This window comes from Exiguobacterium sp. UBA5002, assembly GCF_002396765.1.
Lineage (GTDB): Bacteria > Bacillota > Bacilli > Exiguobacteriales > Exiguobacteriaceae > Exiguobacterium_A.
The window spans coordinates 240,461-287,825 of the sequence record NZ_DGYQ01000026.1 but is presented as its reverse complement, the minus strand read 5'-3'; the positions used below and the strand labels follow the sequence as shown (position 1 = coordinate 287,825).

Genomic DNA, 47,365 nt, shown 5'->3' with positions numbered 1-47,365 from the left:
ATTCGTACTGTTTCATCTGAAGAAAACTTAGATTTAGTCATACAAAAAGCTCCCTTCAAAAAGTAGACAGTTTTTGTTATTTCAACTATCTACTTTTTGGGGAGCATATCAGTTTCGTTTCGCAGCTAGTTGTTGTGCCTTTTTCGTATTCGCAAAATGGTCTTTCGTCCAGTCACGCAGTTTGTCAGCTCCATAACGTAAAATCAGTGAGGCGGCGACTTGATCGACCTTGGCACCAGCACCTTTCGGAATGACGACACCTGTTGTTTCACTCAACTTGTCCATCTCCTTCAAAAAGATGGCGCGAGCAATGATCGAGGAGGCAGCGACAGCGACATGGAGTTGTTCCGCCTTGGTCGAGAAGTAGACATTTTCTCGAACGGGATTGACGACACCAGCTAGGTGTTTATAATAGACACTTTTTTCGGCGAACTGATCAATCAAGATCGCTTCTGGTTTCGTCTCCAGTTGGTCAAGAAGCCGCTCGATTACATCATTATGCATCAGGGCAGTCATCTTTCCTTGAGTCATCGACCGTTGCATCTGATTGTATTCTGGATTGTGTAGGATACGATATGTGTACGGAATGACAGCATGGAGATCGCGAGCAATTCGACGAATCTCGATATCGTTCAAATGTTTGGAGTCTCGGACACCGAGTTCGTGAAGAAGTGCGATCTGCTTTCGATCAACAAAGGAAGCGGCGACGACGAGTGGACCGAAGAAATCGCCTTTCCCGACTTCGTCACTACCAACGACGGACCATTCCGAAAAACCATTCGGTAACGTTGAAACAAGTGGTTCTTTCGACTTAGTCGGCGAAGCCGTACCGAAACGTGTAGCGATAGCTTCGGCTTGCGGTCCTTGAAACATCACTTTTCCAGAATTATAAATCGTGATGACACAACCAGGAATCTTGGCAGCAAAACGGGCATACGGAGGAGACTTCGTCTCGTTCTGTTTGAAGTTCTGTATGACTAAGTCCTGTTTTTCTTTAGATAAGCGTAAAACGGTCGTTCCCATAGGATAACCTCCCTTTCCGGGATTAAGCATACCATCCTTAAGACCGATGGGGGACTTCTTTTCCTAAAACGAAAATGATGGTACTATATGAAAGAAGCAAAGTATGAGGAGGACAGAAAAATGGCTGATTCAGAAGGGTTGAACCGGACGACGATTCATATCGCAGGCAATGATTATACGATTGTCGGAACGGAGTCGCCAGAACACGTACGCGAAGTGGGTCTCCTCGTGGATACGAAAATTCGAGAAATCCGAGAACAAGCACCACAACTCGACGTTCGTCAAATCGCCGTCCTAGCGGCGCTTAATATTGGTAGTGATTACGTAAAAATAAAAAAGAATTTGGGTGAACTATAAACTATGATTTCTTTCGTTATCTTATTACTTCTCGCCTTAGGCGTCATGACGGGTGTCCGACGGGGAGTCGTATTGCAGGCCGGGCATTTGCTCAGCCTGATCATTTCCTTCATCGTCGCCTTGTCGTTTTATGAAGAATTGGCGACGAAATTCCGATTGTGGGTACCATATCCGTCGACACTGGATGATGCGGGAATCGATTTGACGATGTTCGCGATTCCAAGTTCAGCACGACTCGATGAGGTGTTCTACAAAGCCTTTTGGTTCGTCGTCCTGTTCTTCGGTACAAAAATCATCTTATCGATCTTATTGTCGATGTTTGATTCGTTGACGAATGTCCCGATTCTAAAACAAGTCAAAGGGTTGTTAGGTGGTGTCTTTGGTTTCATCGAGATGTACATCTTCATCTTCCTGCTCTTGTTCTTAGCGGCATTCGTTCCAATCCAATCGATACAGGATGCGATCGCGGACTCGAGTTTAGCAAGCTTCATTATCCAACATACACCGCTTCTTGCGAACTGGCTGATGGATAAAGTTGGATTGATAAAATAAACAGGCTCCCACGATTGGGAGCTTTTTTTGAGGGGAGAACTGCACATGCGTACGATTCAAGATGCGATGCGTCATTTGGAACGGATATCGGTCTACCTAGAGGTCAAAGGGGAAAATCCATTTAAGATTAATGCTTTTCGGAAAGCAGCAAGTATCCTCGAAGCATCCGATGCTGACTTCACGGCGATCGAGGATTTCACGGCGATGAAGGGGATCGGGAAAGGAACGGCTGCTGTTCTAGAGGAATACCGGGAAACGGGAACGAGCACGGCACTGACAGAACTCGAACAAGAAGTGCCAGAAGGATTGATCGCCTTATTGAAGATTCCGGGTCTTGGTGGGAAAAAGCTCGCTAAACTGCATGAAGTCGGCGTCATTGATGCAGATTCCTTTGCAGAGAAATTAGCAGATGGTACAGTCGAAGCGATGCCTGGATTCGGCAAGAAGACGGTCGAGAAGTACGTTAAAGCACTGGAAACGTTTGAAACACGACCGGAGCGATTACCATATGGTGTCATGCGAAAGATCGTCGCTGAATTGAATCAGACACTTGCATCGTTTGATGCAATCATTCGCTTTGAAGTTGGGGGAAGTTTCCGTCGAGCAGAAGAGACGTGTAAGGATCTTGATTTCATTCTATCAACGAACGAACCGGAACGAATCAAGGAGCAGCTCCTAGAACTGTCGCACATCGATGAAGTCATCGCAGCTGGTAGCACGAAAGTATCGCTCATCTTAAAACGAGACGTTCATTATATCGCGGTTGATTTCCGAATCGTGGATGATGCGGCGTATGCATCCACATTACATCACTTTACGGGTTCGAAGGATCACAACGTCCGGATGCGCCAACTCGCAAAAGAGCGAGGGGAGAGTATTTCTGAATATGGTGTCGAGACCGAGCAAGGATTAGTGCAACCGAAGACAGAAGAAGAATTGTTTGCGCGGTACGATTTACCGTTCATCGCGCCTGAATTACGAGCGGGACGTCATGAATTCGAGCAAGATTTATCACGTCTCTTGACGGAACAAGATATTCAAGCCGATGTGCATATGCATACGACATGGTCAGATGGTACGTTGTCTGTTGAAGAACTAGTCGATGCCTGTGCTGCACGCGGATATACATGGATGGCGATCACGGATCATAGTAAATATATGAAATTCGTCAATGGATTAACGGAAGAACGTCTGCGTGCACAACGTATTGAAATCGAAGCGGCACGCGAGAAACATCCCGATATGACAATTTTATGTGGTGTCGAGATGGATATCTTGCCCGATGGATCACTTGATTATGAAGATGAGTTCTTAAAAGAAATGGACTATGTCATCGCCTCGATCCACTCGAAGTTCGATCAGACGGAAGAAGAGATCATGCAGCGGCTCGAGAATGCTTGTCGTAATCCTTATGTTTCCTTGATTGCTCATCCGACGGGACGAATCATTGGAAGACGAGAAGGATACGCCGTCAATGTCGATCGATTGATCGAACTAGCAGCGGAGACAGGAACAGCGCTTGAGATGAACGCGAATCCAGCACGTTTTGATTTAACGGCAAGTTCGCTTGCGAAAGCGAAGGCTGCCGGCGTGAAGATTTTAATTAATACGGATACACACCGACCAGAAATGTTAGAAGATATGAAACTTGGAGTTCTCCATGCTCGTAAAGCTTATTTGGAGGCGTCTGATGTCATCAATACGTGGTCTGCTGAAGAAGCACTCGAATTCTTCGGTCGAAAACGTTTAGGAGTGGATTAAATGAATGCTAACGCATTACGCGTTTTAGAATATGAGAAGTTAAAAGAAAACATGCTCGCCTTCACAGCTAGTTCACTCGGAGCACAGTTCGTTCGAGCGATGCGTCCAGCGGAAGAGTTCGAGCAGGTCAAGGAATTATTGGCTGTCACGACGGAAGCAACGACGGTTTATCGGTTACGTGACCGTTATCCGTTCGGTGGACTGACAGATGTCCGCAGTGAAGTGAAACGAGCAGAAATTGGTTCGGTCCTCTCGACGAGTGAACTTCTATCCGTCGCAGACGTCGTCTATTCAGGACGTCAAGTAAAGGCGTTCCAGGAACGATTGCATGAGGATCATCCGGATCTACGATTACCACGCCTTGATAGTCGAATTGAGCAAATCACGAAGCTCGTTGAGATCGAACAGGGGATTCGTCATGCCATTGACGATCAGGGAACTGTTCAAGATTCGGCAAGTGATAAATTACGAGCGTTACGCAGTCAGTTGCGTTCGCTTGAAGGACAAGTTCGTTCAAAAATCGATAGTGTCTTACGTAGTAAAGCGAAGATGCTGTCTGACGCCATCGTGACGATGCGAAATGATCGCTACTGTGTCCCGGTCAAACAAGAATATCGTCAAGCGTTCGGTGGGATCGTTCATGATCAGTCGGCGTCCGGTGCGACGTTGTTCATCGAACCACAAGCCGTCGTTTCTGCGAACAACGAGATCCAAGAAGCGCGTTTGAAAGAACGGGCGGAAATCGAACGAATTCTTGCACAACTATCGGCACTTGTCGGTAGCGTTGGTGATTCGCTACGCATCAATCTGGATGTATTAGCAGAACTTGATTTCATCATGGCGAAAGCATTATACGGTCATCAGATTGGAGCGGTCGAGCCACGCTTGAACGAAAACCGCCATATCATTCTGAAGGAAGCACGGCATCCGTTCATCCCGAAAGAGGAAGTCGTACCAATTACCGTATCACTGGGTGGGGATTTTACGTCACTCGTCATCACCGGTCCGAACACCGGCGGTAAAACAGTTACCTTAAAGACGATCGGTCTTTTGCAATTGATGGTGCAATCAGGACTATACGTGCCAGCTGCAGATGAGACGGAACTCAGTGTCTTTGATGCGATTTATGCCGATATCGGGGATGAACAGTCGATTGAACAAAACTTATCGACGTTTAGTTCGCACATGACGAACATCGTCTCGATGATGGAAAAAATCGATTTTATGAGTCTAGTGCTGTTCGATGAGTTAGGTGCGGGAACGGATCCGACAGAAGGGGCTGCCCTTGCAATCGCGATTCTTGATGAAGTGAAGCGACGCGGCGCACGTGTGGCAGCGACGACACACTATTCAGAATTAAAGGCGTACGGCTATAACCGAGAAGGGGTCGTCAATGCGTCGATGGAATTCGATGTCGAATCACTCAGTCCGACCTATCGCTTACTCATCGGTGTACCTGGACGCTCGAATGCGTTCGAGATTTCAAAACGTCTTGGACTCGAAGACCGGATCATCGACGCGGCACGTGGTCAGATCGGTAGCGACGCACAGTCTGTCGAGACGATGATCGAACGATTAGAAGAAGCGAAACAGCGGGCTGAAACGTTAGAGGCACAGTTGTTAGAAGAGAAAAAACGACTTGTCGAAGAGAGAGAGCAGTTCGAGCAAGAACAAGCTGAGATCCAGGAAGAAAAAAACGAAATTCTGGCAAAAGCGGAAGAAAAAGCAGCACGTGCGGTCGAACGCGCTCAAAAAGAAGCAGAAGGCGTCATCAAACGTCTGAAGGAATTACGAGACGCTGGTGCCGTCAAAGAGCATGAACTGATTGAGGCGCGGAAGCGACTCGAAGACGCGAAGCCGAGTCTGCAAGAGAAGCGGATTGCTAAAGTAAAAGCAAAATACGACCAAACCCCGCGATTTGATAAAGGCGAAGAAGTTAAAGTCACGACCTTCAATCAAAAAGGCTACATTATCAACCAACAGGCGAACGGCGAGTATACCGTCCAAGTGGGCATCATGAAGGTGAACGTCAAACCGGAAGATCTCGCGAAGATTGGCAGTACACCAAAACGTCCACAAACGAAAGGGCGCTCTGGTGGAACGAGTGTGACGAAACAATCGGCGCCTTCGGCTGAACTGGATTTACGTGGCGTGCGTGTCGAAGAAGGGTTGTCGAAGCTCGAACGCTTCATGGACCAAGCCTTGTTATCGAATTACGACCACATCCGTGTCATTCATGGCTTGGGTACGGGAGCGATGCGACAAGGTGTTCAAGAATTCTTGAAAGGTCATCGTCACGTCAAAGGTCACCGGTTAGGTGGTCAAGGTGAAGGCGGACACGGTGTGACGATCATCGAACTGAAATGAGGAAAGTAAGATGAACATTTTTGAGAACGTCTATGTCTATACGACAGCGCTCTATTCGGTCGCGGGATTACTGATCATTTTGGGGCTTGCACTTTTTGAGTTGACAACCCGGTATAAAAACTGGGAACATATCAAGAGTGGCAACATCGCCGTTGCGTTAGCAACAGGTGGAAAAATCATAGGACTCGCCAATATCGTTCATTTCGCTGTCCAAGGGGAAGAACGAGTCGGGTCGATATTTCTTGAAAGTGCCTTTGGCTTCTTATTGTTGATATCGACATATTGGATCTTTGAATTCCTGACACCGAATTTGCCGGTAGACCGTGAAATCGAGAATGGCAACATTGCTGTCGGTATCATTTCATGCGCTTTATCGATCGGCATGTCCTACGTCATCGGATCAGCGTTAGTGGGGTGAATCCGTGTTAGAACGTTTAGCGAAAATCATGTTCGGGGTTTCGATCGCCTTTTTGGTTGTCGGTATCCTTTGGATTGTATTTAATTAAAAGAACCGGTCTTACCGTGTGATCATTCCGTACTGACATCGTTTCAGTACGGAATTTTTATTGAGCCACGCCTAATCAAAAAAGGAGGAACGCATATGAACGTACGAAAAACATCAACAACGACAGAAACGAGACGCCGTGCTTTTGAGGCGATGCAATTGATTTCTTGGAAGGACATCTTCTGGGTTATCATCGGGTCGTCGATTCTCGCCTTTGGAATCAACTACTTTACGATTCCAAATGATCTCTCAGAAGGTGGATTGATTGGGATCACGGTCATTTTCTACTATCTTTACGGTTGGGATACGGGACTTGTCTCCTTGCTTGCGAACGCTTTGCTGTTCGTCGTCGGTTATCGATTCCTCAGCCGGAAGACGATGCTTTACTCCGTCATCTCGGTCGCCGTCACATCATTTGTCCTCTCCTCGACTGCTAGTCTAGCGACTTCATCAGATAGCCGTTTAATCGGTACGGTCTATGCGGGAATTCTGATTGGCGTCGGAATCGGACTTGTCATTCGTGCTGGTGGAACGACGGGCGGGGGAGTCATCATCGCTCGACTGATGAATAAGTACTTGAATCTCAGTATCGCGGTCTCGATGTTCATTATCGATGTCGCGGTCGTCGGTGCATCAGGATTTCTGTTCGGAGAAGAGACGATGCTATACACGTTGATTGCAATTATCATCGGCTCGTACTTGATTGATCTCGTCAGCGAAGGATTAAATGTCCGCGAAGCGGTCACGATCATCAGTCATCGCCAAGAGGAGATCGCGACGATCCTGACAGAGACGCTCGGTCGTAGCGCGACGGTCATCCACAGTCACGGTCATTTCACGAAACAAAAGAATGATATGTTGTATATGATCGTCGATAAACGACAACTGGCACCCTTGAAACAGATCGTCGAAGCAGCGGATCCCCGCGCCTTCGTCGTCATTCATAAAGTGCGCGAAGTCATTGGTGAAGGATTTACGTATCCATCCCGGTGATGTCTATTAAAAAGCAGTGCTGCTTCTTTTTCGGAAACGAGAAAGGGTGGTACTGCTTTTTTGTATGATGATTTCTAATTGAACGAATCGAAAAAAACAAGCAGATTTGATTTCTTTTTTTGGATTTTACTGGCATGTCGAATTCGATTCAACGTATAATAAAAATGAATAGTAATTCATTATCAGGGAGGGAAACGTATGGAATCCGTTTGGTTATCTGATTATCCCGAGCAAGTACCCATATCGATTGATTATCGAGAATTACCTCTTTATCAGGCACTCGATGAGGCAGCGACTGATTTTCCAGAACAACGTGCCTTGAGTTTCTTAGGAAAACGTATGACGTTTCGTGAAGTACGTGACGAGGCCCGTGCACTTGGGAGCCTATTACAAGAGCACGAACTAAAAAAAGGGGATCGCGTCGGACTGATGTTACCAAACTGTCCCCAGTATATGATCAGTTATTATGCTGTTCTCTATGCAGGTGGTATCGTCGTCCAAGTGAACCCACTCTATACAGACCGTGAACTTGAACAGATTCTCGTCGATTCAGGAGCACATATGCTCGTGACCCTCGATCTACTCTATCCGAAAGCGTCTCGTGTCAAGGCATCGACGACACTCAAGACGGTCGTGACGACAAGTATCGCGGATTACCTTCCCTTCCCTAAAAATAAACTGTATCCGATTAAAGCACGGAAAGATAACAACATCATCATTGATACGACAGGTTCGATCCCGTTTTTATCGCTGCGGGGGTATGAACCGATTACACCAGTCGCGATTCAACCGAAGGAGGACGTCGCGGTTCTCCAATATACGGGTGGAACGACAGGTGCTCCAAAAGGTGTCATGTTGACACACTTTAACTTGAGTGCAAACGTCGAACAGATCGACAACTGGTTCTATAAATACAATCGAGGAGATGGACGGAGGCTGTTAGCAGTCGTTCCTTATTTCCATGTCTATGGCATGACGTGTAACCTCAATTTCGGCATATTTAATGCTTATGAACAAATCATCGTTCCGAAATTCGATATCGAACAGGTTCTCAAGACGATTCATAAGGAAAAACCGAATCTGTTCCCAGGTGCTCCGACGATGTATGTCGGTCTGTTGAACCATCCGAAGCTGAAGAAATATGATCTGTCTTCAATCGAAGCTTGTATTTCAGGTTCAGCTCCACTGCCGGTCGAAGTCCAGGAAAAATTCGAAGCGCTGACGGGCGGACGGATCGTTGAAGGATATGGTTTGTCTGAGACGAGTCCGGTGACGCATACGAACTGTATCTGGGATCGCCGGATTCCTGGAACGGTTGGTATTCCGGTACCCGATACGCAAGCGAAAATCGTCCAAGCGGATGGAGAGACACCCGCAACTCCTGGTGAGATCGGTGAGATCATCGTCACAGGTCCGCAAGTCATGAAAGGATACTGGAAACGATCAGAAGAGACGCAAGCTGTTCTTCGAAACGGTTGGTTGTACACGGGAGACCTTGGCTATATCGGCGAAGATCATTACTTCCGGATCGTTGATCGGAAAAAGGATTTAATCATTGCTTCCGGATTTAATATTTATCCACGTGAAGTCGAAGAAATCTTGTACGAGCATCCGGCCGTCAATGAAGCCGTCGTCATTGGTGTTCCGGATGCCTATCGGGGAGAGACCGTCAAGGCGTTCATCGTCGTCAAGGATGAGATGACGGTCACAGAAGAAGAGTTTGATCAATTCTGTCGTAAACAGTTAGCATCATTTAAAGTGCCAAAGCAGTACGAATTCCGACAAGAGTTACCGAAGACGTTCGTCGGGAAGATTCTCCGCCGTGTTCTTGTTGAAGAAGAACGTGCCAAACAACTCGAAGAAAGCAGTTGACAGGACAAAATGGCATGATAGAATAAATATGAATGAACCATCATTCATTTTATGCGTTAGGAGATAGTGGAATGAAACGAACAATGTCAAAGAGTGACCGCATCATTGATGCCGCCGTAAAAGTCATCGCTAAAAACGGCTACCATGGAGCGAAGGTGACCGCCATCGCAAAGGAAGCCGGTGTTGCGGATGGAACGATCTATCTGTACTTCAAGAATAAAGAACACCTGCTGATTTCGCTATTCCAAGCGAAAATGGGAAGCTTCATCGAATATTCCGAAGGACAAATCGCGAATCACACGTCAGCGACAGAACAATTGGCAGCATTGATCGAGGCACACCTCGAGCAATTATCCGTCGACTATGATTTAGCGGTCGTCACGCAGATCGAATTGCGTCAATCGAACCAAGACATGCGTCAAAATATCGCTGCCGTCTTGAAACCGTACCTGCATCTGATTGACCGGGTCATCAAGCACGGGATGACGACAGGTGAGTTTTCAAACGAACTCGATTATCGATTAGCACGTCAGATGATCTTCGGAACGATCGATGAGGTCGTGACGAGCTGGATGGCAAGTGGATTCAAATATGAGTTGCTTGAGACACGTGACGGGATTCATCGGATGTTGATCAAAGGGCTGAGTTAAGCCCTTTTCATGACAACAATCATGTAAGCGGATACAAAGAATGATGGTGAATAGACGACAAGGGGGAGCATGAGATGGAAATCTATGTACTGTTGAAACGCACATTCGATACGGAAGAAGCAATCCAACTCGAAAATGGTCAAATCGATGAGGATGGGGCTGAGTTCATCATTAACCCATATGATGAATATGCGGTAGAAGAGGCGATTCGTGTCCGTGATGCACAAGGGGGAACGGTGACGATCGTGACGGTCGGTCCGGAAGACGCGGACAAAGAATTACGAACAGCACTCGCAATGGGAGCGGATCAAGCAGTACGCATCTCGATTGAGGATGACATCGAAGAGGCGGATCATTTCACGATTTCTGAAGTACTTGCTGGTTATTTAAAAGAACAGACAGTCGATCTTATCATCGCTGGAAACGTCGCAGTTGATGGCGGAAGTGGTCAAGTGGCACCACGCGTCGCAGAATTGCTCGATATTCCTTACGTGACGACGATCACGAAACTCGAACTCGACGGCACGAAGGCTGTCGTGACACGTGACGCTGAAGGGGATACAGAAACGATTGAAACAACACTTCCGTTACTCGTGACTGCGCAGCAAGGACTGAATGAGCCACGCTATCCAAGTCTTCCGGGGATCATGAAAGCGAAAAAGAAGCCGCTTGAAGAACTCGAACTCGATGATCTCGAACTCGATGAAGATGAACTCGCACCACGTTTAGAGACGATTGAACGTTTCTTACCACCGAACAAAGCAGCCGGTAAGATTCTCGAAGGTGAACTAAACGAGCAAGTCGCACAGCTTGCATCATTATTACGCAACGAAGCAAAAGTGGTCTAAGGGGGGAGAAACGAATGACAAAAGCATTAGTACTCGCAGAATCACGGGATGGTAGTTTACGGAATGTGTCGTTTGAGGCAATCGCAGCAGCGCGACGTGTCGCAGATGAAGTCATCGCGGTCCTGATTGGACACGATGTCGCAAAGGATGCCGATGCTCTAGCATCACGCGGAGCGGACCAAGTCCTCGTCGTCGAGGATGAGCGTCTTTTACACTACACGCCAGACGGCTATGGACAAGTCTTCCTCGAGTTGATGAATCGAAAGTCACCCGACGTGCTCGTCTTCGGTCATACGTCGCTCGGCAAGGATCTATCACCGAAGATCGCGGCAAAACTACAAGCCGGTTTGATCAGTGATGTGACGGCGATTGAAGGGGAAGGCGCAGATGCGTCATTCATTCGCCCGATTTACTCGGGGAAAGCATTTGAAAAAGTCAAAGTCGCAGAAGGCAAGACACTCTTTACAGTCCGTCCGAACAACATCGATCCGCTCGAAGCAGGTAGTTCACAAGGAACGGTCGAGTCGGTTACGGTTGAACTGAAGGATTTACGGACAATCGTCGCAGACATCGTACGCAAAGCAACAGGCGGCGTTGATTTGTCAGAGGCAAAAGTCATCGTCGCAGGTGGACGAGGCGTCAAGAGTTCGGACGGCTTCGCACCGTTACAAGAACTAGCAGATGTCCTCGGAGGAGCAGTGGGTGCTTCGCGTGGTGCTTGTGATGCAGATTACTGCGACTATGCGCTTCAAATCGGTCAGACGGGGAAAGTCGTTACACCAGACTTGTATATCGCGTGCGGGATCTCGGGTGCGATTCAACACTTAGCAGGGATGTCAAATGCCAAAGTGATCGTTGCGATCAACAAGGACCCGGAAGCGAACATCTTCTCTGTCGCTGACTATGGCATCGTCGGTGATTTGTTCGATGTCGTGCCACTATTGACAGCTGAATTCAAAAAAATGCTCGTTCACGGATGAGTTTGAAGACCGGTGCCATTATCATGGTGCCGGTTGTTTTTGCAGATTTTTCGCGTGAGCAGTTTCGTTTGTTGGAAGAGACTGCTATGATATACTCAAATCAATAAAGAGATCACCCATTTTTTTACCGGGTCGATCTACTCATTAGGAGGTTATGATCAATGGCAATCGTACACGCAACTAGCCAATCATTTAAAGAAGAAACACAAGAAGGACTCGTCCTTGTTGATTTTTGGGCAACATGGTGTGGACCATGTCGTATGCTTGCACCTGTTCTTGAAGAACTCGATGCTGACATGCAAGATGTAAAAATCGTCAAAGTCGACGTAGATGCAAACCCAGAAGTAGCTGGAGCATTCCAAGTTCAAAGTATCCCGACACTCGTTCTCTTCAAAGATGGACAACCTGTCAACAAAACAATGGGCTTCATGCCAAAAGACGCACTTAAAGAATTCGTTGAAACATCTAACTAATTCTTTCCTGCATATCAAAACAGACCGTTCTGCACAGGCAGAACGGTCTGTTTTTTTTAGATTACATTGGCGTACAAAGTTCAATCAGGTGACCATCGGGGTCGAGGACATAGGCGACGACTTGCCCCCATGGTTTTTGTACAGGCGCGAGGACGGTCTCATATCCTGCCTCCACCACCTTCTGAAATAGAGTAGGGACGTCATCCGTGATGAAACCAATCTCTAACGTCTGTTGTGTTTTTCCACTCGGTATCGTGTAATCCGGAATCAACTGTTGCACGTCTTCACGCGTATTGAAGGCGAGTGTCGTCTGACCGGTCTCGAACTCGATGTAGCTGCCGTGCTCCGCCTTGACGGATAGTCCAAGAACGTCTCGATAGAATGTCAGCGTCCGTGCAGTATCTTCAACGTATAAAATCGTATAGCCGTATTGAATCATTAAAAAGCCTCCTGTCAATCCTCGAATAACGAAGCGATGTCTGAAGCAGGTGTCGGGTAAGCGAATCCAGTCTGTTGCATCGAAGTACTTGGAATCCGGTGTTGCATCGCAAACGAGAAATAGTTTGCTAGTTCCGCTGCATTGACACCGATGAAGTGTGCGCCGAGTACTTGATCATCTTCCCCGACGAGCACTTTCGCCCGAGCAAAACTGTCTTTGATCCGTGCGTTCGTTTGCCAGGAGGACGTATCAATCAAGCGACCACGGTAAGGAATACCTGCTTTTTTCAAAGCAGCTTCCGTTTCACCGACGAGGGCGAGGTTCGGCGCAGTGAATACGACGCTAGGTACAGGGAGCAGCTCCAGTTTCCGGTTGTTCCCTTCGAGCATGTTATCGGCAGCGAGTCGTCCTTCGGTTCCAGCAAACGGCGTCAATGCGGGATTCCCGCTGACAGCGACATCTCCTGCGGCATAGATATGTTCGACGGAAGACTGAAGGTACGCATTGACATGGATTCCTTTTTCGTTATGCGCAACGCCGATGGCATCGAGACCAAGCTGGTCGATACTCGCGACACGTCCAGTCGCATTCAAGACGACGTCGGTCTTCAAGACGTCGCCGTTCGATAAATGAAGTGATTTCTCTTCGTAAGCGACGACCTCTGCTTCTTTGATGATCGAGATACCAAGTGCCCGTGTGGCTTCTAATAACACATCGACCAATTCGCTCTCGAATTGTTTTAAGGGGTTAGAACGTAATACGATCGTGACGTCTGCGCCAGCAATACGAGCGAGATGGGCGAACTCGAACGAGATATAACCGCCGCCGATGCAGACGAGTCGTCGTGGAAGTTCTTTCAGTTCAAGAAACTCATTACTTGTTATGAAACGCTCACTACCGGGTACAGATAATTCGCGAGGTCTTAGACCGGTTGCGATTAAAAACTGTTTCCCTTCGATTTCGTCTTCACCAATTCGAAGGCGATGTGAAGACACGAAATGCGGTTCTCCATGGAAATAGTCGATGTCCGTTTCCGCGTACCGCTTTCGTGTTTGCTCCGGGATGGCGCGTGTGTATTCATTCTTTCGCTCCATCAATTGGCGCCAATCAATCGAAATCAGACCCTTTACGCCGTATCCGAGCAATCGCTCGACAGCGTCTTTCGTCTCACTACCCGTCAGTAAGATTTTTTTAGCGTCACATCCACGTTGTGCGCATGTGCCACCTGAAGTGAAGTTCTCCACGATGGCAACACGTAGTCCTTTTTCAGCGAATTTATAAGCCGCTTGATTTCCAGCGGAACCTGTTCCGATCACAATGCAATCATATGTACGCATTTTTCATCCTCCATATGTCATAATCAATGTATGGTATTTACCCGAACGAATAAAACTAAAAACGGTGAAAGGAGACATTTATTTGGGACATCAAGAACATATCAAAGCGAAACTATCCCTTTTGCCTGATGAGCCAGGATGTTATCTGCACAAAAATGAATTCGGCGAAGTCATCTATGTCGGAAAAGCAAAAAATCTCAAGAATCGTGTCCGTTCCTATTTCACGGGAGCACATGATATTAAGACGGAACGTCTCGTCGCGGAAGTCCGTGACTTCGAATACATCATCACAGCTAGTGAACTAGAAGCGTTGTTGCTTGAGATGACGCTTATTAAGAAACATGATCCGAAGTACAATATCATGTTGAAGGATGATAAGTCATATCCGTACTTGAAAATTACGAATGAGACATATCCTCGCCTGATCACGACGCGTAAGTTGAAAAAAGATGGTGGTCATTATTTTGGTCCTTATCCGAATGCGTATGCGGCAAACGAGACGAAACGTCTGCTAGATCGTTTATATCCGCTACGTAAATGCCAGCCGATGCCGAAAAAACTTTGTCTGTATTACCATATCGGTCAGTGTCTTGGTCCATGCGAAATTCCGAATCTCGAGTCGGAACAAAAGGCGCTCGTTTCGGAAATCCGACGTTTCTTATCGGGCGATACGAAGGAGCTTGTCGAAGACTTGAAACAGAAGATGGCGGACGCGGCCGAAACAATGGAATTCGAACGTGCAGGAGAATTGCGCGATCAAGTAAGGGCGATCGAGTCAATCATGAACAAACAAAACATGATCACAGCGGATCTGACGTCACGTGACGTATTCGGGATCCATGTCGATAAAGGCTGGATGTGTGTCCAAGTCTTCTTCCTTCGCGGCGGAAAGATGATCGAACGTGATGTCTCGCTTTTCCCGATCTATGGTACGCCGGCAGAAGAGCTCGAGAGTTTCATCGTCCAGTTCTACGAAAAGAACATCAAACCAAGTGAAGTCTATGTACCGCCACTCGTCAATCAGTTGCTGCTCAAAGAGGCGCTATCGATTAAAATTCACGTTCCGGTCCGAGGATCAAAACGGAAATTACTTGATTTAGCGACGAAGAATGCTGAAAATGCGATCTCGGAACGCTTCGAGTTGTTAGCAAAAGATGAGAAACGGACCGTTCAAGCAGTCGAAGAACTCGCCGATGCGATTGACGTTCATCCACTGTCACGGATCGAAATCATCGATAACGCGAACATTCAAGGTGCGGATGCCGTCTCGGCACTCGTCGTCTTTGAAGACGGTAAACCGCTTAAGAAGGAATACCGGAAGTTCAAGATCCGGACGGTGCAAGGACCCGATGACTATGAATCGATGCGGGAAATCGTGCGCCGTCGGTATCGTCGGTTGTTACTTGAAGGAGCGCGCCTTCCAGATCTCGTCCTGATTGACGGAGGAGTTGGACAGTTGAATGCTGCTTTAGAAGTCATTCAAGATGAACTCGGTTTATCCCTGCCAGTCGGGTCATTAAAAAAGGATGACAAACACCGGACAAGTCAGTTGTTGTTCGGAGAAGGTGCACGGTTAATTGAACTAAGTCCGCGTTCAAGTGCGTTTTATCTACTTCAACGCATGCAAGATGAAGTCCATCGGTTCGCGATCACGTTCCACCGCTCGCTCCGTTCAAAAGGGATGACTCGTTCCTTGCTCGACGAGATTCCAGGAGTCGGACCGAAACGACGCCAACAGTTGATTCGTCATTTCGGATCGATGCGTAGCTTGCGACGCGCAACGATCGAACAGTTGGCGGAAGCAGGATTACCTGTCAAGTTAGCGGAAACCGTCGCTGAATATTTAAGTCAAGCGAATGAAGAATGAAAAAAAGCCGTCCTCTTGAAGAGGGCGGCTTTTTTAGTGATTAGTTGTTGATGTACTTCTCGTAGTATGAACCAAAGTCACGCTGGTTCCACTGATGGTAGTGACCTTGTAGCCACTCGAAGGATTGTTCGGACAACTCCTTGAATGTTTGCGGCACGTTCATGTCACCTTGACGAAGTCCGCCGAGAATCGTGACCGAATGATTCAATGAGCTGTTTGCGAACTCGAGCATCTTTTGTCCTTCATACTGTTTTTCAGCGATGGCAAGAAGTGTTTTATAAAGATCTTTCACATGTTCGAGTTGTTTCTTATCGACGTCGATCGAATAATGTTTACCACCAATCTCGAATTTGATCTCGACATCAAGATCTACTGTTCCCGCCGTTTCGAACATGACGTGGCGAATCGGATAGTGTGCGTACGGATAACGATACAAGACGCGTTTCGAACTGACGGCACTTTCACCATCGAGGTGAATTAAAGCCAGATTCGTAAAGCAATACTCGTCAGATTTAGATTTGATCAAGAAATAGATTTTCTCGCCGTCTTCATGTAAGACATAATCGTCAGCGGCTGCCTTGTCGAAATCATCAGGATGAATGACTTGTCCGATATCACTGAATCCTGTTAAATCTGCTGCTAGTTTTTTGAACATGTGAAGTTCCTCCTCGCGATTTGTGTACGAATGATTTTACGAGCATTTACTGCAAAAGGTTTCATGAATCTATTTCGATGTTGAAAATTGAGATTCCTGTCACGTTTTATGTAAATTTCACTTGAGTGGTTCAAGTGGATCTTTAGGGTCGATTTGGACCGTGATTTGAACGAGCTCTTTAGTTAACTCGGCATATCCTTCCGCGACACATCCGTTAAAACGAGAGAACTGTTCAGCGAGGAAACCCGCTTCGAGTTGGAAGTACCCTTGTGGTCGTTCATCTCTCGTCGTATCAGGAGGAGACAGAACGAATGAGATAGCAGTTCCTTTACGTTTCTTGATTTCGAGCGTTCCCCAGCCTGCTTGTTCAAAAAATGAGGCTAATTCAGATTCATCTACGACAGGGAATTGACGCGCTAGACGTTTACCTGCCCAGTAGATGACTTGCCGATAATCCGATCCTAAAAGATCAGTCAGCACATAATCTCGGATCAATTCGATACCGAAAAATGGTGTTTGATTTGGTGTAGCATCCATCATGATTCACTCCTATCTGTGAACCATTATACCGAGATGATTCTTGTCGGTCATTGTTTTCCTAAAAAAATTTGCAGTTAAATGCAACGGCTCGGGTTGTCTTCTAAAAAGGACAGGAGTAGAATAAGTGATGAAAAGACGAATTTCCTTATGAAAGCGCTTTTCTACCAAAATGCGCCAACGGTTGATTGGCAAACAAAAGGGGGGATTTGGATGGCGAATCATCGTGATTTCGTGAGTCGTAAGATACACTCACTGCTCGGCGTCATTCCAATCGGGTTATTTTTACTTTCGCACTTAACGACGAACTACTTCATCGTACGTGGTGAGGAAGACTTCAATAAGGCCGCGGAATTCGTGGGGAACGTTCCGTATCGATTGTTCTTAGAGATCTTTGTCATCTTCATTCCGATCATCTTGCATGGCGTCTACGGCGTGTACATCGCATTCACCGGTTCTGCGAACACAGGGCGTTATACATACTTCCGGAACTGGATGTATGTACTGCAACGGTTCAGCGGTGTATTCCTTGTCGTGTTCATCACGTGGCACGTTTGGGAAACACGGATTGCCGCTGCGATGGGAACTCCAGTCGATGCAAGCATGATGCAGAACATCGTCGATAACGGATTCATGCTCGCGTTCTATATCGTCGGGATCTTGGCGACGACATTCCACCTTGCGAACGGACTTTGGACGTTCTGCATCACATGGGGAATCACGCAGTCACCAGCATCTCAACGAGCGATGTCTTACGTGGCAGCACTCGTATTCATCGGTTTATCGTTTGTAGGCGTACGCTCGATTTTAACGTTTGCAGGCGTGTTGTAAGGAAAGGGGAACTGACAACATGGCGAACAAGAATCTTGTCATCATCGGCGGAGGGCTTGCCGGTCTGATGGCTACGATAAAAGCAGCGGAGCAAGGCGTACCAGTTAAGTTATTCTCACTCGTACCCGTCAAACGCTCACACTCTGTTTGTGCACAAGGTGGCATCAACGGAGCGGTCAATACAAAAGGGGAAGGCGATTCACCATACCAGCATTTTGATGACACGGTATACGGTGGGGACTTCCTCGCAAATCAACCACCTGTTCAAAAAATGGCGGAAGCAGCACCGAAGATCATTCATATGTTCGACCGGATGGGTGTTATGTTCAACCGGACACCGGAAGGCTTACTCGACTTCCGACGTTTCGGAGGAACGTTGCATCACCGGACGGCATACGCTGGGGCAACGACTGGGCAACAACTGTTATACGCATTGGATGAACAGGTTCGTAAGTTCGAAGCGCAAGGTTTGGTAGAAAAATATGAAGGATGGGAATTCCTTCGCGCCATTATCGATGACAATGGCATTTGTCGTGGAGCAGTTTGTCAAAACCTCCGGACGATGGAAATCGAGGCATTTGCCGCGGATTCTGTCATCCTCGCGACAGGTGGTCCTGGGGTCATCTTCGGAAAATCGACGAACTCGGTCATCAACACAGGACAAGCAGCAGCAGCTGTCTATCGTCAAGGTGCGATCTATGCGAACGGTGAATTCATCCAGATTCACCCGACAGCGATTCCTGGAGACGATAAGTTACGTCTCATGAGTGAATCAGCACGAGGTGAGGGCGGTCGCGTCTGGACGTATAAAGACGGTAAGCCTTGGTATTTCCTCGAAGAAAAATATCCTGCGTACGGAAACCTTGTTCCACGGGATATCGCGACACGTGAGATTTTCGACGTCTGTGTCAATCAAAAACTCGGCGTCAACGGGGAAAACATGGTCTACCTGGATCTATCGCATAAAGACGCAAAAGAACTCGACGTCAAACTCGGTGGGATCCTTGAAATCTACGAGAAATTCGTTGGTGATGATCCACGAAAAGTACCGATGAAGATCTTCCCAGCTGTTCACTACTCAATGGGTGGACTATGGGTCGACTACGATCAGATGACGAACATCCCTGGATTGTTCGCAGCTGGTGAATGTGATTATTCGATGCATGGTGGTAACCGTCTCGGAGCGAACTCACTTCTCTCTGCGGTATACGGCGGAATGGTCGCTGGACCATCAGCCATCGCTTATATGAATGAACTCGAGACATCGGTTCATGAGATGAGCGAGGACGTCGTCGAAGCGCATAAGATCGAAGAGATCAACCGCTTCAACGATATCCTATCCATGGAAGGTACGGAAAACGCGTATCAAATCCACCGTGAGCTTGGAGAAATCATGACGGATAACGTCACGGTCGTCCGGTACAACGATAAGCTCGAAGAGACACTGACAAAAATCAAGGAACTCCGCGATCGCTTCACGCGCATCTCGGCAACGGATACAGCACGTTGGAGTAACCAAGGGGCATCGTTCATCCGTCAGCTCGATCACATGCTCGACCTAGCTGAAGCAATCACGCTTGGTGCCTTAAAACGTGACGAGAGTCGCGGAGCGCACTATAAACCGGACTTCCCGGAACGTAATGATGAACAGTTCTTGAAGACGACGATGGCACGTTATACGAACGGTCATCCAGAAATCTTCTATGAAGACGTCGACACGTCGTTGATTCCACCACGGAAACGCGACTACAGCAAGAAGTCGAAGAAAGAGGTGAAAGCATAATGGCGACACCACTCGAATCATCTACTACGCAAAAATCGGTTCAATTCATCGTTCAACGTCAAGATGGACCTGATGGTAAACCGTATGATGAAGCGTTTGAAATTCCGTACCGTCCGAACATGAACGTCATCTCTGCTTTAATGGAGATTCGCCGGAATCCTGTCAATGCAGCTGGTGAAAAAACGACACCGATCAACTGGGACATGGGTTGTCTAGAAGAAGTCTGTGGCGCTTGTTCGATGGTCATCAACGGCACACCACGTCAGTCGTGTACGGCACTCGTCGATAAACTCGAACAACCGATCCGTCTGCAACCGATGCAGACGTTCCCGATCGTTCGTGACCTTCAAGTCGACCGTCAACGCATGTTCGATGCGTTGAAAAAGGTCAAAGCATGGGTCCCAATCGATGGAACGTACGATTTAGGACCAGGACCGCGTATGCCAGAAAATAAACGCCAATGGGCATATGAGTTATCGAAATGTATGACGTGTGGCGTGTGTCTCGAGGCATGTCCGAACGTCAACGATCGTTCGACATTCATCGGACCAGCATCGATTTCACAAGTTCGTCTATTCAACTCGCATCCAACAGGTGCCTTCCACAAGGAAGAACGCCTTGAAGCGTTGATGGAAGACGGTGGAATCATGCAGTGCGGTAACGCTCAAAACTGTGTCGAGGTTTGCCCGAAAGGGATTCCGCTGACGACTTCGATCGCAGCGATGAACCGTCAGACGACACTTCATTCATTCAAGAAGTTCTTCGGTAGTGACGAAGGACGGACAGGTGAAGCCGTTAGTTCATGATTTATCAAAGAAGGAGCTTGCTCCTTCTTTTTTCATTCAGACAGGAGGAACTCATTGTGCGCGTACCAGCTTATATTCCAGAACTTGAATCATGGCTTGAACAGATGGAACATGGCACACGACTCGATGTCGCCGTTCGTTTTGCGGAGACGGATGCCTATGGTCATATGAATAACCGGGTACCGTTCGTCTATTTTGAGGACGTTCGGACATTGATGTTAGAGGAAACAGGATATTCGCTTGCGGAAGACGGCATCATCGTCGTTGCGGATGCCCAGTGTAATTACATTCGCCAAGTCTACCCACGGGCACGTCTCGCTGTTTATGCGTATCCGGTACATGTCGGTAGTGCATCGTGTGACGTCCACTATGCGGCATTTGATGAGCAAGGTGAACTGATGTTCACAGGACGGACATCGATGGTACAAATCGACCGTGCCGGGAAAGCATTCCCGTGGAGTGAAGCATATAAAAATTCCTTGCAGAATCGATTCGAATCCGTTATCATTTGATAATGAGTTCACATATTCGAAAACGACTCACTAGTACGTTATTAGTGAAGGGAGATTTCTTAATCATGGAAAAAACATTCAAAGTCATCGCGGATTCAGGCATTCACGCTCGTCCGGCTACTCAGCTCGTCAACACAGCTTCTAAATTCCAATCAGACATCAACTTGGAATACAACGGGAAGACTGTCAACTTGAAGTCAATCATGGGTGTTCTTTCACTCGGAATCGCGAAAGATTCAGATATCAAAATCGTTGCAAACGGTGACGATGCTTCTGAAGCAATCACGACTCTTTCAGATATGCTGACTAGCGAAGGTCTTGCTCAGTAATCCTGTAATCGTACATTCTCGGACGCCGGTCTTGCACCGTCGTCCTTTTTTGTTACCATAGGAAAGAGAGAAAGAGGTGGAGAAGAGTGAATCGAGCGATTGGAGTACTAGATTCCGGAGTCGGTGGGTTGACGGTCGCACGTGAGTTGATGCGACAGTTGCCCCACGAACGAATCATCTACGTCGGAGATACATTACGATGCCCGTATGGTCCTCGCCCAGAAGAAGAGATTCGTGAGTTTACGTGGGAGATGATTGATTATCTCGTGCAACAAGATGTGAAGTTGATCGTGATCGCCTGTAACACAGCCACGGCTGTCGTCCTAAAAGAAGCGCGAGAACGTTTAAATATACCTGTCATCGGTGTCATTGATCCTGGGGCCCGTGCGGCAGTCAAGGTGACGCGTACGAAACGAATCGGTGTCATCGGAACGAAGATGACGATTACAAGTAATTCCTATGAGAAGGCGTTACGCCACGTCGAAGGACAAGTCGTCGTCGAATCGCTAGCATGCCCGCCATTCGTTCCGCTCGTTGAGTCGATGCAGACAGACGGTGCGTACGTCGAACGTGTCGTTGCCAATACATTACGACCATTGATGAATTACGATATGGATACATTGATCCTCGGGTGCACCCATTACCCGCTCCTAGCAGATGTGATTGGACGGGTCATCGGACCAGGCGTCCAGCTAATCTCTTCAGGAGACGAGACAGCGCTCGAGGTAGCAGCACTACTTGATTACAATACGATTTCAGCAGATGTGACACAAATTCCGGAACATCGTTATTACGCGACAGGCGATATCCGCTCATTTGATCAGATTGCGACGGATTGGCTCGATCAGACCATCCATGCGGAGCGCATCGTGCTTGGAACGGAGGAAGATTAAATGCGGATAGACCAACGAACGGCGGACCATCTCCGTCCTATTCAATTATCGATTGATGTCAATAAACACGCAGAAGGTTCTGTCTTGATTGAACTGGGCGATACGAAAGTCCTCTGTACGGCGACCGTCGAGGAGAAGGTGCCACCGTTCCTTCGCGGTAAACGCCAGGGCTGGATCAATGCGGAATATTCGATGTTACCACGTGCGACGGCTCAGCGGACCGCACGAGAAGCCGTCCGCGGCAAGCAGACGGGACGGACGATGGAAATCCAACGTCTCATCAGCCGATCGCTTCGGGCCGTCGTCGATTTAGAGAAGCTTGGGGAACGAACAATCTGGATCGATTGTGATGTCATTCAAGCAGATGGTGGCACACGAACGGCATCGATCACTGGTGGTTTTTTGGCACTCGTCCGAGCAGTCGATCAATTGATTCAAGCGGGAAAACTGACAGATACACCAATCAAAGAGGGCATCGCAGCGATCTCGGTTGGAATCGTCGAGTCGAATGTTTTGCTCGATTTATGCTATGAAGAGGATGCTGCGGCTGAAGTCGACTTCAATCTCGTCATGACCTCATCGGGGAAAATCGTCGAGATGCAAGCAACAGGAGAAGAGTCGACATTTTCCCGTCAAGAGATGCTCGATATGCTCGAACTTGGGGAAAAAGGAATTAAGGAACTGATTGATGCTGGTCGAGATGCACTCGGTGTCTCTTGGTGGTATGTAGGAGAAGAAGTGGGGGAACATAGATGAAGGTCATCGTCGCAACACACAATGCAGGTAAAGTGAAGGAACTTGAAAGCATGCTGGGTCGTCTCGGTTATTCGGTCGAGTCGTTACTCGATCACGCTGATGCTCCGGAAACGGATGAAACAGGTGAGACATTCGAGGAAAATGCACTTTTAAAAGCAACAGAGGCAGCAGCCTACTTTGGTCACACGGTACTTGCTGATGATTCAGGTCTTGAAGTCGATGCTTTAGATGGCGCTCCCGGCGTCTACTCGGCACGCTTCGCGGGTCTTGAAAAGTCGGATGCGGCGAACAATGCTCTACTACTGGAAAAGTTAGAAGGTGTTCCGGAGGAAGAGCGGACGGCGCGCTTCGTTTGTGTACTCGCGCTAGCGAAACCAACGGGTGAGACATTGACGGTTCGTGGGACGATGGAAGGGCGAATCGGTTTTGAAGCGGCGGGTTCGAACGGTTTCGGTTATGATCCATTGTTCGTCACGGCAAGCGGACAGACGGCTGCTGAGTTGACGAAAGAAGAAAAAGCGATGATTAGTCATCGTGGCAATGCATTGCGCAAGCTCGAACAGGACTTAACTACTTTCTTAGGAGTGTGATGAAGATGAGAGCGTTGATCGTTAGTGATAGCCATGGACTAGAACAAGAACTGCTTACGATATTCGAACGTCACCAAGACGTGGATTTGGCATTTCATTGTGGGGACTCCCAATTGACGCGCGACATCGAATCATTATATCCATATCGTGTTGTGCGAGGGAATTGCGATTACGGACACGATTTTCCAGAAGAAGTCGTATCGGAAATGGATGGTCATACCATCCTTTGTGTCCACGGACATCGTCAGGACGTCAAATACAGTCTAGATGTCTTACAGCATCATGCGAAGGAAAAGCAGGCGGATATCGTCTTATATGGTCATTCTCATGTTGCGAAGGCTGAATATCGGGACGGTGTGTTATTCATCAATCCAGGTTCAATCCGGATGCCACGTCATCGACCAGACAAGACGTATGCGATTCTTGAAGTGGATCAAAACCGTTATTCTGTCGATTTTCTCGATGTGAATGGCGATCGAGTGAATGCCCTGCATCTGGACGGAACATTTTTGTAATAAAATAAATGCAATGTTTGTAATGTGATTGACACGAAAGAATTGTTCTAGTATAGTTTATTCGTGTTGACACGTCCCAATAGCTCAGCAGGATAGAGCAACGGCCTTCTAAGCCGTCGGTCGGGGGTTCGAATCCCTCTTGGGACGCTATAATTAAAATAGAGACTGCCCTTACGAGGGTGGTCTCTTTTTTTTATTCCGATTTTCGGTTATAATTAAGGTATCATGAACTCGAAAGGGATGAATGCAATGTGGAAGAAAGTTGGAGCAGTCCTCGTGCTAAGTACGTTTCTTGCTGGATGTAGTGAGATTTCAAATACAGTCGACGATGCAAAACAACAGGTCAACGATGTAAAAAATAGTGTCGATTACGCTGGAGAACTTCAAGGCATTGCAAAAGATACGGCCCAAGTCACGTCAGATTTGTCGGCTTCCTTGAATGAGGCGGCTACGACAGCGCGTGAATCCGCGAACCCTGAACAGGCACTCGATCAACAAATCGAAAAGTTGAAGGAAAACGGAACGATTGATCAGTTCAACCAAGAACTGGATCAGATCGATCAACGATTAGCGGGACTTGAAAATCCGCCGCAAGAATTGCAAAATTTAAGTGCAAAACTCGAGCAGTACGTGAATCAATCGGAAGACATCGCTCGATTACTTGAAGCGGACGTCTCGTTAGATACGTTGAATCGATTAGGAATCGAGCAGGCAGGACAACTTCAAGAAGCAATCACGAACTGGACGTCTTTACTCGATCCATTTACGAAATAAGAAGTTGAACATGAAGGAGTGCCGGAATATGGGGACATCGCGCTGGATGGAACATGAACTAGAAGTAGAGCGAGCGCGCATTCTTCGTTTGCCCGCTTCTAAACAAGAACAATTGATTATGGAATTAGAGACTGACCAATTGACAGGAGAAGATGTCTTACATCGGCTCTATGTCATTCAACCACTCTTAATGCATGACCGGGAACGATTTGAAACAGTGGCAGAACGATTTCTTGAAGTCGAGGGTGTCGAGCAAGTGCTCGCACTCTTTCTTTATGAACTCGGAGAACGTTATCCGATGAAACTTGCTTTACGCTCGGCGTCACCGTATCTGCCGTATGGGCTCGCGCTTCGATTAGACGAAATCAAACAACAGATGCGTGTTCGCGAACAAAAGCCGGCAGTTCAAAACAATCCTGTTGCGCAGCGTGAGGTAACATCAGCAACGGAATTGATGCATGTGTTGCGACATGGCAGTTGGGTCGAACAAATGCGCCAATTGACCGGTATGGAATTCGAACGGACATCTGAGCTCATTGCATACATCACACAAAAATACCTTCAGGCGCAAGAGACAGAACATCAAAGTCTACTCGTCATTGATCAGTTATTAGGAAGCGTGCTGGATCACGTGTCATATCCGGTAAGCATTCATGTGCCACACGTAGATGTAGACTGGACGATCTCGTCACGTGAAGAGTTAGAAGAAATCCTGCTGATACATCAACAGGAGCAACAAGCGTTACTGGCATCGATGCATACGTTAGAGCGAATGGATCCGTTCCGAGCGTTACTCGTCTTGCGATCGGATCAATTGATCCATCTTGAAGAGCGAGAACGAATCGGATCAGACATGGAGAAGTGGCTCGCAGCCTGCGAAGAACTCGCAGGTCTGACATTTGAACGTGAAGAACCGGAACGTATCCTCAGTCCGCTGGCGAAGCGGTTATATCGAGCGGCACATATCCTTTATCCAGAAGTCATCGCATTCGAGCAGATTTACTTCGATTGAGACATCTGGAAACGATTCGTTCAACAGTGGTAATCGTCAGAACGATTGTGCTATAATGTGACTTGTTGTACACACATGTACGCTAATTGACAATTTTGGAGGGACTCAGCATGACTGCAAAATGGGAAAAACAATCAGGTAGCCTCGGCGTCCTCACGTATGAAGCGCCTGCTGAAGCATTTGATAAAGCGGTAGACCAAGCGTTCAAGAAAGTCGTTAAGACTTTGAACACACCTGGTTTCCGTAAAGGAAAAATGCCACGCGCAATGTTCAACAAAATGTACGGTGAAGAAGCACTGTACCAAGATGCACTCGATATCCTTTACAAGGACACAATCGAAGGTGCAGTCGTCGAATCAGGAATCGAGCCAATCGCGCTTGAGAACATCGACGTTGAAACACTCGAAAAAGGCAAGCCAGTCGAATTCAAAATCACGTTCGTCATCGAGCCAGAAGCTACACTCGGTGAGTACAAAGGTCTTGAGTACACAGCAGTTGAAACGAACGTTACTGACGAAGACGTCGACGCTGAACTCAAAACATTACAAGAACGCGGTGCAGAACTCGTCGTTAAAGAAGATGGCGTCATCGAGAATGGCGATACAGTCGTATTCGACTTCGCAGGTTTCGATGGGGAAAACCAATTCGACGGCGGAACTGCTGAGAACTACTCACTCGTCATCGGTTCTGGAAACTTCATTCCTGGATTCGAAGAGCAAATGGTCGGTTTAAAAACTGGCGAGCAAAAAGATCTTGAAGTGACATTCCCAGAGGAATACCACGAAGCATCACTCGCTGGAAAACCAGTTACATTCAAAGTAACGATCCACGAAGTTAAAGCACAAGAGCTCCCTGAATTGACAGATGAGTTCGCAAAAGAAATGGATGAAGAAGTTTCTTCACTCGACGAGTTGAAAACAAAAATCCGTACGCGTCTCGAAAACACACGCAAACAAGAAGCTGATGCTTCAATGCGCGATGAGTTAGTCGAAGCGGCTACGAAAAACGCGACAGTTGATCTTCCAGAAGTCATGGTCGAAAACGAAGTCGAGCGTATGGTTCAAGAGTTCACACAACGTATTCAATCACAAGGCATCGACCTCAACATGTACTTCCAGTTGACTGGAACGACAGAAGAGGCAATGCGTTCTGAAATGAAAGAGCAAGCGGAAGAGCGCGTTAAAGCACGTCTCGTCCTCAAGCAAATCGTTGCTGACGAAAAAATCGAAGTAACAGATGAGGAAACTCAAGCTGAACTTCAATCAATGTCAGAACTCTACAACATCCCTGCAGATCAACTTGAAACGATGCTTGCACCACAAGGTGGTCTTGAAACGCTTAAAGGCGATCTTCAATTCCGTAAAGCTATTGATGTTCTCGTCGACAACGCAAAAGCAAAATAAGCCATTTCATGGTTTTCGATCGACTTCAAGCCCAATTTCTGGTCTTGGAGTCGATTTTTTTGTACGATAGGTCAAACAAGGACAAACGATCCTTGGTTCAGAACATCAAACTGTAAATCGTTCGTCCAGGATTTGAAAGACTTTCCTTGTTCATGCTACAATCATAAATAGTAAAACGTGAGACGGGATGCTACAGGCGTCCATACAATTTCCACGTTAAAGGGGTGGACCTTTATGTTTAAATTTAACGAAGAAAAAGGTCAGCTAAAATGTTCTTTCTGTGGAAAGACACAAGAACAAGTACGCAAACTTGTTGCTGGACCTGGCGTTTACATTTGCGACGAGTGTATCGAACTCTGCAATGAAATCGTAGAGGAAGAACTCGGCACTGAAGAAGAAGTCGAGCTAAAGAATGTTCCGAAACCGCATGAAATTCGTACGACACTTGACGATTATGTCATCGGTCAAGAAAAAGCGAAGAAGTCGTTGTCTGTAGCGATGTACAATCACTACAAACGAATCAATGCTGGTGGTCGCGCAGATGATGTCGAGCTCTCAAAATCGAACATCGTCATGATTGGACCAACAGGTAGCGGTAAGACACTTCTTGCTCAAACGATGGCACGTATCTTGAACGTACCGTTTGCGATTGCAGATGCAACAAGTTTGACGGAAGCCGGTTATGTCGGTGAAGACGTCGAGAACATCTTATTGAAACTCATCCAAGCTGCGGATTACGATGTCGAAAAGGCTGAAAAAGGAATCATCTACATTGATGAGATCGATAAGATTGCTCGTAAATCAGAAAACCCGTCGATTACACGTGACGTATCTGGTGAGGGTGTCCAACAAGCCTTGCTGAAGATTTTGGAAGGAACGGTTGCGAGTGTACCGCCACAAGGTGGACGAAAACACCCACATCAAGAATTCATCCAAATCGATACGACGAACATCTTGTTTATCGTCGGTGGCGCATTCGATGGTATCGATCAGTCGATCAAACGTCGTCTTGGTAAAAAAGTCATCGGATTCGGAAACGATTCAGAGAACCGTAACCTTACACAAAAAGAAATTCTGGCAGCTGCATTACCAGAAGATCTTCAAAAGTTCGGTTTGATTCCGGAGTTCATCGGTCGTTTGCCGGTCATGGCGACGCTCGAGCCACTTGATGAAGAGGCACTCGTTCAAATCTTGACGAAACCGAAAAACGCCCTCGTGAAACAATATAAGAAAATGCTTCAACTCGATGATGTCGAACTCGACTTCACGGAAGATGCACTTCTTGAGATTGCAAAACTTGCAATCGAACGTAAAACAGGTGCGCGTGGTCTTCGTTCGATCATCGAAGAAACTATGCTTGATATCATGTTCGAAATCCCATCACGTGAAGACATCGCGAAAGTCATCATTACAGCAGAAACGTTGACTGGTAAACGCGGTCCAACGCTTGAGTTGAAAGATGGTACAATTGAACATGGGAAAGAAAAAGAAACGGCGTAACACCGTGACAAATCGGCTCGGAGGCTACTTGTACGCCTTTCCGAGTCTTTTTGTTTAGGAGGAATTCGAATGAAGAAAAAACAATATCCACTTTTACCGTTACGCGGTGTCGTCGCGTATCCGTTGATCGGATTGACGATTGATGTAGGGCGTCCGGTATCCTTAAAAGCCTTACTTGCATCAAAGGAACACGAAATTGATCTCGTCGTCGTCACACAACGTGATCCAGAAGCAGAGCCGTCTGTCGACGGGCTGCATCAGGTTGGGACACTCGTTCAAATCGCAAAGATGAGTGAACTCGGGAATGATACGGTCCGTGTCCGCGTCATCGGGAAGGAACGCGTCCGGATTGAAAACGTTGAAGAGACGGACGAGGGTTATCAAGCCGTCATCGAACCAATCGAGAAGATGGACATCAAAGGAGCGAAACAAGAAGCGCTCGTTCGTCTCATCAAAGAACAGTTCGGTCAACTCGTCTCTCGGATTAAAGGAATCGGAACCGATGAACGTCGCCGATTCGAGACATACGAACGCCTCGATTCATTGACGGACTATATCACGTCGAAGCTACCAATCGATATCTCGAAGAAACAGGAGTTCCTCGAACAACAGGATCCGGTCGAACGAGGATTGATGTTGCTTGATGTCATGAAACACGAATATGAAGTCGTCGAACTCGAACGTGAGATGCGTGAACGGACGAAGAAGACGATTGAACAATCGCAACGCGAGTATTACTTGCGGGAACAATTGAAGACGATTCAACAAGAACTAGGTGGCGAGTCGGCTTCTGTTGAAAGTGATGCGACGAAATACCGGGAGCAGCTAGCGATGCTTGATTTACCAGAAACGACGGTTGCAAACGTCGAGAAGGAAATCAGTCGTTTAGCGGTCGTACCGGCGACGAGTCCCGAACATGGAGTCATTCGCAACTATCTCGAATGGTTCTTCTCGTTACCGTGGAATGAAGCAACCGATGATTTCTTGAACGTCTCAGCTGCTTCGGAACAGCTTGAAAAGGACCATTACGGTCTAGAGAAGGTCAAAGAACGGATCCTTGAGTATCTTGCTGTTCGTCAATTGACGGACTCATTGCGCGGACCGATTCTTTGTCTTTCTGGTCCTCCGGGAGTCGGGAAAACGTCGCTTGCCCGTTCGATTGCCACAGCACTTGAGCGGAAGTTCGTCCGTGTCTCACTTGGTGGCGTGCGCGATGAAGCAGAAATCCGTGGACATCGCCGGACGTACATCGGTGCGATGCCAGGACGGATCATCCGTGGTTTAAAACAGGCAGGAACGAACAACCCGGTCTTCTTGCTCGATGAGATCGATAAAATGTCAAATGACTTCCGTGGTGACCCATCGTCTGCGATGCTTGAAGTTCTTGATCCAGAACAAAACAATAGCTTCTCCGATCACTATATCGAAGAACCATTCGATTTATCGAATGTCCTGTTCATCGCGACAGCGAACGATGTCTCGAACATCCCCGGACCGTTGCTCGATCGGATGGAACTGATTCAAATCGGTGGCTATACGGAACAAGAGAAGACGGAAATTGCCGTTCGTCATCTCTTATCGAAGCAACTGGCTGAACATGGTCTGAAAAAGAGTCAATTAACAGTCAAGGCAGACGCGCTAGAAGAAGTCGTCCGGCGTTATACACGAGAAGCCGGTGTCCGGAATCTCGAACGTGTTCTCGGCTCACTTTGTCGGAAAGCAGCGAAACAAATCGCGATGGGTGAGAAGAAACGGGTGACGGTGACAAAACGTAATCTGGATGATTTCTTAGGCAAACCGATCTACCGCTATGGTCAAGGCGAGCTCGAAGATATGATTGGCGCGGTGACTGGTTTAGCGTATACTGCTTTTGGGGGCGATACGTTGACGATCGAAGTCAGCCTTGCTCCGGGTAAAGGGAAATTGCAGTTAACCGGGAAACTCGGTGATGTCATGCAAGAGTCGGCTCAGACCGCTTATAGCTTCGTCCGAGCGAATGCGACGCCCCTTGGCATCGAACCGAATTTCTACGAAACGCAAGACATCCACATCCACGTTCCTGAAGGTGCTGTACCAAAAGATGGTCCATCTGCTGGGATCACACTCGCGACAGCATTGATTTCCGCTTTAACAAAACGTCCGGTTCGCCGGGATGTCGGGATGACAGGTGAAATCACGTTGCGTGGACGTGTCTTACCGATCGGTGGATTAAAGGAGAAGTCACTCGCAGCACATCGTGCGGGCTTGACGACCGTTCTGCTGCCGCAAGACAATACGCGGGACATCGATGATATCCCGGAAAGCGTTCGCGCAGGAATGGAATTCATTCCGGTCGCGACGATGGAGCAAGTGCTCGAACATGCATTAAAAGGAGAGTAACATGAAAATTTATAAAGCTGATTTTATTACGAGTGGCGTCAATCCGGAACATTATCCGGAGCCATTGTTGCCAGAAGTGGCACTCGCAGGGCGATCGAACGTCGGAAAGTCTTCCTTCATCAATAAGCTGGTCCAGCGAAAAGCACTCGCACGGACATCTTCGAAACCAGGTAAGACGCAAACCTTGAACTTCTTCAACATCAATGATGAAGTCATGTTCGTCGATGTACCGGGTTACGGATATGCGAAAGTTTCGAAGACGGAGCGTGAAGCGTGGGGCAAGATGATGGAGAAGTACTTCACACAACGTGAAATCCTTAAAGGTGTCGTACAGCTCGTTGACATCCGACACGATCCGTCTGCGGATGATGTGACGATGTATGATTTCTTGAAGTATTACGATCTACCGGTCATCGTCGTTGCGACAAAACTCGATAAAATCAAGAAGAGTCAACGTGATAAACATATCGCGGCGATTAAACGTAAGTTGCAATTTGATGGTCAAGATACATTGATTCCTTTCTCGTCCGAGACAGGAGAGGGCGTCGATGCAGCGTGGGAAGCGATTTATCGCTTATTGTAAAGATTAAAGCCTACGAAATCTGCAGGATTTCGTAGGCTTTTTTACTTTCTATACATAAAAAGTGCTTTGTGAAAAATCTATTATTTCGTAATATAGTGTGTAAGAATAGCTATAATGACTATGTAATAAATGGGAGTGTGAATGGTTTGGATTTGCTTCGAAACAAATGGTTTAAGGCATTAATCTGGGTATTAGTGATTTTTCTCGTTATCTGGGTCGGTACAAAGATCTCATTTTTATTCCAGCCGATTAAAGTCATGCTGGCATTGATCTTCCCGCCGCTGATCATTGCGGGGATTTTCTATTATTTCACGCTCGGTATCGTAGATGCATTGCAAAAACGCGTCAAGAAACGTGGTCTTGCCGTGTTGATCGTCTTGCTTGGTTTCATCACGGTTCTGACGATTGCTGTCGCTTCGATCGGACCAATTTTAGTCGAGCAGGTGACGGATTTTGCGACAAGCATTCCGACGCTCGTCATCGAATTACGAGATCAGACGTTAAACTTACGCGATCAATTGATGGACAATCGTTTCATCTCGACATGGGTTCACGAGAATACGGACTTATTTGACAAGTGGACGAATGAAGCGACATCGTATGTCGGTACCGTCTTCAAGTCCGTCTCGACGTCCGTTGGAACGATTTTCGGTGTCATCTCTTCGACGGTCTTAATCATCGTCTTAGTGCCGTTCATTTTAGTGTATATGTTGCTTGACGGGTATAAATTCCCTGACTCCGTCGTGAAATTGTTACCGCGTAGCTACGAAACGGAAACGCGTAAAATTCTGCACGACATGCACGTGACAGTGAAGCATTACGTCAACGGACAGGTCATCGTCTCAATCTGCGTCGGTGTGATGTCCTTGATCGGCTTTTTCATTGCTGACATTCAATATGCGTTATTGCTTGCCTTATTCTGTACGGTGACGAACATCATCCCGTATCTTGGACCTTACATCGGTGCCGTCCCGGCAGTCATTGTCGGATTCATTGATGATCCGATCAAAGCGGTCTATGCGATCATCACGATCGTCGTCGCGCAACAAATCGAATCGAACTTGATTTCTCCTTACGTTCAAGGAAAAACACTCAAGGTCCATCCCCTGACGATTATCATCGTTTTGCTCGTTGCCGGGAAAATCGGTGGCATCATCGGTGTCATCTTGGCAGTTCCGACCTATGCGGTCTCAAAAGTCGTCATTCAGAACATCGCTCGGATTTATCGTTTACGTCAGCAACGTCTCGACGTACCGGACGTGACGGTATCACCTGAATCGTTGAAGTAAAGTGTAACCCTCTGCTCTTTTTAGGAGCAGAGGGTTTGTGATTTTTACGGGAGAGGGATAAGGTAGAAGAAGAGAAAAAATGAAGAAGATTTCACAACTTCGACTCATTTTAGTTTATAAATTGATTGGAATCTTTTTTATAATGGTTATAATGTAGGATAGAGAACGAAAAGATAGATCGGAACGAAATCTTTGGACGTAAGGGGTAGAGCGTATGCATATCGTAGTGGTCGGCTTGAATAACAAAACAGCGCCTGTATCAATACGCGAACAAGTCTCATTTGGGGAGCATGAGATGAAGGGAGCGGTCGTCGCATTGCGCGATGAAAAAAGTATCTTTGAAAGTGTCATCGTCTCGACATGTAACCGGACGGAACTGTACGTCGTGACGGATCAGCCACATACAGGACGGTATTATACAAAACGTTTCCTTGCAAACTGGTTTGGTTTGACGATGGAAGAGCTCGAGCCCTATCTCTTCATCCATGAAGGATTCGATGCGATGAAACATCTGTTCCGCGTGACAAGTGGTCTTGATTCAATGATCGTCGGTGAAACGCAAATCCTTGGTCAGGTCAAGACAAGCTTCTTCATGGCACAGAAGCTTGAAACGACAGGAACGGTCTTTAACAAACTCTTCAAAGAAGCGGTCACGCTCGCCAAACGGGCTCACGCAGAAACTGGAATCGGTGAAAATGCCGTTTCTGTCAGTGCTGCTGCCGTCACGCTTGCCGAACAGTTACTCGGATCGCTTGAAGATAAATCGATTGTCGTCATCGGTGCGGGAGAAACTGGCGAATTGACGACGCTCAACTTATATGAAGCAGGAGCTCGTGACATCACGGTCTTTAACCGGACGCTCGCCAAAGCAGAAGAGGTCGCGAATCGGTTCGAAGGATCAGCGCATTCGATTAATGAAATGCAGTGCGGTTTGCTTCGGGCAGACATCGTCATCTCTTCAACAGGTGCAAAACGCGCCATCATCAAACGGGAAGACATCGCAGCAGCACAGCTGTTCCGTCACGATCGTCCATTCTTGTTGATTGACATCGCAGTACCGCGCGACATCGAACCGACCGTTGGTGACTTGCCAGGCGTTCATTTATATGATGTCGATGATCTGACATCGATCGTCCAGCAAAACATGGCGGAACGGATGAAGGAAGCGGCGAAAATCGAACAACGAATCGAAGCGGCAATCGCTGAGTTCGAAGGGTGGATGACGACACTTGGTGTCGTGCCGATCATCACGGAATTACGAGACCAAGCATTGCGGATTCAACAAGAAACGATGCAAAGCTTGGAACGGAAATTACCGGAGATGTCAAAACGTGAAAAAACCGTCATTGGTAAACACATGAAATCCATCATCAATCAATTGTTGCGTGAACCGCTATCTTACATTAAAGATGCGGCAGCGAAACCGGATGCCGATGAGCGGATTGCGCAGTTCATGGATACGTTCGCATTAAACGAAGACTTGTTCGATGGGCTCGAAGATGAAATCGTGACGTCAGAAGAGACGACACCTTCAGCAAAAGCTGTGAACCGGTGAACAAAGTACGATTTGTGTTACAATAGAAAATGCATGGGGCGGACTTGTGCCGCCCCTTTATCATTGTACAGGGGGATTTTAGCATGCGAAAAATCATTGTTGGATCGCGAAGCTCGAAGCTAGCGATGACACAGACGAAATGGGTCATTGACCAGTTGAAACAAGCCGGCGCGCCGTATGAGTTCGAAATCAAGAACATCATCACAAAAGGGGACCGCATTTTGGATGTGACGCTCTCTAAAGTCGGCGGTAAAGGATTATTCGTAAAAGAGATCGAACAGCAGATGATTGACGAAGAAATCGATTTTGCTGTTCACAGCATGAAGGATTTACCGTCTGAACTACCGGATGGTCTCATCATCGGTGCCACACCAGCGCGTGTCGATGCGCGTGATGCCTTGATCACGAAAACAGGAGAAGGTCTTGCTTCCTTGCCAGAAGGTGCGGTTGTCGGCACGAGCAGCTTACGTCGTGGATCACAATTGCTAAAACTCCGCCCTGATTTAAAAATCGAATCGATTCGCGGGAACATCGATACACGACTTGATAAATTAAAAAATGGTCCGTTTGACGGGATTCTGCTTGCAGCAGCTGGTTTAAAACGGATGGGTTGGTCTGAAGATGTCGTATCGGAATATCTTTCAACAGAAGACATGATTCCAGCTGTCGGTCAAGGAATCCTCGGTATCGAATGTCGCGAACATGATCAAGAAGTACGTGATCTCCTGCACCTGATCCATGATCAGATGACAGAAAAAGTGGCATACGCAGAGCGCGCTTTCTTAGCGGCGATCGAAGGTAGCTGTCACGTTCCGGTCGGTGGATTCGCGACGATTAACGAAGACATGTCAACGACACTTGTTGGATTCATCGGATCCGTCGATGGAGAGCAAATCCTAATCGAGCGCGAATCAGGTCTTGACCCGATGCAACTCGGTCAAGACGTTGCCGAACGTCTGCTTGCTTCGGGCGGTCGTGAGATTCTCGCGACACTTCCGGATGACTTGTAAGCAGGTACTCTTCACGGGCAGTCGACCACCGACGACCGAGCAGATGGCGCGACTGCGCGCCGTCGCGATCGAGTCAGTGCACTATCCTGTCATTGAAACGCGACCGGTTTCGTTTACGTTGCCAAGGGGAATTGATTGGCTCATCGTGACGAGTCCGAATGGTGTCCACCGGATTGCTGATGCATTGCCTGAATTAGCAGCAACGCGTATCGCGGTCGTCGGACGAAAGACGGCAGACGCACTTGCGAAGTACGGTCGAACAGCCGACTTCTGTCCGTCGACCTTTACAGGAGATGCACTCGTCGCAGAACTCGTACCACACTTATCTGACGGCGATCATATCGTTTTTGCGCGAGGGAACCGCTCGCGGCAAGCACCGGTCGATCAGTTACGAAAACTGAATCGATATACGATCGAGGATATCATCACCTATGAAACCGTCACCCGTCGACTACCTGAAGCTCTTATCAGAAATGCCACCTATATTGGACTGCAGAGTCCTTCCGCTGTCGAAGCGATTGCTCCGCTAGACCCGAAGACGACCTTCATCGTCATCGGGACGATCACGGAGCAAGCAGCAAAAGCAGCCGGACTTCAACCGATCCATGTCGCCCGTGAATTCACGGTGGACGGCATGATTGATCGTATCATTGAGGAGGAATCAGCATGAACACATTAGAATACGCACGTCACCGTCGTTTACGTCATACCGCATCACTCCGGTCACTCGTCCGCGAGAACCAGTTGCATAAATCAGATTTGATTTATCCGATCTTCGTTGCAGAAGGCGAAGACATTAAACGCGAAGTCAGTTCGATGCCAGGCGTCTTCAACTTATCACTCGACCATCTGACGGCTGAGATTGAAGAAGTCGTCGCACTTGGAATCGAATCTGTCATCTTATTCGGTGTCCCGCACGACCACTTAAAAGACGAGCAAGGATCAGGTGCGTTTCACGATCACGGGATCGTTCAAGAAGCGACACGTCTCGTCAAGAAGGTTGCCCCGCAGCTAACGGTCATCGCCGACACATGCTTATGTGAATATACGTCGACAGGTCACTGTGGAATCGTCGCCGACGGTACGGTCGATAATGATGCGTCATTACCGCTTCACGTCAAAACAGCCATCTCACAAGCTCGAGCAGGTGCCGACGTCATCGCTCCATCATCGATGATGGACGGATTCGTCGCAGCGATTCGTCAAGGATTAGACGAGAACGGCTTCAGCCATATTCCGGTCATGAGCTATGGTGTTAAATACGCGTCTGCTTATTACGGCCCATTCCGTGACGCGGCAAACTCGGCACCGGGAGAAGGCGACCGGAAAGGTTATCAAATGGATCCAGCAAACCGTCGCGAAGCGTTCCGCGAAGCAACAGCGGACGTCGATCAAGGAGCTGACTTCATGATCGTCAAACCTGCACTTGCGTTCATGGATATCATTCGTGATGTGCGCGAGCGAATCGATCTACCAATCGTTGCGTATAACGTATCGGGTGAGTATGCGATGGTCAAAGCCGCTGCCTTGAACGGCTGGATCGACGAAGAACGAATCGTCCTTGAGACGATGCTTGGCTTTAAACGAGCAGGCGCTGATTTAATTATCACCTATTTCGCAAAAGACATTTGTCGTTACCTGGAGGGGTCGAAATGAGCTTAATTAACCAGAACTCAAAATCAAAAGAAGCATTCGAGCGGGCACTCCCGCTCATGCCAGGTGGTGTCAACAGTCCGGTCCGTGCTTATAAATCGGTCGGGATGACACCGATTTTCGCAGATCATGCGAAAGGATCAAAGCTCTATGATATCGACGGAAAAGAGTATATCGATTATGTCCTGTCATGGGGACCAATGATTCTCGGTCATGCCGATCCAATCGTCACTTCAGCGATCCAAGAACAAGCGACACGTGGCTGGAGCTACGGGACACCAACGGAAATCGAATCAGCGATGGCGGAAGTCGTCATCAGTCGGGTGCCGTCGGTCGAAGTCGTCCGGATGGTCAACTCAGGGACTGAAGCAACGATGGCAGCGCTTCGTCTCGCACGTGGCTACACAGGTCGGACGAAAATCCTCAAGTTCGAAGGCTGTTACCATGGTCACGGTGACTCGCTCTTGATCAAAGCAGGTTCAGGTGTCGCGACACTCGGATTACCAGATTCACCAGGCGTTCCGGCGCAAATCGCGAGCATGACGCTGACAGTTCCGTACAACGATTTGGATGCTGTCCGGATCGCGTTTGAAAAACACGGCGACGATATCGCCGGTGTCATCGTCGAACCGGCTGCTGGGAACATGGGCTTCGTGCCACCAGAACCAGGCTTCCTCGAAGGCTTACGGGAAATCACGTCGGAAAACGGCGCTTTATTGATCTTTGACGAAGTCATGACCGGTTTCCGTGTCGGATTCCACTGTGCGCAAGGACACTTCGGTGTCACACCGGACATCACATGTCTCGGTAAAGTCATCGGCGGCGGCATGCCAGTCGGGGCTTACGGCGGACGTCGTGACATCATGGAACAGATCGCACCACAAGGTCCAATCTATCAAGCGGGTACATTATCCGGGAACCCACTCGCGATGGCAGCGGGTCTAGCGACATTGACACAATTGAAACCAGAGCACTATGAAGAGTTCGACCGGAAAGCGAGCCGTTTGTCGGAAGGTTACCTGAACGCTGCGGCGAAATACAACATTCCGCTGACGACGAACCGTGCAGGCGCGATGTTCGGTGTCTTCTTCACGAATGAACGCGTCACGAACTTCGAAAAAGCGAAAACATCGAACCTTGAGATGTTCCGTTCGTATTATCAAAAGATGGCGGCGCGAGGTGTCTTCTTACCACCATCACAATTCGAAGGTCTCTTCCTGTCGATCGCTCATACGGATGAAGACATCGAGCGGACGATCGAAGCCGTCGAATTGACGTTCAAGGAACTCCAAGTTGAATTTGGTCGTTAAGCAGTTCTTGACGATTGCTTGAACTCTCGGCTAAAATGAGTAAAGAAGAAAATGGCAACAGCGATGACGGGAAGAGTAGTCTTGTATTCGTACCGGTGTAGAGAACACATCCTTGGCTGAAAGATGTGACGGGCGAACAGGAGGAAGGTCACCCCACGAGCTGGTATCGTGAGTCTTACGAGCGATATCCGTCCTCCACACGTTACGTGGCTCGAGGGCATCCGATTTTGGATGAACTAAGGTGGTACCGCGGAAAAAAGCAACGGCTTTCTTTCGTCCTTAGCATAGGACGAGAGAAGCCGTTTTTATTATGGACAAAAAGGGAGCGATCAGGATGCAGGAATTATCAATGCCAACGAAGTATGATCCGCAGGCAACGGAAGAAAAATGGTACGACTTTTGGGTGAAAGGTGACTATTTCAAAGCCGATCAGGATCCAGAAAAAGAGCCGTACACGATCGTCATTCCACCACCGAACGTCACAGGTAAATTGCACCTTGGTCACGCGTGGGACACGACGTTACAAGACATGCTGACACGGATGAAGCGGATGCAAGGATTCGACGTCCTTTATCTACCAGGAATGGACCATGCCGGTATCGCGACGCAAGCAAAAGTCGAACAAAAACTGCGGGCAGAAGGGCAATCACGTCTTGAAATGGGTCGTGAGAAATTCCTCGAGCAATCTTGGGCATGGAAAGAAGAGTATGCGTCAACGATCCGTGCACAATGGGCAAAACTCGGTCTTGGACTCGATTACTCGCGTGAACGCTTCACGCTCGACGAAGGGTTGTCGGAAGCAGTTCAAGAAGTCTTCGTGAAACTTTACGAAAAAGGCTTGATCTATCGTGGCGAATACATCGTTAACTGGGACCCGGCGACGAAAACAGCGATCTCGGATATCGAAGTCATCTACAAGGATATCGAAGGTGCCTTCTATCACTTCAGCTATCCACTGACAGACGGTTCAGGTCACGTTGAACTCGCGACGACACGTCCTGAGACGATGCTCGGCGATACAGCGATTGCCGTGAACCCAAAGGATGAGCGCTACGCTCACCTCGTCGGAAAAACGATCACGTTACCAATCGTTGGTCGCGAGATTCCGATTGTTGCCGATGACTATGTCGATATGGAGTTTGGTACAGGTGTCGTTAAGATTACACCAGCACATGACCCGAACGACTTTGAAGTCGGTAACCGTCACGAATTACCACGTGTCCTCGTTATGAACGAAGACGGAACGATGAACGAGAACGCAGGGAAATACGAAGGCATGGATCGTTTCGAATGCCGGAAACAAATCATTGAAGATTTAAAAGCAGAAGGTGTTTTGATCAAAATCGAACCACACTTGCACTCTGTCGGTCACTCGGAGCGTTCAGACGCGATCGTTGAGCCGTATCTCTCACTCCAATGGTTCGTTAAAATGGAGCCACTCGCGCAAAAAGCACTCGAGGAGCAACAAGGACCAGACAAGGTCAACTTCGTTCCACAACGCTTTGAAAACACGTACGTACGCTGGATGGAAAATATCCGTGACTGGTGTGTCAGCCGTCAACTCTGGTGGGGACACCGGATACCGGCTTGGTACCATAAAGAAACAGGTGAAGTCTACGTTGGCAAGGAAGCACCAGCTGACATTGAGAACTGGGAGCAAGATAACGATGTCCTCGATACATGGTTCTCTTCAGCGCTCTGGCCGTTCTCAACGATGGGGTGGCCGAACACGGACGCTGCTGATTATCAAAAATACTTCCCGACATCGACACTCGTTACGGGTTATGACATCATCGCTTTCTGGGTCTCACGGATGATCTTCCAATCGTACGAATTTACAGGACAACGTCCATTCCAAGACGTCTTGATCCACGGATTGATCCGTGATTCGGAAGGACGCAAGATGTCAAAATCACTTGGGAACGGAATCGACCCGATGGATGTCATCGAGAAGTATGGTGCCGATTCTCTTCGTTGGTTCTTAACGACAGGATCAACACCAGGCAACGACCTCCGCTTCTACTGGGAAAAGATCGAAGCAACATGGAACTTCTCGAACAAACTGTGGAACGCAAGCCGCTTTGCCTTGATGAACATGGATGGTCTAACGTTTGATCAGATCGATTTGACAGGCGAGAAGTCACTCGCAGATAAATGGATTCTGACACGCCTACAGACGACGATTGACGACGTAACGCGTTTATCTGACAAATACGAGTTTGGTGAAGCGGGACGTATTCTTTATCACTTCATTTGGGAAGACTTCTGTAACTGGTACATCGAGATGGCGAAGTTACCGCTCAACGGGGAAGATGAAGCAGCGAAACAGACGACGCGTTCAGTTCTTGCGTACACGCTCGACCGAATCATGCGTCTGATGCACCCGTTCATGCCGTTCATCACGGAAGAGATCTGGCAACACTTACCGCATGAAGGCGAGACGATCACACGTGCTGCATGGCCAACACGCGAAGCGTCACTCGACTTCCCGGAAGCTGTTCCAGCATTCGAAGCGGTTCAGAACGTTATCCGTTCGGTTCGTAACATCCGTGCGGAAGTGAACGCACCGATGTCGAAACAGATCCAACTGTTCATCTCGACGAATGACGCACGCGTTCAAGACGACTTGTCGTCAAACAGCTCGTACTTGCAAAAGTTCACGAACGCATCTGAACTTCGAATCGAAGAACAGATGCCAGCACCAGAAAAAGCGATGAGTGCGATCGTAACGGGAGCAGAATTGTTCATCCCACTCGCGGACTTGATCAACATCGAGGAAGAAATCGCGCGCTTGAATAAAGAACTCGTCAAGTATACGAAAGAAGTTGAACGGGTCGAGAAAAAACTCAACAACCCTGGCTTCGTCGGCAAAGCACCAGCACATGTCATTGATGAAGAAAAAGCGAAGGCACTTGATTATACGGAAAAACGTCAAGCTGTCGAAGCACGCATCAACGAACTCTCACACTAATTACAGCAGTGGCTCAAGTTTCCTTGAGCCACTTTTTTTAAAGGAGCGAACAACATGAGGACGCGAGAAGATGTATTGGATTGGTTATCGAGCTTACTAGCATTCGGCGTCAAACCAGGTCTTGAACGGATGCAGGCGATGTTACTGGAATTACAGATTGACCCGGACGCGATTCCGACGATTCATGTCGCTGGCACGAACGGGAAAGGATCGACGGTTGCGTTCTTACGTGAGATGGGAATTGCGGAAGGATTACGCATCGGGACGTTCACGTCGCCGTATATCATTCAGTTCGAGGAACGGATCATGTTGAATGGGGTACCGATCGCAGAAGATGATCTCGTCGCTGCTGCGATCGCCGTTCAAGCTGCCATCCAGCATATCGATCCGGCACTCGGTACGGTCACTGAGTTCGAGGCATTAACGGGACTTGCTTTCTATTATTTTAATCAGATTCGTCCCGATTTCGTCATTTATGAAGTTGGACTCGGTGGTTTGTATGATTCGACGAACGTCTTCAAGAAGCCGGTCGCGGCGATCATCACGTCGATCGGGCACGATCATCAAGCGATTCTCGGAGATACGCTCCAAGAGATTGCTTTACAGAAGTTCGGGATCATCAAACAAGGGACACCGGTCATCGCGGGAAAACTGCAGGAAGAGCTGACGGTACCGTTAATGGCGTATTGCGGGGACCGAAATGCGACGTTGAAATGGAGTCAGGAAGCGATCATCCGTTACCGTCTGAAAGAGACAGGTACCTGGGCGACATATGATGGGATTCCGGAGACACGTCTTGGTCTAGAAGGTCACCATCAAGTCCATAATGCGGCGAATGCTGTCATCTGTGCGCGGCGACTCGGGTGGTCGAAAGCGGCAATCCGAAAAGGACTACGGGAAGCAAAACATCCGGGACGGTTTGAGATTATCTCACGCAAACCACGAATCATTCTCGATGGTGCCCATAACCCGGAAGGCATCACGGCACTTGTGGAACGGTTAAAAGCGGAATCAAAACCGGTAACGTTACTTTGTTCGATTTTGCGTGACAAAGACCGGACAGCGATGCTAACGCAGTTACGTAGCATTACACCGGATATTTACGAAACGACATTTGATTTCCCGCGAGCGCGGACGATGGATGAGTTGCAAAAGGAAGGCGCTAACGTAACGACGGTCGAAGCATTCTTTGGTCACTTAAGCGCAGATCGAACATATGTCGTGACGGGATCACTTTATTTCATCAGTGAAGTGCGTCAAATGTACACAAACTCTTTTACAAAATAGGGAAAATGCGATTTCGCTCGTTATAATGAAATTGGGGAAGTATAGTCCCGGATTTCAACGAAATGATGAGGAGACGATGAGCGATGAGACAGTGGGTCCGTTTGTTAGTAGCAAGCTTACTGATTTTTTCAAGCTTTACGTATATACATGAACCGCATTCAAAAGCGGCAACAGGGGAAAAGTTCAAGATTTTAGAGATTCGTGATGACTGGTCGACGACGAACCGGATTGATCCGGGAACGACAATCACTTCGTTGTCACTGTTAAAAGAGTTGAATACCAGTCAATACGAAATCAAGATGATGACGGTCAAAGAACTAAATGCGTCTCGTTTTCCACTTGATGGCGCATTTGATGCAATCGTTTTTGATCCATCTATTTTTACTGGAACAGACCGTTATTCGATTACAGTATCTGATACATCCAAAAAACATAATACGAGTAAAATTGAGAATGATATTACGCAGTTAAAAGCGAATGAGATTTTGACGAACTATATTCAAAAAGGATTACCCGTCTTTTTACACGCTGATGTGTTAACACATGCAACGAGTAATTTCACTTCGATTTTTAAGCCAAGCATGACGTCTGGTGCTGCGATTGCCTATACGGATTCAAAACAGGTCGTCTCCCGATTACAATCCGAAAAAATTGAACGACCTCGTTTAAGCAAAGTAGCGGTTTCGCAGGCTGGTCAATCGTTAACATCGGTGGATAAAGCAGCACCGGCTTCACCAGATAAACCAATTGATTTTAATTTTACGCTTGATCAAACTACGGCTAATACACGTGTCCATTTGTATATTGATTTCAATAGTAATGACCAGTTTGAGGAATCTGAAAAGGTCGATGAAAAACCAGCGACGGTTTCTGGCTCCTTGTCCTATCAATTTGATGCACCGAGTTATACAGGACCACGGAACTGGATGATTAAAATCGTAAGTGAAGACGGACTCACAGATTATAAGACAGGAAGCTTCTTGATGAAAGACCAAGTGGCAGAAGCGAAGATTCTACAAGTCACGCGTTCCGGAACGAACGGTTCAATCAACGGTTTTATGAACTCAGGAACTTTACTAAAACAAGATGGGTTATATGATTTCAATGTAGAAGTCATTTCTGCGGACACGTTTAACAAAACATACACGACGAAAAATCTCAATACAGCATACGACATGCTGATTTTTGGTTTTCAAGATTCTTATGGTGCTGCTGCACTCAGTGATCCTGCATCGAATGCCATCCTTGACTTTACGAATACGGGTCAAGGATTGATGTTGACGCACGACACGATCTTCAGACCAGCTCAATCTAGTAAACCAGAGCTGTTCTGGGAAACGAAATTTGCCGATCTCGCTGGTCAAAAGAACTTTACGAATATGGGATATTCAGCACCTCGCAAATCTGGTCAAGCAGTCAAACAAAATGCCGGGGTCATGACTTCCTATCCATTTGCCTTAGCTGATACGGTTGCTATCGCAACGACACACAATCAATACTTTGGTCTAGATCTTGAACAACCGGACTTGATTCCATGGTATAACATCCGTGAAAACAACCTCAGTAGTTCGAATCAGGCTGCCGGAAGAACAATTGGTGATGCGCGCAACCACTATTATATGTATACCAAAGGAAATGTTACGTATTCCGGAGCAGGACATACTTCGAGCTTTAATCAACAACAAGAAAAAGAATTGTTCTCGAACACGATGTATCGCGCATTCATCGGTGCAAACCATAAGCCGCTCATCAAGAACATCTTACCAACGGATAAATCAAGTTACCTCGAGAATGAACCGTTGACGATCTCGTATCAAATCAATGATTACGATCTGCAAGATCGTGAGCTAAAGACACGGATCTATCTTGATAATGAGAAAGTCTTTGAAAACAATAAGTTGAAGAATAACTCGTTCGTCAGTCAATCCTTCGAATCAAAATTAAAAGGTAAAACAAATGTTACGATTCGAATCGAAGCAGAGGATCAGCGGGGAGCTAAGGCAATCGAGACACGGACCGTTCAAGTTGTTCGACCTGCTGTTTCTGCTCCTTTCGTATTATCTCGTTCTATTGATCCGGCTACTATTCCTAATGGTGAGACGGCTGAAATTTCATATACCATTAAAACAACACCGATGAAGCAACAAGAAGCTATTGGGGAGAATGGCTATATCAAAGGGAAATTTTCTGTGACGATGGAAAATATACTGTTCAATGAAAAATTACCGAGTAATTTAGAAGTAGTTTCAACTAGTGGGTTAAAGGATGCTATTATTTCTGGACAGTCTATAAAAGGCTACGCACCAAATATTGAATACGATGAAGCACTTGACGGCATTTACCAAGGGCAGTGGGTAGCTAAACAATCAGAAATAACATTTAAAGTAAAAGTAAAAGCTAAAGAATCTGCGGGCATTTACACGCTCGATAAAAAAGATAATGTGCTAACATCAACTAAAAATGTCTATAAAAATGAAACAAATCGTTCAGATAAACTAACGACAGTAAATAATGATCCACAAGCATTTCCGACACTGGGCTACGCATTGACACCGGCATTTGCGACAAGTGCGAAGATTCCATCCGTCAAGATGGATATCACGACACCATCTTATAAAGTCTTGCCAGAAATTAATCCGACAGGTAGCCAATACGGAACGTTGAAATGGTCAATCGTCGATCCGACGATTGCCTCAATCGATGAAGCAGGAGTCATTAAACCGAAAAAAGTCGGTACGACACAAATCAAATTAGTCGTTCCTGTAGGTAATGGAAAAGAACTCACGACGACATCTAATCTTGTCATCAATGATGTATTTGGTGGACTGATTGTAAGAAACGTACCGGATACACTGTACGTTGGTGAAACGAAATCCATGACGGGACTCGCTTCGATGATTTCAGGAATCGAGACACCGATTCAATGGATCATCACGAATGATTCGCATGTCAAAACGAATGGTTTAACGAAAAACACATTAGATTTGACCGGGAAAACACCTGGAACGATCACAGTTAAAGCTGTCGTTCCGGCAGAAGCAGGAAGTTCAACATATCTTGCCCAGTCTACGACCTATACAATTCAAGTGAAGCTACCGGAACTTTCGGTCGCCCCAAGTAATCTTGAACTCTGGGTCGGATCAAAACAGGATGTGACGGCAACATTCAAACCGAATTACCCGTTACCATTTACGACGTCTACGTTGAGTAGTGCGATTGAACTGATACCGACAGCGAACGGTTATACGATCACAGGTAAGACCGGTACTCCAAATGGAGTTGTCGAAGCATTACTCACGTTGACGGATTTCCCAGATACGGTAGCAAAGACACTCGTTCGAGTCCGTGAGAACCCGACCAGCGTAACAGCTGATGATTTAATCATGACGATGAAGGATGAAAACAAACGACCACTCTTAGGATGGTTCCCGGAAACGACGACTGAACGATTTTACCGGATGGAAGTGACGCAAGGGAAAGAGTACGTCAAAATCGATCCGACGGGCCAAGCGTTGCAACCGTTACGTCCTGGTGTGGCTCGCATTAAAGTCACTGTGCTAAAAGAAAATAAAGATGTGTTGGAAGTCTTGAAAAATGATCAGAAAACACCTTTGAGTACAACATTCAAGGTGACGATTGGTTCAGATTCAGGATCAACCGACTTGGATGGAGATGTATATTAAAAAGTGGGGAAGTTGGATATGAAACGAAAACGCATCGTTGTCATCCTGTTGATCGTGATTTTGACTGGAGTCGGAGTTACAAGTTACGTCATCCAATCGAATCGAAAAACTGAACTAGAACAGGCGTTACGTTCAGAAAAGCCTACGGAATTAGCATCCGCGTTAAAGAGTTCAGACATGTCTACATCGGAAAAAAATCGTTATATTGGTCGTTTTCAAGAGACGCTTGCATTTGAAAAGGCTGAATTGCTATTAGATTCTAAGACATCTCAAAATCAAATGAATTGGTTTTATGCGGCTCAATTTGCTCCTCGGGATACAGTGGCTACTTGGCTTAAAAAGGGAGCAAAAGTTAATCAGTTAAATCAGAAAAAACAATCTGTCCTTCATGTGGCAACGAGTGTGAATCGTTCCAGTGATGCGTATGCTTTACTTGTTAAGCGCGCAACGTCTAAAGATTTAAATCGAATCGATGCGTACGGTCATACACCTTTATTTTATGCCACACTTGATCAAAATGAGACAGTCATCGAGTTACTTCTAGGGGCTGGTGCCGATCCAAACCTAGGAAAAGAACGTCCGATTTATGAGACAGTCAAGCAAAATCGAAAAGACTTATTTGAATTGTTAAAGCAGCACGAGGCAAAAGTGGAAACAAAACAAGTAAAGAAGATCGCAAAAATGTATCGCGCTACGACATTTTAAGCAATAACGAAGAGCCCCTC

Annotated in this window: 42 protein-coding genes, 1 tRNA gene and 1 other annotated feature; of the genes, 38 read left to right on the top strand and 5 right to left on the bottom strand. The window is 47.3% G+C overall.

All coding sequences use genetic code 11. The annotated features are described in order from the left end of the window. Nucleotides 1–108: 108 nt before the first annotated feature. A complete protein-coding gene (rnhC, locus tag B4C70_RS08630) occupies nt 109–1,023 on the bottom strand; it encodes a ribonuclease HIII (RefSeq protein ID WP_290778458.1) in 915 nt (304 codons plus the stop codon). Between the two features lie 120 nt (nt 1,024–1,143). Here rnhC and zapA point away from each other — a divergent pair, with 120 nt between their 5' ends. The 11 genes from zapA (at nt 1,144) to trxA (ending at nt 12,381) form a co-directional block, all read left to right on the top strand. After that, the gene (gene zapA, locus B4C70_RS08625; RefSeq protein WP_029342308.1) at nt 1,144–1,380 is read left to right on the top strand and encodes a cell division protein ZapA; all 237 of its coding nucleotides are present in this window, start codon (nt 1,144–1,146) and stop codon (nt 1,378–1,380) included. A 3-nt stretch (nt 1,381–1,383) separates the two neighbouring features. Next, the gene (locus tag B4C70_RS08620; protein ID WP_290778455.1) at nt 1,384–1,932 is read left to right on the top strand and encodes a CvpA family protein; all 549 of its coding nucleotides are present in this window, start codon (nt 1,384–1,386) and stop codon (nt 1,930–1,932) included. A 45-nt stretch (nt 1,933–1,977) separates the two neighbouring features. Continuing rightward, nucleotides 1,978–3,693, top strand: coding sequence for a DNA polymerase/3'-5' exonuclease PolX (polX, locus tag B4C70_RS08615; protein WP_290778451.1), 1,716 nt, complete (start codon nt 1,978–1,980; stop codon nt 3,691–3,693). Continuing rightward, nucleotides 3,694–6,060 carry an endonuclease MutS2 gene (locus B4C70_RS08610; protein ID WP_290778447.1) on the top strand — a complete coding sequence of 789 codons (2,367 nt, stop codon included), beginning with the start codon at nt 3,694–3,696 and terminating at the stop codon, nt 6,058–6,060. A 10-nt stretch (nt 6,061–6,070) separates the two neighbouring features. Further along, a complete protein-coding gene (locus B4C70_RS08605) occupies nt 6,071–6,478 on the top strand; it encodes a DUF350 domain-containing protein (RefSeq protein ID WP_023469001.1) in 408 nt (135 codons plus the stop codon). A 183-nt stretch (nt 6,479–6,661) separates the two neighbouring features. Then, nucleotides 6,662–7,558 (top strand): YitT family protein, encoded by an 897-nt coding sequence (locus B4C70_RS08600; protein WP_290778445.1) that lies wholly within the window; start codon nt 6,662–6,664, stop codon nt 7,556–7,558. A gap of 198 nt (nt 7,559–7,756) precedes the next feature. Continuing rightward, nucleotides 7,757–9,430: an AMP-binding protein gene (locus B4C70_RS08595; protein WP_290778441.1), complete on the top strand. Its 1,674-nt coding sequence runs from the start codon at nt 7,757–7,759 to the stop codon at nt 9,428–9,430. A 71-nt stretch (nt 9,431–9,501) separates the two neighbouring features. Beyond that, nucleotides 9,502–10,080 carry a TetR/AcrR family transcriptional regulator gene (locus B4C70_RS08590; protein WP_052018985.1) on the top strand — a complete coding sequence of 193 codons (579 nt, stop codon included), beginning with the start codon at nt 9,502–9,504 and terminating at the stop codon, nt 10,078–10,080. Between the two features lie 74 nt (nt 10,081–10,154). After that, nucleotides 10,155–10,928: an electron transfer flavoprotein subunit beta/FixA family protein gene (locus B4C70_RS08585; protein WP_035406369.1), complete on the top strand. Its 774-nt coding sequence runs from the start codon at nt 10,155–10,157 to the stop codon at nt 10,926–10,928. Nucleotides 10,929–10,942: 14 nt separating this feature from the next. Beyond that, nucleotides 10,943–11,908 carry an electron transfer flavoprotein subunit alpha/FixB family protein gene (locus B4C70_RS08580; protein ID WP_290778438.1) on the top strand — a complete coding sequence of 322 codons (966 nt, stop codon included), beginning with the start codon at nt 10,943–10,945 and terminating at the stop codon, nt 11,906–11,908. 161 nt (nt 11,909–12,069) lie between these two features. Then, a complete protein-coding gene (trxA, locus tag B4C70_RS08575; protein WP_023468994.1) occupies nt 12,070–12,381 on the top strand; it encodes a thioredoxin in 312 nt (103 codons plus the stop codon). Nucleotides 12,382–12,442: 61 nt separating this feature from the next. On the opposite strand, the gene B4C70_RS08570 is transcribed toward trxA, so the two are convergent. Further along, nucleotides 12,443–12,820 carry a VOC family protein gene (locus B4C70_RS08570; RefSeq protein ID WP_290778435.1) on the bottom strand — a complete coding sequence of 126 codons (378 nt, stop codon included), beginning with the start codon at nt 12,818–12,820 and terminating at the stop codon, nt 12,443–12,445. A 14-nt stretch (nt 12,821–12,834) separates the two neighbouring features. Continuing rightward, nucleotides 12,835–14,157: a dihydrolipoyl dehydrogenase family protein gene (locus B4C70_RS08565; protein WP_290778433.1), complete on the bottom strand. Its 1,323-nt coding sequence runs from the start codon at nt 14,155–14,157 to the stop codon at nt 12,835–12,837. A gap of 82 nt (nt 14,158–14,239) precedes the next feature. On the opposite strand from B4C70_RS08565, the gene uvrC reads away from it, so the two are divergent. Next, a complete protein-coding gene (uvrC, locus tag B4C70_RS08560; RefSeq protein WP_047393598.1) occupies nt 14,240–16,024 on the top strand; it encodes an excinuclease ABC subunit UvrC in 1,785 nt (594 codons plus the stop codon). 40 nt (nt 16,025–16,064) lie between these two features. Here the strand turns inward: uvrC and B4C70_RS08555 are convergent, their stop codons facing one another. Both B4C70_RS08555 and B4C70_RS08550 read right to left on the bottom strand, forming a co-directional pair. Continuing rightward, on the bottom strand, nt 16,065–16,679 hold the full coding sequence (locus B4C70_RS08555) for a PH domain-containing protein (RefSeq protein ID WP_023468990.1): 615 nt from the start codon (nt 16,677–16,679) through the stop codon (nt 16,065–16,067). 117 nt (nt 16,680–16,796) lie between these two features. After that, on the bottom strand, nt 16,797–17,219 hold the full coding sequence (locus B4C70_RS08550; protein WP_290778426.1) for a YslB family protein: 423 nt from the start codon (nt 17,217–17,219) through the stop codon (nt 16,797–16,799). Nucleotides 17,220–17,429: 210 nt separating this feature from the next. Here B4C70_RS08550 and B4C70_RS08545 point away from each other — a divergent pair, with 210 nt between their 5' ends. The 26 genes from B4C70_RS08545 to B4C70_RS08420 all read left to right on the top strand — a co-directional run bounded on the left by B4C70_RS08545 (nt 17,430) and on the right by B4C70_RS08420 (nt 47,345). After that, nucleotides 17,430–18,047 carry a succinate dehydrogenase cytochrome b558 subunit gene (locus B4C70_RS08545; RefSeq protein ID WP_029342294.1) on the top strand — a complete coding sequence of 206 codons (618 nt, stop codon included), beginning with the start codon at nt 17,430–17,432 and terminating at the stop codon, nt 18,045–18,047. A 19-nt stretch (nt 18,048–18,066) separates the two neighbouring features. Then, a complete protein-coding gene (gene sdhA, locus B4C70_RS08540; protein WP_023468987.1) occupies nt 18,067–19,830 on the top strand; it encodes a succinate dehydrogenase flavoprotein subunit in 1,764 nt (587 codons plus the stop codon). Further along, nucleotides 19,830–20,636, top strand: a complete 807-nt coding sequence (gene sdhB / locus B4C70_RS08535) for a succinate dehydrogenase iron-sulfur subunit (protein ID WP_023468986.1) — start codon at nt 19,830–19,832, stop codon at nt 20,634–20,636. Before sdhA ends, sdhB begins: the two co-directional genes overlap by 1 nt. 56 nt (nt 20,637–20,692) lie before the next feature. Beyond that, nucleotides 20,693–21,148, top strand: coding sequence for an acyl-CoA thioesterase (locus B4C70_RS08530; RefSeq protein WP_290778423.1), 456 nt, complete (start codon nt 20,693–20,695; stop codon nt 21,146–21,148). A 65-nt stretch (nt 21,149–21,213) separates the two neighbouring features. Continuing rightward, entirely contained in the window at nt 21,214–21,477 is a 264-nt protein-coding gene (locus B4C70_RS08525; protein ID WP_012371023.1) for a phosphocarrier protein HPr, read from the top strand. Nucleotides 21,478–21,563: 86 nt separating this feature from the next. Further along, nucleotides 21,564–22,370 carry a glutamate racemase gene (racE, locus tag B4C70_RS08520; RefSeq protein WP_023468984.1) on the top strand — a complete coding sequence of 269 codons (807 nt, stop codon included), beginning with the start codon at nt 21,564–21,566 and terminating at the stop codon, nt 22,368–22,370. Then, nucleotides 22,371–23,126 carry a ribonuclease PH gene (gene rph / locus B4C70_RS08515; RefSeq protein ID WP_087681203.1) on the top strand — a complete coding sequence of 252 codons (756 nt, stop codon included), beginning with the start codon at nt 22,371–22,373 and terminating at the stop codon, nt 23,124–23,126. Beyond that, nucleotides 23,123–23,716: an XTP/dITP diphosphatase gene (locus B4C70_RS08510; protein WP_290778420.1), complete on the top strand. Its 594-nt coding sequence runs from the start codon at nt 23,123–23,125 to the stop codon at nt 23,714–23,716. Before rph ends, B4C70_RS08510 begins: the two co-directional genes overlap by 4 nt. 5 nt (nt 23,717–23,721) lie before the next feature. Beyond that, entirely contained in the window at nt 23,722–24,231 is a 510-nt protein-coding gene (locus tag B4C70_RS08505) for a metallophosphoesterase family protein (RefSeq protein WP_214727483.1), read from the top strand. A 73-nt stretch (nt 24,232–24,304) separates the two neighbouring features. Continuing rightward, nucleotides 24,305–24,378, top strand: a tRNA-Arg gene (locus B4C70_RS08500). A 102-nt stretch (nt 24,379–24,480) separates the two neighbouring features. Continuing rightward, on the top strand, nt 24,481–25,005 hold the full coding sequence (locus B4C70_RS08495) for a hypothetical protein (protein WP_231681742.1): 525 nt from the start codon (nt 24,481–24,483) through the stop codon (nt 25,003–25,005). A gap of 28 nt (nt 25,006–25,033) precedes the next feature. After that, the gene (locus B4C70_RS08490; protein ID WP_290778414.1) at nt 25,034–26,017 is read left to right on the top strand and encodes a hypothetical protein; all 984 of its coding nucleotides are present in this window, start codon (nt 25,034–25,036) and stop codon (nt 26,015–26,017) included. 110 nt (nt 26,018–26,127) lie between these two features. Next, nucleotides 26,128–27,420, top strand: coding sequence for a trigger factor (gene tig, locus B4C70_RS08485; protein ID WP_029342286.1), 1,293 nt, complete (start codon nt 26,128–26,130; stop codon nt 27,418–27,420). A 234-nt stretch (nt 27,421–27,654) separates the two neighbouring features. Next, nucleotides 27,655–28,920, top strand: a complete 1,266-nt coding sequence (gene clpX, locus B4C70_RS08480; protein ID WP_023468977.1) for an ATP-dependent protease ATP-binding subunit ClpX — start codon at nt 27,655–27,657, stop codon at nt 28,918–28,920. 69 nt (nt 28,921–28,989) lie between these two features. Then, on the top strand, nt 28,990–31,299 hold the full coding sequence (gene lon / locus B4C70_RS08475; protein WP_290778409.1) for an endopeptidase La: 2,310 nt from the start codon (nt 28,990–28,992) through the stop codon (nt 31,297–31,299). Nucleotide 31,300: 1 nt separating this feature from the next. Further along, on the top strand, nt 31,301–31,882 hold the full coding sequence (yihA, locus tag B4C70_RS08470; RefSeq protein WP_023468975.1) for a ribosome biogenesis GTP-binding protein YihA/YsxC: 582 nt from the start codon (nt 31,301–31,303) through the stop codon (nt 31,880–31,882). A gap of 146 nt (nt 31,883–32,028) precedes the next feature. Further along, a complete protein-coding gene (locus tag B4C70_RS08465; RefSeq protein ID WP_290778406.1) occupies nt 32,029–33,171 on the top strand; it encodes an AI-2E family transporter in 1,143 nt (380 codons plus the stop codon). Nucleotides 33,172–33,385: 214 nt separating this feature from the next. Then, on the top strand, nt 33,386–34,726 hold the full coding sequence (hemA, locus tag B4C70_RS08460; RefSeq protein ID WP_035406423.1) for a glutamyl-tRNA reductase: 1,341 nt from the start codon (nt 33,386–33,388) through the stop codon (nt 34,724–34,726). 83 nt (nt 34,727–34,809) lie between these two features. After that, entirely contained in the window at nt 34,810–35,736 is a 927-nt protein-coding gene (gene hemC / locus B4C70_RS08455; RefSeq protein ID WP_290778403.1) for a hydroxymethylbilane synthase, read from the top strand. Continuing rightward, the gene (locus B4C70_RS08450; RefSeq protein ID WP_214852997.1) at nt 35,726–36,406 is read left to right on the top strand and encodes a uroporphyrinogen-III synthase; all 681 of its coding nucleotides are present in this window, start codon (nt 35,726–35,728) and stop codon (nt 36,404–36,406) included. The genes hemC and B4C70_RS08450 overlap by 11 nt, the downstream gene beginning before the upstream one ends. Further along, complete coding sequence (hemB, locus tag B4C70_RS08445; RefSeq protein ID WP_023468970.1) at nt 36,403–37,392, top strand: porphobilinogen synthase; 990 nt, start codon at nt 36,403–36,405, stop codon at nt 37,390–37,392. Before B4C70_RS08450 ends, hemB begins: the two co-directional genes overlap by 4 nt. Continuing rightward, a complete protein-coding gene (gene hemL, locus B4C70_RS08440; protein ID WP_290755011.1) occupies nt 37,389–38,699 on the top strand; it encodes a glutamate-1-semialdehyde 2,1-aminomutase in 1,311 nt (436 codons plus the stop codon). Before hemB ends, hemL begins: the two co-directional genes overlap by 4 nt. Before the next feature lie 54 nt (nt 38,700–38,753). Next, nucleotides 38,754–38,983: a binding site (T-box leader), on the top strand. Between the two features lie 50 nt (nt 38,984–39,033). Further along, nucleotides 39,034–41,670, top strand: coding sequence for a valine--tRNA ligase (locus B4C70_RS08435; RefSeq protein WP_414654452.1), 2,637 nt, complete (start codon nt 39,034–39,036; stop codon nt 41,668–41,670). A 54-nt stretch (nt 41,671–41,724) separates the two neighbouring features. Beyond that, nucleotides 41,725–42,957: a bifunctional folylpolyglutamate synthase/dihydrofolate synthase gene (locus B4C70_RS08430; protein WP_290778398.1), complete on the top strand. Its 1,233-nt coding sequence runs from the start codon at nt 41,725–41,727 to the stop codon at nt 42,955–42,957. 83 nt (nt 42,958–43,040) lie between these two features. Then, on the top strand, nt 43,041–46,640 hold the full coding sequence (locus tag B4C70_RS08425) for a DUF5057 domain-containing protein (protein ID WP_290778395.1): 3,600 nt from the start codon (nt 43,041–43,043) through the stop codon (nt 46,638–46,640). 18 nt (nt 46,641–46,658) lie between these two features. Then, on the top strand, nt 46,659–47,345 hold the full coding sequence (locus tag B4C70_RS08420; protein ID WP_053453972.1) for an ankyrin repeat domain-containing protein: 687 nt from the start codon (nt 46,659–46,661) through the stop codon (nt 47,343–47,345). Nucleotides 47,346–47,365: the final 20 nt, after the last annotated feature.

What these genes read in the sequence shown, in the direction of transcription:
- sdhB (WP_023468986.1), top strand. Translation starts at nt 19,830, where the DNA reads ATGGCGACACCACTCGAATCATCTACTACGCAAAAATCGGTTCAATTC.
- polX (WP_290778451.1), top strand. Translation starts at nt 1,978, where the DNA reads ATGCGTACGATTCAAGATGCGATGCGTCATTTGGAACGGATATCGGTC.
- B4C70_RS08565 (WP_290778433.1), bottom strand. Translation starts at nt 14,157, where the DNA reads ATGCGTACATATGATTGCATTGTGATCGGAACAGGTTCCGCTGGAAAT.
- B4C70_RS08605 (WP_023469001.1), top strand. Translation starts at nt 6,071, where the DNA reads ATGAACATTTTTGAGAACGTCTATGTCTATACGACAGCGCTCTATTCG.
- B4C70_RS08435 (WP_414654452.1), top strand. Translation starts at nt 39,034, where the DNA reads ATGCAGGAATTATCAATGCCAACGAAGTATGATCCGCAGGCAACGGAA.
- trxA (WP_023468994.1), top strand. Translation starts at nt 12,070, where the DNA reads ATGGCAATCGTACACGCAACTAGCCAATCATTTAAAGAAGAAACACAA.
- B4C70_RS08600 (WP_290778445.1), top strand. Translation starts at nt 6,662, where the DNA reads ATGAACGTACGAAAAACATCAACAACGACAGAAACGAGACGCCGTGCT.
- rnhC (WP_290778458.1), bottom strand. Translation starts at nt 1,023, where the DNA reads ATGGGAACGACCGTTTTACGCTTATCTAAAGAAAAACAGGACTTAGTC.
- lon (WP_290778409.1), top strand. Translation starts at nt 28,990, where the DNA reads ATGAAGAAAAAACAATATCCACTTTTACCGTTACGCGGTGTCGTCGCG.
- B4C70_RS08580 (WP_290778438.1), top strand. Translation starts at nt 10,943, where the DNA reads ATGACAAAAGCATTAGTACTCGCAGAATCACGGGATGGTAGTTTACGG.
- B4C70_RS08590 (WP_052018985.1), top strand. Translation starts at nt 9,502, where the DNA reads ATGAAACGAACAATGTCAAAGAGTGACCGCATCATTGATGCCGCCGTA.
- B4C70_RS08525 (WP_012371023.1), top strand. Translation starts at nt 21,214, where the DNA reads ATGGAAAAAACATTCAAAGTCATCGCGGATTCAGGCATTCACGCTCGT.
- B4C70_RS08425 (WP_290778395.1), top strand. Translation starts at nt 43,041, where the DNA reads ATGAGACAGTGGGTCCGTTTGTTAGTAGCAAGCTTACTGATTTTTTCA.
- rph (WP_087681203.1), top strand. Translation starts at nt 22,371, where the DNA reads ATGCGGATAGACCAACGAACGGCGGACCATCTCCGTCCTATTCAATTA.
- clpX (WP_023468977.1), top strand. Translation starts at nt 27,655, where the DNA reads ATGTTTAAATTTAACGAAGAAAAAGGTCAGCTAAAATGTTCTTTCTGT.
- B4C70_RS08570 (WP_290778435.1), bottom strand. Translation starts at nt 12,820, where the DNA reads ATGATTCAATACGGCTATACGATTTTATACGTTGAAGATACTGCACGG.
- hemA (WP_035406423.1), top strand. Translation starts at nt 33,386, where the DNA reads ATGCATATCGTAGTGGTCGGCTTGAATAACAAAACAGCGCCTGTATCA.
- B4C70_RS08450 (WP_214852997.1), top strand. Translation starts at nt 35,726, where the DNA reads ATGACTTGTAAGCAGGTACTCTTCACGGGCAGTCGACCACCGACGACC.
- zapA (WP_029342308.1), top strand. Translation starts at nt 1,144, where the DNA reads ATGGCTGATTCAGAAGGGTTGAACCGGACGACGATTCATATCGCAGGC.
- B4C70_RS08505 (WP_214727483.1), top strand. Translation starts at nt 23,722, where the DNA reads ATGAGAGCGTTGATCGTTAGTGATAGCCATGGACTAGAACAAGAACTG.
- B4C70_RS08555 (WP_023468990.1), bottom strand. Translation starts at nt 16,679, where the DNA reads ATGTTCAAAAAACTAGCAGCAGATTTAACAGGATTCAGTGATATCGGA.
- hemL (WP_290755011.1), top strand. Translation starts at nt 37,389, where the DNA reads ATGAGCTTAATTAACCAGAACTCAAAATCAAAAGAAGCATTCGAGCGG.
- B4C70_RS08420 (WP_053453972.1), top strand. Translation starts at nt 46,659, where the DNA reads ATGAAACGAAAACGCATCGTTGTCATCCTGTTGATCGTGATTTTGACT.
- yihA (WP_023468975.1), top strand. Translation starts at nt 31,301, where the DNA reads ATGAAAATTTATAAAGCTGATTTTATTACGAGTGGCGTCAATCCGGAA.
- B4C70_RS08610 (WP_290778447.1), top strand. Translation starts at nt 3,694, where the DNA reads ATGAATGCTAACGCATTACGCGTTTTAGAATATGAGAAGTTAAAAGAA.
- tig (WP_029342286.1), top strand. Translation starts at nt 26,128, where the DNA reads ATGACTGCAAAATGGGAAAAACAATCAGGTAGCCTCGGCGTCCTCACG.
- B4C70_RS08510 (WP_290778420.1), top strand. Translation starts at nt 23,123, where the DNA reads ATGAAGGTCATCGTCGCAACACACAATGCAGGTAAAGTGAAGGAACTT.
- B4C70_RS08595 (WP_290778441.1), top strand. Translation starts at nt 7,757, where the DNA reads ATGGAATCCGTTTGGTTATCTGATTATCCCGAGCAAGTACCCATATCG.
- sdhA (WP_023468987.1), top strand. Translation starts at nt 18,067, where the DNA reads ATGGCGAACAAGAATCTTGTCATCATCGGCGGAGGGCTTGCCGGTCTG.
- B4C70_RS08490 (WP_290778414.1), top strand. Translation starts at nt 25,034, where the DNA reads ATGGGGACATCGCGCTGGATGGAACATGAACTAGAAGTAGAGCGAGCG.
- B4C70_RS08545 (WP_029342294.1), top strand. Translation starts at nt 17,430, where the DNA reads ATGGCGAATCATCGTGATTTCGTGAGTCGTAAGATACACTCACTGCTC.
- hemC (WP_290778403.1), top strand. Translation starts at nt 34,810, where the DNA reads ATGCGAAAAATCATTGTTGGATCGCGAAGCTCGAAGCTAGCGATGACA.
- B4C70_RS08495 (WP_231681742.1), top strand. Translation starts at nt 24,481, where the DNA reads ATGTGGAAGAAAGTTGGAGCAGTCCTCGTGCTAAGTACGTTTCTTGCT.
- B4C70_RS08550 (WP_290778426.1), bottom strand. Translation starts at nt 17,219, where the DNA reads ATGATGGATGCTACACCAAATCAAACACCATTTTTCGGTATCGAATTG.
- B4C70_RS08585 (WP_035406369.1), top strand. Translation starts at nt 10,155, where the DNA reads ATGGAAATCTATGTACTGTTGAAACGCACATTCGATACGGAAGAAGCA.
- hemB (WP_023468970.1), top strand. Translation starts at nt 36,403, where the DNA reads ATGAACACATTAGAATACGCACGTCACCGTCGTTTACGTCATACCGCA.
- B4C70_RS08620 (WP_290778455.1), top strand. Translation starts at nt 1,384, where the DNA reads ATGATTTCTTTCGTTATCTTATTACTTCTCGCCTTAGGCGTCATGACG.
- B4C70_RS08430 (WP_290778398.1), top strand. Translation starts at nt 41,725, where the DNA reads ATGAGGACGCGAGAAGATGTATTGGATTGGTTATCGAGCTTACTAGCA.